Consider the following 55,436-nt stretch of genomic DNA (forward strand, 5'->3'; position numbering starts at 1 on the left):
AGTTCACCGCACCGGCCTGCGGGTGAAACGCCGCCACCTCTAACGCATCACCGAACTGGGCGGCCAAAAACTCCGCACCCGTCATGGTGGTGCCATCGGTCATGGCCAACACCACATCATCCCCACTGCCATCCAAGATGCGCAGGTAATCCGGCAGCGGCACCAACACCGTGGGACGCGGCGCTGCAGTAGCCACCTTGCCCTCGCCGAAGAAGATCCCAATCAAATTCTCGGCAATCTGGGGTGCAGCCGGACGCTCCTGATCAATCCCTAACCGCCCGGCATGCTCCATGTCGGAGATCTCACGCTCGTCATAGGTCAAATGCAGTGTGCGCTTGCCGTTTCGCGACGGCCCGAACTTCGCCGCATCCACCGCAGGTGTCTTATCCGCCGGCACCAACGAGCGTGCTGCAGCCTCAATCGCCCGATACCCACCTTCGACCTCAAGTAAGGCAAGGCGCAGCGCCCACCGCTGGGAGGCATCCTTGACCGGTGCGATACGACGCTCGATCAACACCAGCTCGTCGAGGGAGAAACCCCGCGCTAAAGAACTGGCTGTCTTTTGCTTGCGGGTGAACTTGGTGCGCCCGAAGTACACATCCCGCAGCCGCGCCCAGGCTCGCGCACGATCGGGTGCAAAGCCCGAGGCGAGTGCAACATCAAGGTCGAAGTCAGCCAGCGTCTCTAACGCTGCGGCCGACATCGCCTGCACTAACACCTCGAACGAATTCATGCCCAAGACGCTAGACCAAACCCGCAACCCACCTCTGCGAGCCTGTGAAATTTACAAAAACGCCCCTGTGGATAACCCCTAAGGCACCTGGTAGGCGAGGTCGCGTGCGTCGGTGACGAGCATCTTCCCCGGCGCGTGACAGATTGCCAGATCGGGCTTCGACGACATGACAATCGATTGCGGCGTGACCCCGCATGCCCAGAACACCGGCACGGTCCCTGCCGGGATGTCCACGGCGGAGCCGAAGTCGGGCGCAGCAAGGTCGTCGATACCGATCGCGGCCGGATCCCCCACGTGCACGGGCGCACCATGCACGGCTGGGTAGCGCGACGTGATCCGTACGGCGTCAGACACCTGCGACGCAGGAATCGGCCGCATGGAGACGACCATCTTGCCGGAAAACACCCCGGCAGGTTCGCAGTCGATGTTGGTCATATACATCGGCACGTTGCGCCCCTGCTCGATGTGCGCGACGGGAACCCCGTTGTCCAGCAGCGCCGCCTCGAAGGTGAATGAGCAGCCGATGAGAAACGCGACGGTGTTGTCGGTCCAGTATTCGGTGGCGTTGAGGGGTTCGTCGATAAGCGAGCCGTCCTTGAACACGCGGTAGGCGGGAATGTCGGTGCGAATATCGCCACCCGCGAATAGCGACGACGCCACCTGCCCCGGCTCCAACACCCCCAGGATCGGGCACGGCTTCGGGTTGCGCTGCGCGAACAGCAAGAAATCGAATGCGTACTTCTGATCCAGCGCGATCAGGTTGGCTTGGGCGTAACCAGCGGAAAAGCCCGCCGTCGTCGGCACCTCGGTGGTGCGGAACAACGCGCGGGCTTGCGCTGGGGTCATAGAGGCAGGCTGCATGCCCTTCAGACTACGCCCACAGTGTGGGCAAGGTGCTGATGGAGCTCCAACCCATCCAAGCGCAACCGACAAGCGTGATGGCGCCAAGGACCAGCATCCACATCGGCGGCTTGTAGCCACGCAGCAGGTCCTTGCGGAAGAAACCGACGTAGAGGACGACGGCGAAACCGATCGGCAGGATCAGGCCGTTGAAGGCGCCTGCGAAGATCAGCAGTTTCTGCGGGGCGGAACCGACGAACAGGAAGATAACGGTGGAGATGACGATGAAGCCGACGGTGAGCCAGCCGCGCTTCTTCGGGTCGAAGCCCTGCTTGGTCAAAAACGAGATCGAGGTAAACGATGCGCCGATGACCGAGGACAGGCCCGCGGCCCACAGGACGAGGCCGAACATGCGGCGTCCCATGTCGCCTGCGGCTTGGTAGAAGACGTCTGCCGCGGTGTTGTCTTTGGACAGAGCAACGCCCGTAGCGACGACACCCAGCACCGCGAGGAACAACAGCACGCGCATGATGCCGGTGACGATGATGCCGGTGACCGAGGAGCGGGAGATGTAGTCGAGGTTTTCGGGGCCGGTGTGGCCGGCGTCGATAAGCCTGTGCACGCCGGCGAACACGATGTAGCCGCCGACAGAGCCGCCGATGAGTGTGGTGATGACCTTGAAATCCACGGCGTCCGGGGCGACGGACTGGCGCATCGCCTCCGCTACTGGCGGGTTTGAGGAGATGGCGACGTAGAGCATGAGCAGGATCATCAGTGCGCCGAGGATGCCGACGAGGACGTCGAGGGCGGCACCCGCGCGCTTCCAGAGGAACACGCAGATGGCGATGATGGCGGAGATGGCGCCGCCGATCTTCGGGTCGACGGTGTCGCCGGTAAGCGCTTGGACGCCAAGGCCGGTGCCGGCGACGTTGCCGATGTTAAAGACGAGTCCGCCGATGGCCACGAGGATGGCCAGGAACCAGCCGAGGCCCGGCAGTACGGCGTTGGCAAGTTCGCTGGCGCGCAGGCCGGACACGCCGAGGATGCGCCAGACGTTCAATTGGATGACGATGTCCACGATGATGGACAGCAGGATGGCGAACGCGAACGCCGCGCCCATCTGGACCGTGAAGACGGAGGTTTGGGTGAGGAAGCCCGGCCCGATGGCAGAGGTGGCCATCAGGAAGATGGCGCCGACCATGGGGCCGATGCCTCGTGCCGCTGCTGGCGGCTTGGTGGGTACGTCGGCTGCGGTTGAGCCGCCGGTGTTGGGGTTTGGAGCGGTCACGGGGGCACTCCTTTCAATGACGGGAATGTGACGTGGGTGATATTAGGGCATAAAAGCGCCCTGGGTGACACCTCGTCACACATCGTCACACCCGGGTTACCCCTAGTCGACTTTGAATTCCGCCATCTTGTCCCATTCGGTTTTGCCTTCGATGAGGGTGTTGATGATGGTCGGGGTTTCCTTCAGGATCGTCGGGAAGAATTCCTGCGCGGTCTTGAAGTGGTCGGAGTTGACGTGGGCTTCGGCGGCGTCGTCGTGGAATGCTTCGATGAGCAGGTATTCGTCGGGGTTGTCTTCGTTGCGGTACCAGTCGAAGAAGATGTTGCCTTCTTCGGCGCGGGAGGCGTCGGTGAAGTCTTTGACCAGTTCGCGGAAGTTTTCTACGTGTTCGGGCAGGGGCTTGAATCGTACGTTGATCAAAATCATGCGCCCCACCCTAGCCTTCAAGCGTTTCGCCCAACTCGAGCCACTCCATCTCGAGTTCCTCGCGGGTGTCTTTCGCTGCGGTGAGCTCTTTGGTTTTGGTGGCGATGGCGTCGAATTCGCCGGCCTCGGATAGGGCGGTGATTTCGGCTTCGAGTGTGTCTGCGCGCTCGCTTTCCTTGGCGATTTTGCGTTCCAGCGCCTTCATTTGTTTGCGGATTTCGCGTTGTTCTTGCGAGCTCAAGCCTTCTTGCTTGTCGACGACGCCCTCGCCCCGGTCCCCCAAATCGAGCGGGCCCGTGTCTGTGGCTTCGGCGGCGCGGCGGTCCAGGTACTGCTGGATGCCGCCGGGCAGGTTGGTTAAGGTGCCGTCGCCGAACAGCGCGTAGGTGGTGTCTGCGATGCGTTCGATGAGGTAGCGGTCGTGGGAGATAACCACGAGCGTGCCGGGCCAGGAGTCGAGGAGGTTTTCTAGCTCTTGGAGGGTGTCGATGTCGAGGTCGTTGGTGGGCTCGTCGAGAAGCAAGATGTTCGGCTCGGCCATGAGTACGCGCGTGAGTTGGAGGCGACGGCGTTCGCCGCCGGAGAGGTCGCGCACGGGGGTGCGTTGGCGTTTCGGGGAGAAGCCGAGGCGTTCGGCGAGTTGGGAGGCGGACATTTCGCGTTTGCCGAATTGGATGTAGGTGGCGACGTCTTCGACGGCGTCGATGACGCGGCGCTCGGGGTCGAGGTCGTCGAGTTCTTGGCGCAGCCAGCCGATGCGTGCGGTTTGGCCTTCGATGCGTTTGCCGGCGGCGAGTGGGTATTCGCCGGCGAGGGTGCGCAGGAGGGTGGTTTTGCCGGAGCCGTTCACGCCGACAAGGCCGATGCGCTCTCCGGGTGCGAGGCGCCAGGTGAGGTGGTCGACGAGTGTGCGGCCGTCGGGGGCGTCGATGCGTGCGTCTTCGAGTTCGATGACGACACGGCCTTGGCGTTGCTTGGAAAACGCCATGAGTTCGACGGTGTCGCGCGGCGGTGGGACGTCTTTGATCAGGGCTTCTGCCGCTTCGATGCGGTAGCGCGGCTTCGATGTGCGTGCGGGTGCGCCGCGGCGTAGCCACGCGAGTTCCTTGCGGGCGAGGTTTTGGCGGCGCTGCTCGATGGCGTCGGCCTGGCGGGCACGTTCGGCGCGCGCGAAGGTCCAGTCGTTGTAGCCACCTTCGTAGACATCGACGGTGCCGTCGTGGACTTCCCAGGTCAGGGTGGCCACGGTGTCGAGGAACCAGCGATCGTGCGTGACGACGACCACCGCCACCTTGCGCGACAACAAATGGTCAGCGAGCCACTGCACGCCTTCGACGTCGAGGTGGTTGGTTGGCTCGTCGAGCACGACCAGGTCGAGGTCCTGCACGAGTGCCGCGGCGAGGTTCACGCGGCGACGCTCGCCACCAGAGAGGTTGCCTACCGGGGTGTCCAGGCCGAGCTCGGCCACACCGGTGCCTTGAAGAACTTCGCGCACCTTGGCGTTGGAGGCCCACTCGTAGGTCTGCAGCCCGAGTGGTTCGACGACAGCTTGGCCGACGGTGAGGGTTTCGTCGAGGTCGAAACGCTGGGTGACCACCGCCATACGCAGGTCTGAGTTGTGGGAGACACGGCCCGCGTCTGGCTTCTCGATGCCGGTGAGCACTTCAAGCAGGGTGGTTTTGCCGCCGCCGTTGACGCCGACGATGCCGATGCGGTCGTTGGTTTGCACGCCGAGGGAGACACCGTCGAGCAGGGTTTTCAGCCCCCACGTTTTGGAGACGTTTTCAAGGTTGATCAGGTTAGCCATATCGGGTGCATAGTCTACGCACCCTGCCTAATCGGCGGTCTCGAGCACCGCGCCGTGGTCGGGTCCTTCGGCGACGAAGATCTCGTAGCCCTCGAATCGCTCCGCCAAGTGTTCGGCGACCCATTGGGCGTGCTCGAGGCTTTCGCACAGCACCGCGACCGTGGGCCCGGAGCCGGACACGATGGCGCGCAGGCCTGCTTCGTTGGCAGCGTCGATAAGCCGCTTGAGTTGCGGGCGCATCGACAGCGCTGCCGCGTCGAGGTCGTTGTGCAGCGCCTCTGCCACCCGCGCCGCGTCGCCCGAGGTCAACGCCTGGGACAGGCCTGCGGTGTTGAGGTGTGGGACGAGGGCTGGGTTGCCGTGACGCAGGTCGTCGAGAAGCGAAAATGCTCCGCCGGTGGAAATACCCACCTTGGGGTTGACGAACACCCAGTTCAAGCGCCCGCGCGACAACATTTCGACGAGTTCATCTCCCCGGCCGGTGCCGAGTGCTGTGCCCCCCATGAGCGAAAACGGCACGTCAGCGCCGAGCGACGCTGCCAACTCGTGCAACGTCTCAGCCGTAAGCGGCTCGCCGTGATCAGCCACGAGCGCGTTCGCGGCGACCAGTGCAGCGGCAGCGTCGGCGGAACCGCCCGCCATCCCGCCAGCGACGAAGACGTGCTTGGCCACCTCGATGTGAACCTCCGGAAGGGCGATCCCGGCACGCTCAGCAACTGCGTTGACCGCGCGCCACGCCAGGTTGGTTGGCCCGTCGATGCTCTCTTCCGGCTCGTCGACGTAAAACGTGGTCTGCATGGAGCGCACGATGGGGCCCTCGGTGAGCGTGTCGGAGGCGATAATCGTGACCACTTCGCGGCGGTCCACGGCGTGGAAGACGCTGACCAGGTCGTGGTAGCCGTCGGCGCGGGCCTCCCCTACTCCGAGGTGGAGGTTGACCTTGCCTGGTGCGGAGGCGACGTACTTACGCATGGCCTAACTGTACAAAGTCGGCCACGGTAAGTTTTTCACCACGCAGGCCTGGGTCGATTCCCGCTGCGCGAAGGGCCGCTTCGGCGTTTGTGGGCGAGCCGTAGATGCCCGCAAGTGTGGAGCGAAGCGTCTTGCGGCGTTGCGCGAAGGCGGCGTCCACGATCGGGAAGACGCGCTCGCGAAGTTCGCGCGGGTTGTCGTCGTTGACGTCGATGCGCACAAGCCCCGATTCGATGTTCGGCGCGGGCCAGAAGACGTGCTTGCCAATAGTGCCGGCGCGCGAGACGTCCCCATAGAACGCGGCCTTCACACTCGGCACGCCGTAGATCTTGGAGCCGGGCACCGCGGCGAGGCGGTCGGCGACTTCCTTTTGCACCATGACCAGCACGCGCCTGATCGTGGGGAACTCCTCCAGCAGGTGCAACAGCACTGGCACGGAGACGTTGTACGGCAGGTTGGCCACCAGCGCGGTTGGTGCGACGTTGAGGTCTTCGCGGCGCACCTTCAACGCGTCGGTATTGATGACGGTGAGGCGCTCTGCGTACTCGGGCGCACGCGCCTTCACGGTTGCCGGCAGGCGGTCTGCCAGACGTGGGTCGATCTCAAGCGCGACGACCCGCGAGACCGTATCGACGAGCCCAAGCGTTAGCGACCCCAACCCCGGGCCAACCTCCACAACGACGTCGTCAGGCGAAAGCTCTGCGGCACCGACGATCATGCGCACGGTGTTCGGGTCGTGCAGAAAGTTCTGCCCCAGTTTCTTGGTAGGCGTGACGTCGAGTTCTGCCGCGAGTTCGCGGATCTCGGCCGGGCCGAGCAGCTGCGCGCCCGCCATTTAGCGCAGGCCCAGACGGGCGGTGCAGGCAGGCCACGCGCCCCAGCCCTGGGCGGCCTGGGTGCGCTCGGCGATGGCGATCTGCTGTTCGCGGGTGGCCAGGTCGGCGGTCGGCGCGAAGGCGGTGCCGCCGTAGGCTGCCCAGGTGCCTGGGTTGAACTGCAGGCCACCGTGGTAGCCGTTGCCGGTGTTGATGGACCAGTTGCCGCCGGATTCGCAGGCTGCGATCGCGTCCCAGACGGAACCGTTAGCCACGGCAGGGGCTGCCGCGCCGGTGTTGCCCGTCTGCTTGGTGCCACGCGCGATGACGGCGGGCTTGCCCTTCTTGGTTTCCTTCTCCTCGGCAACGCCTTCGGATTCGACAACACCGTTGACGGTCACGGTGCGGTGGATGATCTGCTTTTCGCCCTGCACGCCTTCTTCGCGGACTTCTTCGGTGCCTTCGTCGAGGGTGTCGTCGTCAATGTATTCGGCGGGTTCTTCCACCGCGACGGTCTCTGGGCGGTCGATGGTGTTGACGCGGTCGAGGACGATTTCCATGCCCGGCACGATCGCGTCGGCGAGCGCATGGTTCAAACGGTCGTCGCTATCGAAGGTGACGCCACGCGCCGACAGCAGGTCGCCGACGGTTTTGGCGGCGGCGGAGACGTAGGTGAGGTTGCCGCCGTCGCGAAGTGCCACGATCTTCGGGGTGGTCACGTCCACGTTGAGGCCTTCGGTGACCGTCTCGTCGCGGTCGATGTCCACGCCCGCGGCGGAGGTAACGCCGGCTTCCTCGAGCAGTTCGCCGACGGTACTGGCGGTCGAGGTGATCTGCTGGGCAACACCGTCGACGACAACGGCGACCGGCTTGGCGGTGCGCACGGTGACGGTATCGCCACGTGAGATCTTCTCCCCCGGCGCTGGGTAGACGAGGTCCTGCGGGTCAACGTCAACGCCCGCGGACTGCAGTACGCCTGCGACGTCGGCGGCGTAGGTGCGGACGTTGGTTTCCTCACCGTTGACATCCACGGTGATTTGCTTCTGGGAGGCCAGCGCGGTGCCCGCACCACCGACGAGCACGGCGCCGGCGACAGTGCCAACCGCGACGCGTTTTGCGGCGGAGTTCTTCGGGTTGATCCGCTTGATCTGACGAGACATGCGCGCTTCCTCCGAGGGGTTAACGTAAAGCAACTTCGGTAACAATACGGTAACGCCCGCCGGGACACAAGGACCGACGCGCACTAATGTTCCAGGTCACACCCCGTAGACGCGTGAAAACGTCTCACTGATATCACGTGCCACATCGGCCACATCCATGTTGCGGACTTCGGCCAACACCTTCGCGGTGTGGCCGATAAGCGATGGCTCGTTGCGCGCGCCGCGCAACGGCTCCGGCGTCATGTACGGCGCGTCGGTCTCCACCAACAACTGGCCGGCAGGCGCCAGGCGGGCGGCCTCGCGCAGTTCCTCGTTGCGCTTGAACGTGACGTTTCCCGCGAAGCTCAGTACGTAGCCACGCTCGATCGCCTCGCGTGCCACGTCCAGTGGCGAGGAGAAGCAGTGCAAGATGACGTGTTCGGGGCGTGGGGCGTCGTCGAGAATCCGCATGATCTCCGCATCACCCTCACGGTTGTGGATCATCAGCGCCTTGCCGGACTCGCAGGCCAGGTCGATGTGGAAGCGAAACGCCTCCTCCTGTACGTCCAGCGGTGCGGTGCGCTCCGCGTCGTGTTTGAGCCAGTACGTATCGATGCCGGTCTCCCCCACCGCGACGCAACGCGCGTCGGCGGCCATGGTCTGTAGGCGGGCACGCGCGTCGTCGTCAAGTTCATGCGCCCTGGTCGGATGGATCGCGCACGCGGCAAACACGCGCTCGTTGAGATGTGCGGCCTCAAGCGCAAGTTCCGCTTCGTCGAGGCCATCGCCGACGGTGCAGATGCGCTCGACCCCGGCGGCTACGGCACGCTGGACAAACGTGTCGATCTCTTCCGCGGTACGTGCGCCGCAGGACGCGAGGTGCGTGTGTGCATCGACGAGACCTGCGATCGGCTCGGCGGGCACGGGAGTGGGACGTGGCTTCTTTTTGCTCATACGATGCACCCTATGGCATTCAACGACATTGACTCAGCCACCCGCACCCAAATTGAGGCCGACCTGGCCGAGGCAGCCGGTCGTGGCATCAACGGTTCCCCGGCGGATATCGTCGCCTCGTTCGAGGAGGAACTTGCCGATTACCTGGCGCTTCCCCGCGATGTGCAGCGTGCGTTTCCTCGCGGCGAAACCGCCCGCATCTACGGCACCGCCCTCGGCGAGGCGCTCGTGCGGGAGGGCTTTTCGTGGCAATTGCTTATCGACGACTACGGGACCGATCTTGTCGTCGTCAAGAATCCCGGCGGCGCGGACGAGAAGTACACCGCCCCGCTCGTCGTTGTAGACCAGCGCTTTGAAGACGAAGAACCCGGCAAACTCACCGGGTTCCTCAACCAGTTTCTCTAGGCCTACTTCTGCACCGGCGCCCACTCCGGGCCGGTCTCGCCGAGTTCCGGATCGAGCTTGGCGATCAGCGGCTGCGGCTTAGCCAACTCGGTGCCCGGGGTGACCTCCACGCGCTGCCACACGGCCTGCTGCTGGGTGTAGTCACCGGTGATGGTCAGGTATGTCTGCCCCTTCTCTGGCAGGCCGGCGCCGACGAGGTTGAAGTCGGCGTCGTCGACAATCTCCTCGATGCGCGGCTCAGCAGCCCACACACCACTGCGACCGAGAGTCTCGTGGACCTTCTGGGCGGTGTGCGGCAGGAACGGGGTGAGCATGGCGTTGCAGTCCGACACCACCTGCAGCGCGGTCCACAGCACGGTGGCCAGACGCTCACGCTGGGACTCGTCCTTAGCCAGCTTCCACGGCTCCTGCTCGGCGATGTAGGCGTTCGCTTCACCAACGACGTGCATGATCTTGGTGATCGCGTTCTTGAACCGTGCCTCGCTCAGGTCCGCACCGGCGGTAGCAAAGGTTTCTTCCGCAAGGTTCAGGATGCGCTCGTCGGACGCCTCCAGCGGGCCCGGCGCGGGCACCTGGCCGAAGTTCTTGTGCGCCATGGACACGGTGCGGTTGACCAGGTTGCCCCAGCCGTTGGCCAGCTCGTTGTTCACGCGACGGACGAACTCGTCCCAGGTGAAGTCGGTGTCGTTGTTCTCCGGGCCTGCGACTGCGATGAAGTAGCGCAGCGGGTCCGGGCCGAACTCCTTGAGGAAGTCCTTGACGTAAATGACCACGCCCTTCGACGAGGAGAACTTCGAGCCCGACATGGTGAGGAACTCAGAAGAGACAACCTCGGTGGGCAGGTTGAGCTCGCCAAGACTGTGTACCTCGCCGCCCTTGGAGCCCTTGCCCGCGTAGCCAAGCAGCTCCGCCGGCCAGATCTGGGAGTGGAAGGTGATGTTGTCCTTGCCCATGAAGTAGTAGCCCTCGGTGGCTGGGTCCTGCCAGAAGTCCTTCCAGGCCTCCGGCTTGCCAATGTTGTGGGCCCACTCGATGGAGGCAGACAAGTAACCGACGACGGCGTCGAACCAGACGTAGAGCTTCTTCGACGGGTTGTCCTGCCAGCCCTCTACTGGGATCGGGATGCCCCAGTCGATGTCGCGGGTCATGGCGCGCGGACGCATGTCCTCGAGCAGGTTCAGGGAGAATTTCAGCACGTTCGGGCGCCAGTCCTCGCGGGTGGACAGCCACGCCTCGAGTGCGTCGTGGAGCGACGGCAGGTCGAGCATGTAGTGCTCAGTCTCGACGAACTCCGGGGTCTCGCCATTGATCTTGGATACCGGGTTGATCAGGTCTGCCGGGTCCAGCTGGTTGCCGCAGGTGTCGCATTGGTCACCGCGGGCATCGGTTGCGCCACAGATTGGGCAGGTGCCCTCGATGTAGCGGTCCGGCAGTGTGCGGCCCGTCGACGGGGAGATCGCCCCCTTGGTGGTTTCCTTCACCATGTAGCCGTTAGCGTCCAACCCGCGGAACAGTTCTTGGACCACCGCGTAGTGGTTGCGGGTGGTGGTGCGGGTAAACAGGTCGTAGGATAGGCCAAGGCCTGCGAGGTCTTCGACGATCTGCTTGTTGTAGCGGTCCGCTAATTCCTTGACGCTGACGCCTTCCTTATCCGCCTGGACCAACAGCGGGGTGCCGTGTTCGTCGGTGCCGGAGACCATAAGCACGTTCTTGCCGGACATTCGCTGGTAGCGGGCGAAGACATCGGACGGGACGCCGAAGCCGGCGACGTGTCCGATGTGGCGCGGGCCGTTTGCGTACGGCCAGGCCACACACACAAGAACGTTCTGGTTGGAATCAGCTGCAGTCATGGCTCCCAGCATAAGTTATGGCCCCGCCAAGCAAGGAAACTGCTCCGCGGGGCCAGCAACGAAGGTGCGAAACGCTACGCGTTAGTTCTTCGCGCGCGGCTTCAGCATCTTCTTCATTTGCTCGCGACGTGCGTCGAGTTGCGCTTGGTCGCGGTGCATGCGGCGCTCGATAGCCAGCTGGCGGGCGAAGCGCTCGTGTTCCTTCTTATCCAGGTAAATGGTGTCGTTGGACATGTCCTTCACAATCGCGAACATGAGCGCGATAAGGATGAACAGGAACGGTGTTGCGGCCACGATGGTGACGGACTGCAGAGAGTTCAGCGCGTCAGCACCACCGGAGATCAGCAGGGTCAGACCGACGAATGCGGTAGCCACGCCCCACATAGCGGCCAGCCACGGCTTGGCTTCGGTCTTGCCGGACTGGGTCATGGACGCCATCACGGTCGAGGCCGAGTCTGCGGAGGTAATAAAGAAGGTACCCAGCAGCAACAGGGCGAACACGCCGACAACGTAGCCGCCCGGCAGGGCGTGCAGCAGGTTGAACAGCTGTTCCTCGTTGGAGCCGCCGCCGACGATGGACTGGCCATCCTGCTCCATCTTGATGGCGGTGCCGCCGAAGATGGCGAACCATACGGTGGACAGGCCAGCCGGGACGAGCAGGACGCCGAGGCAGAACTCGCGCACGGTGCGGCCGCGGGAGATGCGAGCCAGGAACGTACCGACGAACGGCGACCAGGAGATCCACCACGCCCAGTAGAAGATGGTCCAGCCGGAGAGGAAGTCACCAGCCTGGCCGTCGGAGCTCTCTGCGGTGCGGGCTGCCATTTCGAAGAAGTTCTGCAGGTAGTTACCAAATGCGGTCGGCAGCATGTTCAGCTGCGCAACGGTCGGGCCGAAGACAAAGACGAAGATCGCCAGGATCGCGGCGATGACCATGTTGGCGTTAGACAGCCACTGGATGCCCTTGGACACGCCCGACATTGCGGACAGCAGGAACGCCAGGGTCAACACGGAGACAATACCGATAGTCAGCTTGGTGGATGGGTTGTCCACGAAGCCGGACGCCTCCAGGCCGGAGCTGATCTGCAGCGCGCCAAGGCCCAGGGAGCAGGCGGTGCCGAAGATGGTGGCGAACACAGCGAACGCATCAATGAGACGACCGAGCCAGCCGTCAGCACCCTTCTGTCCGATCAGCGGGATGAAAGCGCTCGACAGCAGCTGCTTGCGGCCAAGGCGGAACGTCGAATACGCAATGGCCAGGCCGAGAATGGCGTACACAGCCCACGGGTGCAGCGTCCAGTGGAACATGGTCTGTGCCATGGCAGCGCCTACTTCACGTTCGTTGTGGCCGGGTACGCCGTCGAGGTACATCGCCAGTGGTTCTGCGGCGCCGTAGAACATCAGGCCGATGCCCATGCCGGCGGCGAACATCATGGCGATCCATGACGTGGTCTTAAATTCTGGTCGCTCGTCTGCGGTGCCGAGGCGAATGGTGCCGAAGTTCGACGCCGCAATCACGATGACAAAAATGACAAAAATGGTGCCGCCGAGGACGAATGCCCAGCCCAGGTTGTCAATCACCCAGGTGAAGGCGGCATCGGCGAAGTTGGAAAAGCTGTCGGGGGCAGCCAGGCCCCAGCCGACAATTGCCGCGACAATAATGGCCAACGGAATGACAATGCCCCAGTTCACTGGGGCATCTTCTGCATCCGCGGCACGCTCCATGCGCTCTTCCGGGTCGACGTAGTCCGTCGCAACGCCGTCGCGGTCGGCGTCGAGCAGCGCAGCAAGTTCGCTGGCTGCAGAAGTTTCTTGGGGTGCGTATTGATCAGTGCTCTGCGTCTCCGCATCGGGATCGTGTGGATCCCTTTGTGAGTCTCGCTGAGACATACGGTTACTCCTTTGAAGTTTTCAGGTGTTTAAAAGTGCCCAAGCAGGCTAACGTAAATAACACCTTTGTGCTAACCGAGTTGTCGCGAGAACTTACTCAACCGCGCGCAGCGAGCGCAGCATCATACAGGTCCCCTACTTTCACGCCGTGCGCTTTGGCGACCTGTTTCGCAGCGTCCTTCATACGCTCGCCCTTTTCGACGAGCTCAAGCACCTTCCCCACCAAATCTTCCGCTTCCGGCTGCTTCGGCTCCCCGCCTTCGATCACAAGCGTGATCTCCCCGCGCACGCCGTCCGCGGCCCACTCGGCAAGTTCCGCTAGGGTGCCGCGCTTGACCTCTTCGTAGGTTTTGGTCAGCTCCCTGCACACCGCGGCGCGGCGTGTACCGCCGAGGACGTCGGCGGCGTCGTCAAGCAACTGCGCGATGCGGTGCGGGGATTCGAAACAGCAGACGGCGCGGCGCTCGTCGACAAGAGTTTCCAGCCAGGCCCGGCGCGCACCAGCTTTGCGGGGCACGAAGCCGTCGAAGATGAAGTGGCCGACGTTGAGCCCGGACAGCGCGAGTGCCGTGGTTACCGCAGACGGGCCCGGGATACAGGTCACGGGGATGCCGGCGTCGTGGGCGGCGGCGACGATCGAATGCCCTGGGTCGGAAACAATCGGCATGCCGGCATCCGTGACGACGAGGACGGTACCGGTGCGGGCGGCGTCGAGAAGCTCACGCGAACGCGCGTCCTCGTTGTGGTCGAAGTTGGACACCACACGCCCGGTGATCTCCACACCGAGTGCCGCAGCCAGCGCGCGGGTGCGACGCGTGTCCTCCGCAGCGACGATATCGGCCCGACCAAGGGCCTGCACGAGCCGTGGAGAGGCGTCCCCGATGTTGCCCAGCGGTGTGGCGGCGAGCACCACTCCGGTAGCTGGGAACTGGGTTTCACGATCATGCTCGGCGGACATAAGCCTGAAGCATACGCGTCAGGCGCTAGTATCTTCGTCCGTGACCACTATCGCGAGCACTTCCAACGCCACCCCGGCGTCAGACGAACCAGGCGCGGCGCGCAAAGTCCGCCCGAGCCGACCGGCCCCCACGGCACCCGTATCGGTGCCGTGGACACGCCGCGACACCATCGCCGCCAGCGTGATCGGTGTCCTCGCGCTGTTTACCAGGTTCCTGGGGCTGACCCAGCCGACCAGTTCCGGCACCCCGGTCTTCGACGAGAAGCACTACGTACCGCAGGGTTGGGACATGGTGCGCAGCTCCTTCAACCCGGTACTCGGCGGCATTGAGTCGAACCCGGGCTACGGCCTGGTCGTGCACCCGCCGCTGGGCAAACAATTGCTAGCGATGGGCGAAACCATCTTCGGCTACACGCCTTTGGGTTGGCGCATCATCACCGCACTGTTTGGCACCGCGGTGATCGTGTTCGTGTTCCTCATCGCGCGCCGCGTGAGCCAGTCCACCTCTATCGGTGTGGTCGCGGGCATCATCGCGCTTTTCGACGGCGTCCTGCTCGTCGCAGCCAAATTCGGCATGCTGGATATCTTCCAGGTCCTGTTTATCGTCATTGCCGCCTGGACGCTCGCCGGCGACATGCGCGAGGTGCACCACCGCTGGCACGATGCCTGGCTGGCCGGCAAGTTGGACGGCACCGGCCCGTTCGGCCCACGGATGGGCTTCCGCTGGTGGCGCTTCGCCACCGGTGTCGCCCTTGGTCTTGCGCTGTCGGTGAAGTGGTCAGGCCTGTACTACATCATGTTCTTCGGCCTGCTGTCGTCGTTCTGGGACCTCTACCTGCGCCGCCGCTACGGCGTGGAAAAGCCGGTCGCTGGCACCTTGCTTCGCGACGTCCCAGCCGCACTCGCCTCGATCGTGCTCATCCCGGCACTGCTCTACATCTGGTCCTGGCGCGCCTGGTTCGCCTCTGAAACCTCTGTGTACCGCCACTCGCTTGCAGACGGCACCATCGCCGGCTCCGACTGGCCCTGGCTGACAAACCTGCCCGATTCCGTCGCAGGTTGGCTGTACTACCACTTCTCTGTCCTGAACTTCCACGCATCCCTGACCTCCTCGAGTGGGCACTCTCACCCGTGGGATTCCAAGCCGTGGGCATGGCTCGTCTCTGCGCGCCCGATCCTCTACTACTCCGCCACTGACTTGGAGTGCAAGGTCGCCCCGGGCGATGGCACCTGCCGCGAGATGATTTACATGTTCGGCACCCCTGCCATCTGGTGGCTCACCGTGCCAGTCCTGCTCTGGGCGTGCTGGGTCTGGCTGACCCGCAAGGACTTCCGCGTCATCGTTCCGGTGATCGCCTTCGCCGCCGGTTTCCTCCCGTGGCTGGCTGCATTCGACCGCCAGATGTACTTCTTCTACGCCACTGCTCTCGTGCCGTTTACGGCGGTGCTGCTTGCACTGGCGGTGGGCAACCTTGCGAAGAAAGGCGGACCCGTGACGTGGAGTTGGGTCAACAAGGTCGCAGGCTTTGAGATGCGCTGGGGCCAACTCGCTGCCGTGGTCTACATCGCCTTGGTCGCGGCAAGCTTCTTCTACTGGTCACCGATTTTCTACGGCCTGCGCATCCCGGATTCCTACTACGAATCCCTCATGTGGCTGCCGAGCTGGAAATAACCAGCTGGAAATAACTACAACGGGTTGGCACCGAGAATGCGCCACGCTCGGCGCACTTCCCCGCCGCGATCCGCGAACCACGTCCACACCAGCGCGATCACGCTGACAAACGGGATGAATACCGCGGCAGGTTCAAACTCACCCGCGCCAAGGACCGCGTCGCGCACCGCGAAGCCGACCGTGAAGGTGAACATCGACCCCACGATCAGCAGCACGCCCGGGATCTGACGCGGCTTCCACGCCGTAAACGCCAGCGCGAGCGCCACACCAAGGCGTACAGACGCGCTAGACGCCACCACCGGTTCTTCCCCACCGGCAACGATGAGGCTGATGGCCCACAGCACCCACGCCACCGCCATGGCGAAAAGCAGAGTGCGCCCGATGGCAAGGCCGAAAGCGCGCCGTTGCGAGAGCTTGCGCCACTCGTCGTCCACGCTCGCCAGGATCACCTCTGACAGATCCTGCGGCGGGGCCATCGCGGGACGCTCCTGCGGCACGAACTCATGGGAGAGCACCAGGGCCTGGTCGAGGAAGGCCTGGCACTCATCACAGCTCGCCAGGTGTGCGTCGACGACGGCGTCGTCGAGACCGGCCGGTTCGCCGTCGATACGCGCAGACAGCGCTGCCTGAACTTCCTCGTGGCTAAGCACGCGTTAACACCCCATCCAAACTCGCACGACCGGTGCCGAACACGATGATGATAAACAACGCCGCAGCTAGCACCAGCGGGTACTCGATCCCAGCGTTTTCCACGAAGAACCCGTTATCCAGGTGCACGAAATACCCCGCAGCAAGCACGAGCAGCGCCAGCACCGACGCGACGATTGTGGTGAGCAGCCCCACTGCCAAAAACGCCCCACCGATAAGTTCAGCGGTACCAGTCAGGTATGCGGACAGTTGTGGCTGCGGCACCCCGAGTGCCGCGAAATCGCGCCCGGTTTGCGCCATGCCGGTGTCAAACCAGTGTTGAAACCCGCGGGCGACAAATACGGTGCCGAGGACAAGACGCAAAAGGAGCAGCGCAAAGTCACGTACGGCAGGCCTATTCATGCCAACGAGCGTACCCGTGGAACCGAACGGGGTAGAAACGAGTCCAATAGTTATGAGTGAAAACAAGATGAACGAAACTGACCAACTTCCAGACACCGCAGGATGGCCCGTCGTCGGCGAAGACGGCCGTGCCCGCCCGCCGTGGGCCGCAACCGATCCCCTACTGCGCGAGTACTACGACTCCGAATGGGGCGACCCCGTACGCGACGAGCGGGGCATGTTTGAACGCGTCTGCCTCGAGGGCTTCCAGGTGGGCTTGTCGTGGCGGTTGATCCTGCAAAAGCGCGATGCGTTCCGCGACGCCTTCGCAAACTTCGACCCGGAGGTGGTCGCGGGCATGAGCATTGAGCATTTGCTTGACGACGACACCTTGATCCGCAACCGCCGCAAACTCCAAGCCGCCGTGACCAACGCCAAGGCAACACTTGCCCTGCGCGAGGAGGGCACGCACCTGGGCGAGTTCATCTGGTCCTACAAGCCGGAAACAACCCCTGCCCCGCGCACGATGGCGGAAGTCCCGACACAATCCGACGAGTCTGCACAGTTAGCCAAGGATTTGAAGAAGCGGGGGTTCACCTTCGTCGGGCCGGTGACCATGTACGCACTGATGGAATCCACCGGCATCATCGACACCAACCTGGTGGGCACGTGGCGCCGCGGCGCATCCGGGGTGTGGGTCTAAGCGGCGTCTAGGCGGCGTTTAGGCGGCGTTTAATCGTCGTCCATGTCCGCGAAGGCGTCCTCGACGGAGTCGTGCTCCTCGCGGGAGGCCTCCCAAACTTCCTTGGCAGCCGAGAGGTTGATGGCGGCGATGATCGCGCCGACAACGATGTCGAACCAGGCGGTCTCCCACACGAACGTGAGCAGGCCGGCGGCGATTGAAGCGTCCTGGGTTTAGTTCCTACCTCTGCTAAGGAAGGATTGGCACTATGTCCAGAAAGTATTCCGCCGAATTCAAGGAGAAGGCGATCCATCAAGTCCTAGAGATGGTCCGTCTGGAGTCCTGCTCACGGCAACGCGCGTACGAGGAAGTCGGAGAGCTCCTTGGCGTGTCCCACCACACGTTACGCGCCTGGTACCGTGACAGCGTCGCCCATGAGCAGACGGCACCAACAGGTGGCGAAACCATGGAAGAAGAGCTCAAACGGCTACGCCGGGAAAACCGCGAGCTGAAACGAGCCAACGGAATCCTCAAGACTGCCTCGGCTTTTTTCGCGGCGGAACTCGACCGACCCACGACCAGATGATCTCCTACATCGACGAGTACAAGGAGCAATTTGGGGTCGAGGCCATCTGCCGTGTTCTGAAACAAGCAGACCGTGGATTCATCACCTCCCGCGGCTACCGTAAAGCCACCACCCGCGCCCCGAGTGCGAGGGCCTTAAGCGATAGCCTGCTTATCCCAGAGATTCAGCGCGTCCATGCGGAAAACTTCTCGGTCTACGGCATCCGCAAGATGTGGCACGCCATGAACCGTGAGGGCTTTCATATCGGCCGCGACAAGACCGCACGCCTGATGAAACTTGCAGGTGTGTCTGGTCGACGACGTGGACGCACCCCGGTGACCACGATCAGCCCTAAGGTGCCGGATCATCGTCCGGATCTTGTGCAGCGAAACTTCCGGGCCACAGCACCTGGGCGACTTTGGGTCGCCGACATTACCTATGTTCGCACCCTGTCAGGATTCGCCTACACCGCGTTTGTCATTGACGTCTACAGCCGCAAAATAGTCGGTGTTGCCACCCGATCTACGATGCGCACTGATGCGCTGCCGATGGAGGCACTGGAACATGCGTTAACGACTGCAGGGCGAATCCACGGCGACCAGCTGATACACCACAGTGACCGGGGAAGTCAGTACGTGTCACTGAAATACTCCACCGCACTGGCCGAAGCCGAGATCCGGCCGAGTGTCGGCACAGTCGGAGATTCCTATGACAACGCGCCGGCCGAGACAGTTAACGGTCGCTACAAGGCTGAACCTATCCATCCTCAAGGCCCGTGGACATCAGTAGGAGAAGTCGAGCTAGCCACCCTGCGGTGGGTGCACTGGTGGAACACCAAACGTCTTCACGAGGCGTTGGACTACGCCACCCCACAAGAAGTAGAAACCGAGTACTATCTCACCGAGCCCATCAACACAGGGCCGTAAAAGAAGCGGAACCAAACCCAGGACGTTTCAAAAGCACACATTTTGTCGCTTAACCCTACATAAGGCAGACTGCTCTGTATGGAACTGCTGTTGACCTACCTTGCTGTCGTGTTTGGCTGCGGGCTGATCGCATGGGCTGTCCGCCTCCCACCACTTATCGGGTTTCTGGCGGCCGGGTTCATCCTCAACGCCAGCGGCGTCGCGCACGTCGAGGCTCTCGATCTCTTCGCCGACATCGGCGTCACCCTCATGCTCTTCGCCATTGGCCTGCGCCTGGATTTGCGCGCATTGACGGATAAGGCCGTGTGGCTCACCGCCGGAGCCCACGCCTTGGTCATGACGATTGTTGGCGCGGGATTCATCACCGCACTCGGCGCGCTCGGCGCTTTCGGTCCCGCGTCCTTCTCGATTGCCGTCAACGTCGCCCTGGTCTTGAGCTTTTCTAGCACCATCGTCGTGATCAAAATCTTGCAGGACCGCGGCGATGAGCAGGCGCTCTACGGCAATATCTGCGTGGGCGTGCTGATTATGCAGGACATTCTCGCCGTCGCCTTCATGAGCATCCTGCGCGGCGAACCACCGCGCTTGGCGGCCCTGGGGCTCGTCGTTATCGTGCCGCTGCTCGCTTTGATCACGCGTCGCTGGTACAAGCTTGGCCACGGCGAATTGGGGGCGCTTTTCGGGATCGTCATGGCTCTGCTGCCCGGCTACGCCCTTTTTGAGTGGGTCGGTCTTTCCGGCAGCCTCGGCGCCCTCATCATGGGCGTCGTGCTCTCCCGTTCTTCGGGGGCTGAGCAACTCAGCCACTCACTGTTCACACTGAAAGAGCTGCTGCTTGTCGGATTCTTCGTCAACATTGGCTTCCTCGGGCTGCCGAACTGGCAAAACATGCTCGACGCTGGATTACTTCTCCTACTCCTGCCCTTGCAAGCCGTCGCCTACTGGGCAATCCTCTGGGGCCTGGGCCTACGCAACCGCACCTCGGTGCTTGCGGCGCTCTTGCTTTCCAATTACTCAGAGTTTGCCCTGATCATCGCCGCACTTGGTGTCAAAGATGGCTGGTTGAATCAACGGTGGATGCTTTCCCTGGTGCTTGCCGTCTCGCTCAGCTTCGTCATCTCGGCAATTCTTAACCCACAGAGCGTTTCGCGCACCACCCGCTTGGCCAAGCGTTTACCCACACGCCCGCCGCACAAAATCCATCCGGGGGATCGCCCCATCGAGCTTGGCGACGCCCACGCACTCGTCCTGGGCGTTGGCCGCCTCGGCATCGCCTGCTACACCGAGCTAACTGAGGTCTACGGTGTGCGGGTCCTTGGCGTGGAGCACGACACAGCTCGCGTCCGCCACCTGCAGGAACGTGGCTACAACGTGGTAGAAGGAGACGCTACGGACGTCGACTTCTGGGAACGCGTCAAAGACAGCCACCAGATCGACATGATCATGCTCGCCATGCCGGCCCAACACGCCAACCTGGAATCAGTAAAGCAAATTTACGCTTCCCGCATCAACGCTGATGAGTGCACGATCAGTACTGTCGCCATGTACCGCGAGGACGTCGAAGAACTCGAAGAGCTCGGTCTCGACGTCGTCGTCCACCTGCAAGGGGGCGCCGGTGAGTCACTTGCTGAGCGGACCTTCACCGCAAATGAGCAGCGCCGCCTGCGCGTCGCAGGAGGTGCTGCGGAATAGGGCGCACATCACCGCACATACCTCTGGACTTTGCCGACCGAGACAGTTTCTGCACCCAAAGGCATGGGCTGTCGAGACTTCCATGCCCCTCGTCGGTCTCGACGTCAGCTGCCAGGGTCAGCGTCTCGTACCAAGGCTAAACCTGCGCGGGGGCCTTACCTGGCGACACGGAATGCGGCGCAGCCGTCGATATCACAGCCGCGGATAGCCACGTGCGCGCACGCAGCATACGCAAGCGGCAAAAAGACTGTGCCAAATGTCCGCGCGTCGCGGTAAGCTGGTGAGCAGACAACCCCACCTCACGCGCGGGCCACAGCGCTCTGACCCGTAATCATCTCGGCCAATGCGCCCGTACAGCGTCGAACGAGACTTCATACCACGGCATGTGGCAACAAAGGAATAGTGCACCTACCAGGGCAGATACAGCAAAACCCCTGGCCAATCACGACCAGGGGTTTTATCGAATTGTGGAGCTAAGGGGAATCGAACCCCTGACCTTCGCATTGCGAACGCGACGCTCTACCAACTGAGCTATAGCCCCTCAAGGGCGCCTCTTGAAGGCGATTGCCACGTTACTCCTGCAACCCGATGTGGTTAAATCGCCTGGTTATAAGCACTAGCTGGCGCGTGCAGCGAAGCGGTCGCGGATATCGCGGTAGTCGGCCCGGTCGTGGTCGTCTTCTGGCGGAGTGAAGCGAGAAACGGGCAGTGCGTCGAAGTCGGGGCTGTCGTCGTCAAGATCCAGGATCACCGAGCCCGAGTAGCGACGAGCAACGCGCTCGCGCGAGTTGGCCTCATCACCCAGAGCGACACCCAGGCGCGCGCGACGCAACTGACGCAGGCGACGCTGGTGCAGTGCGCGCTCCTGCAGCACGGTGTGGCGCAGTGCGATCATGTACCACGCGGTCAGGCCAAGCGCGACGATGTTGAGCGCCCACACCCAGCCACCGGCGACGAACGCGGCCACAAACGTGATCACACACGCTGTAAGCAGACCGAGCAGCGTGCGCTGGCGGCGCTGTTGGCGCGTGGCCTTGGCTGCCTGCTCGCGCTGTGGGTCGTAGCCACCGCGGCCACGACGCGACGCCGCAAATGCGATGTCTGCCTCGTCGACGACATCGTTTTCGGCCGCGTCTTCAGCGTCTGTGTCTGCGTCCACAGCATCCTCAGGGCCCTCCGCGTCGACGGCCTCGACAGCGTCCGGGTTGTCCTCTGCGTCCTCCGCACCATCAGCCTCAGCGACCTCAGCCTCAGCGCCTGTGTCCGTGTCTGCGTCTGTGACGGTGTCTGCGGTGGCGTAGCCCAGGTCCGCCGGCGAGGTGTACGTCTCGTCGAACTCGTAGCGATCTTCCTCGACAGCTTCTTCAGCGGTGTCTTCAGCGCCCTCTTCGTTCTGGACGAGCACGGAGATTGCGGTCGAGCCGCCAGCCTCTGCGGCGACAACACTGGCGGTCTCAGCAGATTCAGCGGTCTCGGCAGATTCCTCAGACTCGGCGGGTGCAGCCTCGTCCTGGGATTCAGCGTCAGCCTCGTCGGCGACGTGCTCGATAACTTCGCCATCGACGGTGTTGTCGTCCTGGGCAGCGTCTTCGGCCTGTGCGGATTTGAAGAGGCGCAGGTTCGGGGCGTCGTCGATAAGCACCTGCTCCTCCTCGGCGACAGCCTCGACAACCTCGTAATCGTCATCTGCGTCGTCGTGGCGGTGGATGTCAGCCTGGGTCAGCTTCGGGCGACGGCGGGTTGCCATGGGGGCGTCGCCACCTTTGTGCAGCACGCGCGTCTCTTCGTAGCCCTCACCGGAGCGGCGAATCGGCTTGTTATTCCCCACCGCCAACGGCGCGAGCACGATCACCCACACGATGAGGATCAAAACGATCAATAAGCTCGAGCTGCCCATCACAGACCTTTCCGCAACTACATGCACCCAATAGACACTTCACGCCACGGTATCGGCACAACCGACACTCGGCGGGTTGGCGCGCCGTGGTCGCGGAAAGGAATTCAAAAACCAGACAACCTAGACAAGCCGACCCGCGCGGCGGAGCCGTTGCACCGCGGTCGTGGGATAGTCGTCGATATTGATGGCGACGAAGTGATGGTCACGCCACTGCCCGTCGATGTGCAGGTTGCGTCGCAAATAGCCTTCCTCCACAAAGCCGTTGGTGCGCAGCACCTTGCCAGAGGCAGGATTGCCCGGCAGATACGTCGCCGTCACACGGTGCAGGCCCACGCGCCCAAAGGCGTGATCCACGCCGAGTGCACACGCCGCCGACGCAACCCCGCGCCCCATATATGGCGAATGCACCCAGTAGCCGATCCAGCATTCGGAGACGATCCCGTGCTGGATGTTGCCCAACGTCACTTGGCCGGCAAACGCGCCGTCGACCTCGATGACCATCGGCACCACCGTGCCCTGCTGCGCCATGCGTTTGAGGTTGAGCCACGAGTTGCGCCACGCTGCATGCGAGTGGGCGTCCTCCCAGGTGCCGTCCACTGTGGGCTCGACAGGCGCGAGCCATTGCCTATCGACGACGCGCGTCTCACACCAATCCGCCCCATCACTACCGCGCAGCGGACGCAACTGCACACGCGCACCGTCCGGCAGCCCGACGGCAGGGGTCAGTTCTGGCCAGCCCGGTGTGGGCGGGCGAAACATGGCAAACACGCTAGCTGCGCTGCCGGATGAACTCGACGTCCACCTCGTCGCCCGGGCGCACGTGGGTGGCACCCTCTGGCAAGTGGATCATGGCGTTGGCCTCCGCAAACCCAGCCAGCAAGTGGGTCGGGCCGGCGTCGAGCACGCTCAGCGGCTCCACGAGGTACTCGCCGGTCTCGCTGTCTCGCATGAGGCGGGCGCGAATGTAGCCCCGACGACCGTCGATGGACTCCATCGGACGCAACGAACGCGCACGCACCGTCTGACGCGTGATCGTCGGCGCCCCGAGGGTACGGCGGATGAGTGGCCGGACGATGGTCTCCGTAATCACCAGAGCGCTCACCGGGTTCGACGGCAAGAGGAACACTGGGATCCTTTCCTCCCCCAGCACGCCGAAGCCCTGTACGGAACCAGGGTGCATGGCAACGCGGGTGGTGTCGATCTGCCCCATCTCGCGCAGGATCTCCTGGATCGCCGCAGCACCGGAGCCACCGACGGCGCCGGTGATGATGATGCACTCGCTCTTATCCACGTAACCGGCGATGGTCTCGCGCATGCGGCGCGGCTCCGCGTTGATGATGCCCGCGCGTTGCACCTCAGCGCCAGCCTCTTCAGCAGCGGCAGCCACAGCGTAGGAAGCGATGTCGAAGACTTGACCCAAACCAGGATCGCGCTCCAAATCGACGAGTTCCAGACCGTAGCTCATCACCGTCACTCGCGGGCGCGGGTAAACGAGCACCTTGTCGCGACCGGCCGCAGCAGCCAGCCCCACCTGCGCGGGACCGAAGATGGTGCCCTGGCGCACAGCAACGTCGCCGGGCTGGATATCGTCGCCGGCCTTGCGCACAAAGTCACCGGTGCGCACGGGGCGCAGCGGAGTCACGCGCTTGCGGCCGCGGTCGGTCCACTCCAGCGGCAACACAGCATCAGCCAGGGTGGGCAGTGGTGCGCCCGTGGCCACACGCACCGCCTGGCGCGGTTGGAGGCGCAGCGGCTTCTGAGATCCGGCGGGCACCTCACCGACGACCGGCAGCGCACGATCGGGCGCCGGGCGCGGGGCCTTCTGCTCTTCGGCGTCCGCTTCGGACTCATCCTCGGCGCCAGCTGCTGGTCGCCTGCGCAGACCTGCGGTACCGCCGACGTCGACGGCGCGAACCGCAAACCCGTCGATGGCAGCCTGTGCAAAACCGGGAACCTGGCGGGTGGCGGCGATTTCCTCCGCGCACCGCAGCCCGAGGGCATCAGTGAGTGCGACGCGGATGGGCTCCGGCGCAACGGCAGCATCAATCACCGCTGCAAGCTGCTCCTCAACGCTGCGCATGGATGTACCCGCCTTACTTTCGCCTTAGTTTGTCAGTTCGGGGTGTTCTGCTTCGTATTCGGTGATGATCTTCTTCAACGCCGTGTACAACGCCGGCCCGTACTTTTCGTCGTGCAGACCAAAGTCCACATTCGCCGGAATATAACCACCCGGGTTGCCCAGGTCATGGCGCTTGCCCTCATGAACCACCACATGCACCGGGTGGCCTTCAGAGATCATCAACTCAATGGCATCAGTTAACTGCAGCTCGCCGCCCTTACCCGGGGTAATACGACGCAGCGCATCAAAAATGCCACGATCCAACAAATACCGGCCAGTAGCCACAAGCGTCGACGGCGCATCCTCCACGGCAGGCTTTTCCACCATGCCACGCACCTTCAACACCTCGATGCCATCAAAGGACTCCCCCGCATCCTCAACATCAAACACGCCGTAGTTAAACACCTCTTCACGCGAGACGTTAAACGCGCACAGCACAGACCCACCGAGGCGATTGCGCACTTCGACCATCTTGTCCATCACCCCCATCGGCAGCACAAGATCATCCGGCAACATGACGGCCACGGCATCTTCGTCGTCGTCAAGCGCCTGCTCCGCACACCCCACAGCATGACCCAGGCCGAGGGGCTGATCCTGCTCAACCGCAACAGCCTGAATCAGCTCGCCAGCACGAGCAACCTTTTCAGCCTGCTCTTCCTTGCCGCGCGCGACCATGAGATCCTGCAACTCGGCAAAGTCACCGAAGTGGCGCATGATCTCTTCCTTATTCGGCGCCACCACCACCGCCAAACGCTGCGCACCACAGGCCGCAGCCTCCTGGGCGATCAACTCAATGCCCGGAGTGTCCACCACCGGCAGCAACTCCTTCGGCACAGTCTTCGTCGCCGGCAAAAAACGCGTCCCCATACCAGCAGCAGGAACAACAACCGTCTTCAGCGAAAACGCGTTGCCGTCCGTGGCAGCCGGGGCCGCAGCAGTGTGGTCAGTAGAATTCCGCATAAGTCATGAGCTTAACCTGACGCCCCTGTAAACCCGGTGAGCGACCCAAGGAGTTCCGTGTCCCAATCCACACCAGCCGTCAATGCAAAAGATGCTTTACGACGAGCCCACCTCTCCACCCGGCGCGAATTAGCCGCAGACACTGCACGTAAGCAGTCACTTGACGACGCGATTGTGTCGCACACACTGGCGTGTTTGCGTGAGACGAATGCGGTGGGGACCAACATCGCGGCCTACAACCCGTTGGCTACTGAGCCGGGCCCAGCCGATTTCGCGACACGTCTTACCGGGCCCGCCCGCACGGTGTTCTTGCCAATCTCGCTCAGCAGCGGCGAGCTGGCGTGGTCCCCAGCCGCAGCCGACGACGCCGGTGCAACCGGTGCACTCGGAGTCGTCGAGCCCACCGGCGCGAGATTCACCTCCCGGGTGCTGCGCTCGTGCGGGTTGATCGTCGCGCCGGCACTCGCGGTGGACCGAGGCGGGATGCGCCTGGGTAAAGGCAAAGGCTATTACGACCGTGCGCTTGCAGGACTCGACGTACCGGTGGCGGCGGTGGTCTACGACGAGGACATCGTGGACGCCGTGCCTTGCGACGACCACGACCAACCCGTGGACTACATCATCACCCCAAGCGGATTATTTAGGGTCTGAGGGAACCGGGGTAGTGCAGGGTCCGTCAGATACCTATGGACCTTCACGCACAGTTCGCACAGTTGCGCACGCCCGGATACCGCCGGTCTGTCATCATTCGCCGCATCGTTGCGGTGGTTCTTGTCATCGCCGCGGCGTTGCACGTCATCGTCGGTGTGTCACGCGATGATCCAGCGGTGGTTGTCTTTGCCCGTGAGGTTGCGCCCGGCACGACCCTCACCGGCGAGGACGTAGCCCTGCGGCGACTTCCAGCTGACGCAGTACCGCAGGGGGCACTGTCTGATCTCGCGCTGGCGGAGGGCCAGCTTCTTGCCGCGGCGGCATCAGCTGGTGAGGTGGTGACCTCCACACGCCTTGTCGGACCGGATCTCACCGCAACCTTGGTTGCGGAGGAACCACCCGGCGAAGAGTTCTCTCTGGTGCCAGTTCCGGTCGCGGAATCAGACATCATTCCGCTGCTGCATCACGGTGCACGGGTGGACGTGATCGCACAAGGGCCGCGCACTGTCGCAACTGGCGGGCGCGTGGTCACATCAGGTGAGAAAGGTACAGTTCTTGTGCTATTTCGGCAGTCTCAAGCAGAAGCCGTTGCTGCAGCCTCGCTGGATGGCCCATTGACCTTACTTTTGAGTCGTCATATACAACCGCCTAGTATTCCCTAACATGCTTCAAGGTTTTAAAGATTTCATCATGCGCGGCAACGTCATTGACCTTGCCGTTGGCGTTGTGATTGGTGCAGCTTTCACCGCTGTCGTCACCGCATTTTCCGATTCCATCATCAACCCGTTCCTCGCAGCCCTCGGCGGCGTGGACTACTCCGGCCTCGGCTTCTTCGTCCGTGAGGGCAACGAGGCTACCTTCGTTGACTTCGGTGCACTGATCACCGCAATCATCAACTTCCTGCTCATCGCTGCAGTGATCTACTTCCTGCTGGTCATGCCGATGAACAAGCTCGACGAGGCACAGAAGCGTCACAAGGGCGTCGACCCAGAGGAGCCGGCTCCGACCGAGACCGAGCTGCTCGCGGAAATCCGCGACCTGCTGTCCAACCAGAACCCGAACTCCACCCAGAAGCCGCTGAACTAATCCCCGTGATGCGGCGGCCGCTGCTCTTCGTAGAAGGCGCGGCCAGTCAAGCCCGGCTCTTCGTCATCGAGTAGCACTTCGCGCTCGCCGTCGAACGCCGGGCTTTTGCGTTGTTGCGACGGCGCCTTATCCGCCGTGCGGTCGTAATCCACATCCGCACGACGCACGACTCTTCTTCTCTTGCGTTCCATCTGCACTGTCACCGCGCGCTATCTACACCGAGTACTGGTTGAGTTCGCCGATGAGGTGGGTGACCAGCGGGGCAATCGTCGATACGCCATCGCGAATCGCCTGACGGCTCGACGCCAAGTTCACCACCACCGTAGAGCCGGATACACCGCAAATGCCGCGGGAGGTGCACGCATCAACCGCGCCACACGCCTGCCCCGACGCCCGAATCGCCTGGCTCACCCCCGGCACCACCTTATCGATGATGCCGCGCGTCGCCTCCGGCGTCTTATCGCGCGGACCAACACCCGTACCACCGAGCGTGAGCACCAAGTCCACACCACCGACGACACCGGTCTCAATCGCCTTGCGGATATCGGACTTCTTCGACTTCACCCGCACCACACCGTCAACCCGGTAATTGAACTCGCTAAGGAGCTCCACCACCATCTTGTCGGTGTTATCGCCGGGGGCGTCGTATCGACGATCCCCCACCAACACAACAATGGCACGCGGCGATTCCGGCGCAGCCTGCTCCAGCTCAGAGGCACGAAGGGTTGCATCGTCCGGCTCATTCATGTCCAGATCAGCAAGATCAACCGAGTCATACAGTTCAGTCATCGTAAAACGGGCTCCCGTCCGTCAGCGCGGTGAGAAAATATTGCAAGTCTCTAAAGAACTTACCCTGTGCTGAGGGTCACCTCTACCGGAATCGGCTCACCTTCTCCTTGACGCTCCACTTGCAGCGTCACTGTCTGGCCAAAGTCCTGTGAACGGGTAGCGGCAATCAACGCGTCGGCTGAATCTATAAGTCGGTCATTCAACCGCGTGATCACATCTCCCCGTTTCAGGCCCGCCTGCTCCGCGGGGCTGCCCGGCTCCACCGCAGCAACCACAGCGCCGCCAGTGATGGCCTGGGCGATGCTGACCTGCACACCCAGCATCGGTTGCGCCGCCTCACCATTACGGATCAGCTGGTCCGCCACTCGCTTGGCAAAGTTCGACGGAATGGAGAACCCAAGACCGATCGAACCGCCGGAGCTCTCTCCGCCAAAGCTGCTCTGGGACAGCGACGCAATCGCCGAGTTCATACCGATCAGGTTGCCGTTCATATCCACCAACGGGCCGCCCGAGTTACCGGGGTTGATCGCCGCATCCGTCTGGATGCCGTCCATCAGCGAGCTCTCGCCGCCACCCTGGCTCGCGCGCACCGGTCGGTTGAGCGCAGAGACGATACCTGAGGTTACCGTCGCAGACAGACCCAACGGCGAGCCGACCGCCACGACCTGCTGGCCCACACGCAGGTCATTAGAATTGCCGAACTGCACCACCGGCAAGTTGTCTACGCCCTCGATCTTGAGCACGCCAATGTCGGTGTTCACATCGGAGGCAACATACTGCGCGCGGTGGCGAGAACCATCGTTGAGTGTGACTTGAATTTCGGTCCCCGGCTGCGCACCTGCGGCAATCACATGGTGGTTGGTCAGCACATACCCATCAGAGGAAATGATGGAGCCGGATCCCTCCGCCCCACCAGAGCGCGTGGCCACCTCAATGGACACCACCGACGGCAGCACCTGCGCCGCCACCTTCTCTACCGATCCATCTGGTGCCTCCGCGGCATTCGACACAGAGGGATTCTCCAGGGCGTTTTCTTGCGCCTGCTCTCCACTCGGAGCATCTGCGCTTTGCGACGATCCCGCCGACCCCGCAACGTAACCCGCACCACCACCGGCTGCAAGGGCTGTCACCAACGCAACCGCAAAGGCGGTTCCTACGCCTGCGCGACGCTTTGGAGCCTGGGATTGCGGCGGAACCGTGTACACGCCACCGCTTGGCACATACGGTGCCTGGTCGTAGTTTTCAGTTGTCTGGTGCGGAAAGCTCGAGGTTTCATCGTTGGGTTGCTCTCCGAAATCGCGCGTATTGCTCATGGATTGCGAGTATGCCCTACCGCGCTGTGGCGGCGCTTGCGACCTCACCAAACGAAACGTAGTGTTTTCTGTACATTTTCTGTACGGGTTTAGCTGTAGCTTTTCTTCGGGATGACGCGGGTCTCGTTCTCGTCTTCGACTATAAGATCCTCAGCCGTCTCGTCCTCCGGAGGACGTCCCGGGAACACCACCCGGAAACGGGCGCCACCGTCGTCCGACTCCTCCGCCACGATTGTCGCACCGTGGCGGTCCATTACCTGCTTCACAATCGCCAACCCCAGGCCAGAACCCGGCATAGCGCGCGACTCCGGGGAACGGTAGAACCGTTCAAAGACTTTCTCGCGCTCCTCGGGTGGGATGCCGGGGCCCGAGTCGTCGACAATAAGCACCGCGTTGCGCTTCGCCGCCTTAAGCGACACACGCACTGCACCACCCTCCGGCGACCACTTCGCAGCATTATCGATCAAGTTGATCGGCGCACGTCCCATGGCAAAACGATCACCACGAATGACCCACGGGTCGGCGTGGAACAAGAACGTCACATCGGGGCGACGACGACGCACACGGTCCAGCGCCTCTTCGAGCACCTCGTCGAGGCGGAAATCCTCCGGCTCGGTCTCATGCGACTCGTCGCGGGAAAGGTCGACCAGGTCGCCGATCAGGATCGACATCTCCTCCATTTGGGCAAGCACATCACGTTCCAAATCGGCCCGGTCCTCAGCCGAAATCTGGTCCTGACGGCCGGAGTTATGCAACATCATCAACAACTCAATGTTGGTGCGCATCGATGTCAACGGCGTCTTGAGCTCATGGCCCGCATCCGCCACCAATTGCGCCTGACGCTTCTTGGACTCCTCCAACGACCTCACCAAGGCGTTGATCGAAGAGGTCACCTCCGCAAATTCGTCGTCGCCCTCCACCGGAAGTTCACGCGGCCCACTCGACTCGTTAGCGTTGTCCAACTCACGGTGCAGCCTGCGCACCGGAGTCAAGCCCACCGCCGAAATGAACGCACCAGAAATCCACGCCACCAGGCTGCCGACACCGATAACCACCAGCGCTGCCGCCGCCCGGCTTCCAGAGATGCGACCGTACGGATCCTCTGTCCGAGATGCGGCAACGACCATCCCATCCGGTGTTTGGCGCACAACAACACGCTTACCGTTGACTGAGCGCACGGATACCGCATCGCCGCTCTCCGTACGCAAATACGGCCCTGAAATGGATACCGGATCCCCCAAGAACAGGTTCGAGTCTGCCCCTGAAACCGCAATGCTTGTCAACGGGTTTGATCGCCGAAACGCCGCAATTTCAGAGCGGATCTGATCTTCCGAGGCCCCGTCGAGCTGGCGAGCCATCCCCAACGTCTTGCTCCGCAGCTCAGTATCCAACACGCCTTCGTGGGTTTTGGTAGACAGCCACATGCCAAGCATCGTCGTTAACCCAACTGCGGCAGCGACAATGAAGCCCGACAGCACCGCCAATTTCAGGCGCAAGGAATGACCTGCCCCGAGGCGGGTCTCATAGGCATCGCCAGACGCGACGCGCAACATCACGGAGCAGTCTCCCGAAGCACGTAACCCACACCACGCACAGTATGGATAAGGCGAGATTCACCGCCAGCCTCAGTCTTACGACGCAAGTAACCGATGTAAACCTCCAGGGCGTTGCCCGAGGTTGGGAAGTCGTAGCCCCACACTTCCTCAAGAATGGTCTGACGGGCCAATACGTGGCGCGGGTTCTGCATCAGCAGGTGCAGCAACGCAAACTCCGTACGAGTCAGCGAGATCGGTCGGCCATCGCGGAACACGTCACGCGTCGAGGTGTCCATGGTCAGGTCCTCGAACTTCAGCGTGGTCGAATCCTTCTGCTCACTATGGCGCGACTCCGCACGGGAGCGACGCAGCAGCGAACCGACACGGGCCAGCAGCTCCTCAAGCGCGAACGGCTTGGGCAGGTAGTCGTCCGCACCAGCGTCGAGGCCAGCCACACGGTCCGCGACACCATCGCGCGCCGTCAGCATAAGAATCGGGCCATCGTAGCCCGAAGAACGCAGCGTACGGCAGACACCGAGGCCGTCAAGCTTTGGCATCATAAGGTCCAAAATGGTCAGATCCGGCTGTTCTAACCGGATCTGGTCGAGCGCATCCTCACCATCTACGGCGAGGACTACGTCGTATCCGTTGAAACGAAGCGACCTACGCAGTGACTCGCGCACAGCCTGTTCGTCATCGGCAACGAGAATTTTCATGCGGATATTATGACTTATTTTCCTCTAAGAGTGAAAACGGCATCAAAAAACCGGGCCCCACCTGTGGGAACCCGGTATTTTTGCGCGAGTTTTACCTTGCGGAAGCTTAGAACTGCTCGACGTCGATCAGGCCAGCCTGAGCCGCCTTAACGAGACGACGCGGGATCTGCACCTCGCGGCCGTCGATCTTGACGTTGACCAAGTCAGGGTTGTTGGCCTTCCACTGGGAACGGCGCATGCGCGTGTTAGCGCGGGACATCTTGAACTTAGGGGTTGCCATGATTGTGCTCCTTTACGCCCTTTAGTTAGCGGACTTCTTCTTGCGGCGTGCCATGCCACCGAAACGCTGGTTGAACTTCTCAACACGGCCAGCGGTGTCCATGAGACGCTGAGCGCCAGTCCAGAACGGGTGAGACTCTGCGGTCACGTCAACCACGATGAGCGGGTACTCGTTGCCGTCCTCCCACTGCTCGGTGCGTGCGGAAGTCAGGGTGGAGCGCGTCAGGAACTTGTGGCCCGTGTTCGCGTCCTGGAAAATCACCGGGTGGTAATCCGGGTGAATGTCTTTCCTCATTAGTATTCGTCTCCCTCAGGATTGAACTACGGGTCGGTTCCTTACATTAAGGATCGTGCCCGAGTTGGGTGCGAAATGGTCTTTTCATCCGACGGTTGCCGGACAACTCGAAATAGCATACAGCTCACTTACGCTGCGACCTAATCATTGCAACTCGCCTATCGACGACCTCCGCCCTGCTCATCCACCGCTTACCCTCAACTCCGCCATGAAGCTTTCCTCGTTTTCTTTGCCGCTGGCCGCAATCGCCAGTCTCGCTGTGCTCGCCGCGGTGTCCCTGAACGACGCCGGTGAAGTTACCCTTCGGCTTGTTCCAGTACTGGGTTTCGCGGCCGGCATGTCTGTCGTCGTCAATCTCGCTGCTCGTGTGCACACCTTCGAGTGGCTGGTTGGCGCGTTGCAGCGCACGACGTCGCGCAGAGAGATCGTTCTGGCGGGGTTTCTCGCACTGTGTGTCGCCGCAACGGCGTTCCTCTCGCTCGACACCACTGCGATCATGCTGACCCCGCTGGCGGTGCAACTCGCCTCCCGCTTCCGACTTCCGGTGCCGGCGGTGGCGCTTTCCGTGGTGTGGATTGCCAACTTTGCCTCCATGCCTTTGCCGGTTTCCAACTTGACGAATTTGCTGGCGGTGGGAGGCGACGCGTTTTCCACCACCGGTGAATACGTGAAACTCGCCGCCGCCCCTGCAGCCGTGGCAGTGGCAGTGGCAGTGGCAGCGTCCTACGCGGCTCGGGCGATATACCGCAGCGCAGCCGGCGAGCCTATGCCCGAAGCGTCATCGATCCTCCCCCGCCCAACGGACGCCCTTGCGGTGCTGGGCGTCACCGTCCTCGCACTCCTCAGCCCGATCCCCTACTGGCTGACGAGCACCGTCGCCGCCATCGCAATGTGGTGTGCGGCGGGCCCGACCGGACGGCGCGGCGGCATTGCTCCACTCATCCCGTGGTCGGCGCTCAGCCTTGCCACTGCCTTCTCCGCGGTGGCGACACTGGCCCTGCAGATCAGCGATATTTCGTCCGCCATGCAGCAACTCGCCGGCACACACCCCTTTGCAATTGCAGCTGCTGGCGCGATCACAGCGAACGCAATCAACAACATCCCTGCGTTTTTAATGCTCGAGCCCGCAGTCAGCGATCCAGCCAGCGCGCTAGCGCTCCTGATCGGCGTCAATATCGGCCCGGTGATCACCCCATGGGCATCGCTCGCCACACTGCTGTGGGCAGATCAACTCCGCCGCGCAAAGGCCCCAGTACCGTGGCGTGGGTTCATCCTGTGGGGCCTACTCCTGGCACCAGTTACCGTCATTGCCGCTACCGCTGCACTGCTTGTCGTTGCTTAGCCGCAACCATGTCGACAGCCCGGTGCATGACAATTTCAAACGGTCCACGCTGGAAGCGCTTCAGCCACAACATGCTGAAGGCAACAAGCAGCGCACACAACGCGAGATAAACCCCACACACGAGCAAGGTGCCGGCAGGCCCCTCTACGTACCGGGCTAGACCAAACCCGAAGTCGTAGAACACCACAGAGGCGAGCACATTCTGCAGGATGTAGCACGTCAGCGCGGTGCGACCGACTGCAGCCAAACCGGTTCCCACCACACCAAGCGTGTTGTCGCGGCGGATGTAGAAGGCCGCGATGAGCGCGAGGACACCGAACGCCACTACCGTCGAGGTGACGTAGCGAGTCAACGAAGCAGATGCGCCGGTGGCAAACAAGCGCAGCCCCCAGTCCAGCGGGATACCAACACCAAGGCCGACGAGCATTACTTTGCGACGCAACCCCGCTCCGGCGGGTTGGAACAATCCAGCGCGGTACAACCTGGCCGCGAGGAGAAACACACCGATGCCCATCACGAACATGATTGGGATTTCGAACCTGCCGCCGAAGAAGTCGTCGATACGCGCCTGCACCATCGCCGGATAGCTGTCGGTTGCGGTGTAGAGCGCAAACGACTGGTCAAACGTGGGGATATCCTCGCCACCCTCGATCTCGTCGAGCGGGATGCTGTTGAGCAGATAGGTGCCCACGGAGAACAGCAACATGACAAGGACATGTGCGCTCAGCGCGAGCCACATCCACACCTTTTGCACACGCTCGCTGCGCACAATGATTGGCGCGACCGCAAGCGCGGTTAGGCCGTAGCCCATCAACACATCGAACTCGAAGATGAAGATGTAGTTCAGCAGGCCCTCGATCACAAGGAGGATGGCGCGCCAGTAGTACAGCCCGGGCCAGCGCTGGTTTCGTTTCGCTGCAGATTGGCGCTGGATCTCCATGCCGATGCCGAACATGATGGTGAGCAGTCCCAGGAACTTGCCGTCCGTGACCAACGCGCTTGCGGCATTGAACAGCGCGTCGGCGGCCTCTGCTGCAGTTCCATTCGTGGAAGCGGCGCGAACCTCATCCCAGAGCGTGAAGTTCGGATCGAAATACTGCTCCATGACGCTGTCCATCTGGTGCCAGGTGGCAAAGATCCAGATATTCGTTGCCAAGGTGCCCAGAATTGCGATACCTCGAGCGACGTCGAGAGCGACGATTCTCCGATAGGTGGGTTCATTCACGGGTGTCATACTACGCAAAACGCGATTATGAGAAATGGCGCAAAGACGGTAGGGTTGTCTCTCGCTGTTGTCGAAGTACACATATACGCCTACGTCAACCGATTGCATTTGCGCCGGTAGCGGACCCTCACACCGCTTCTCACCTGGCGCTTTCCTCACATCGTGATCGAGTCGTGGGCGGTAAGAAGAGTAAGGAAGAAACCCATGTCGGCACATTGCCAGGTCACGGGACGTCAGCCGTCGTTCGGCAAGACCGTCTCGCACTCGCACCGCCGCCACTCGCGCCGTTGGAACCCCAACGTGCAGAAGCGGAAGTTTTACCTGCCCTCCGAGGGCCGTACCATCACCCTGAACGTTTCCACGAAGGGTCTGAAGATCATTGACCGCGACGGCATCGAGTCCGTCGTCGCCCAGATCCGTGCACGAGGTGAGAAGATCTAATGGCACGTAACGATATCCGCCCGATCATCAAGCTGAAGTCCACCGCGGGCACCGGCTTCACCTACGTCACCCGCAAGAACAAGCGCAACAACCCGGACCGCATCACGCTGAAGAAGTACGATCCGGTAGTTCGCAAGCACGTCGAATTCCGCGAGGAGCGATAATCCATGGCGAAGAAGTCTAAGATCGCTAAGAACGAGCAGCGTAAAGAGATCGTCGCCCGCTACGCGGAGCGTCGTAACGAGCTCAAGGCAATCATCAAGAACCCGGAGACCTCTGACGAGGATCGTCTGGACGCTCAGTTTGAGCTCAACCGTCAGCCGCGCGACGCCTCCCCGGTGCGCGTGCGCAACCGTGACTCGCGTGACGGCCGCCCCCGCGGCTACCTCCGCAAGTTCGGTGTTTCCCGTGTCCGTATGCGCGAGATGGCTCACCGCGGTGAGCTGCCTGGCGTCCGTAAGTCTTCGTGGTAAGGAGGACTCAAATTATGAAGCGCAACAATTCGCGTAAGCCGCGCATTGAGCAGTCCCGTCGCCCGAAGAAGAACCCGCTGAAGGCAAAGGGCATCGAGACCGTCGACTACAAGGATATTGAGACCCTGCGTCTGTTTATCTCCGACCGTCACAAGATTCGTTCCCGCCGCGTCACGGGCCTGACCCCGCAGCAGCAGCGCCAGGTCGCTACCGCTGTGAAGAACGCGCGCGAGATGGCTCTTCTGCCGTTCACCACCCGCTAATTAGCCGGTTGACGATGACAGCGTAAGAGTCTTCGGCTCTAAGCACCCGCACTCCCCTCCCCGCGAGGGTTGAGAGCGGGTGTTTTTCTTCTAAAGTAGTGGAGTATCCCAGAAAGGTAGGCAGGGTATGGCGAAGTCGGTCGGACGACCACGCAAGCAAAGCCCACGGCGCAAAGGCGCAACGGCCCGCGACGAAATCCTCGACGCCGCATCCGAGCTTTTCACACGCAAAGGCTTCGCAACTACCTCCACTCACGACATTGCTGACGCCGTAGGCATCCGTCAGGCGTCGCTGTACTACCACTTCCCCTCCAAGCGCGACATCTTCCTCACGCTGCTCATGGGGACGCTGCAGCCCTCGCTGGATCTCGCATCAGACTTGGCCAAGACCGACGAAACTGCAGCCGTGAAGCTCTGGGCGCTCGTCGCCGCCGAGACCCGTATCTTGTTGTCCTCGAATTGGAACGTGGGCCGGCTCTACCAGTTGCCTGTGCTGGAGTCGGAGGAGTTTGACGAGTACCACGAGGCACGCCAACGCCTGGAGGGTATCTTCCGCGATTTGGCAGCGCAGATCGTTGGCGACGACGACCCCCGCATCGACCTACCGTTCCACATGACGCTCGCCGCCATCGAGATGCGCGACAACACCGGCGTGGCGCCATACCCGCTTGTCGACGACGCCCTGCCCGCCCCCTCCGTCACCATCGCCGATGCCGTTTTGGACGTGCTCCATACGGACCTTCCGGATCGCCGCGCCGAGCGCATGCTCAGCCTCGTCGCGCAGGTATCGCGCGACGAGGACGCTTAGTTTAGAACTTGTCTAAATCCTCGACCGCGACGCGGGCCTCGAACCAATCCCCGTCGTCTCGCTTCACGCCCCAAATCCGGGCCCCTGACGGTGAATCAATCGGGAACACATCCGCATCAGCGGTGATAAGTTCCTTAGTCTTCACATCGCTTTGAGCAACGCGCGGGGAAGCTCGATTGCCGTCGTAGGTAAAGATCGACTCCCCGTCCGAAATCGCGTCGACGAAGTCCAACTTCTTGAGTTCATCCTTACCCAATTCGAGCAGGACTTCTCCAGACTCGGGCTTCAGAACGAGAAGTTTTACTATGCCCTCGGCTCGCGAGGTGAAGATGGCCGTAATGACGTCACCGCTGCGCCGCACCACAGGTACAGAACTGTAGGTTCTGGTTTCCATGCTCATTGCCTCGTCTGCCTTGCCACCGCTGACATAAAGGAATTTCGCTTCACAAGGCTTCGTTGGCTCATCGGTACAGCGCTCCTGTTCCGCAGTATCCTTGCCGTACACAAGGGCATCGTCGCCGATACGCCACACGGCTTCGGGTGCGAAACCTTTACGTATCTCAACGTCCTCGCCCGACTCTAGGTTTCGGCGCCTCAAATCCCCATCGTTGCTTGCGTAATACAGCACGGGCTCCCCGCTCTGTGCAATCACGCCGAAGAAATCATTGGTCTCGATGTGCTCATGCCTTGTTTCTTGGCCAGAGGCGATATCCACCGCAACGACATCGATTTGTTTCTTCGAGCCGGCCTCCGGAATGTTCGCGAGATAGATCTTCTCCGCACTCGCTGCGATGATTTGGGCGGATTTCGCATCGAGGTTCTTCGAATCCACTTCCGCGAGGGTTGGCTCGTCGAAGGATGCAAAATCGTCGAGGAACGTCGAAAGGCTTACCTTCTCCGTTTGTAGGCCCTGCGTACTCTCCACAGTCTTCACAAAGCTGGCGCCTTTGGTCTTCCCGTCGTCGGCAACCAGCATCATCGTCGTGGTCATACGTTTGTCCTCAGAGCCATCGAACTTCTTCGGGGAGACGTCGTACAACGCTCCCGTGTCCAGATCGAGCGCACGGGTTTCTTTGTCCCAGGATGTGACAGCGAGTTTTGCAGGGACCGCCTGATTGAATGTCGGATTGAACACGTCGAGGTTGTCGATCCCAAGTGACCTTGTTTCTGGCAAGTCACGTGCTGCTTCAGGCGCCGCCTCTAACGGATCGACGGCCATGCGTGCGTTGTTGTTCCACTGTGGCTTAAGGGATTCCGCAGCCGTAGTTGCGTGCTTAGTTGGGTCAAGCACTTCCGTTTCGGTTTCATCCGCGCCGCCACAGGCACTCAGCGAAACTGTCAACAGCCCTGCTCCAAGAAGTGCGATTGCTTTCGTCTTATTCATGTTCAATCTCCTCGTTCTCTCGCCGTGTTAGTCAAAGATGTCGTAGAGCTTCCAGTCGCCGCCATCTCGAGCGAACAGAAACAGTTGGGTATTGACCGATGTCGCATGGACGTCCTTGTTTTTCACCTCCGTGTTGATCCCAACGAGTCGCGCCTCCTTGATCCCACTCAACCCGTAAAGACGGTCGAGGTAGTCGGTATTCTCCGACGCATCGTCACCTTGTTTCTTTGCGACGAGCTCCTTCAGGTCGTAGCTCTCCCCCACAACGTACTCGGCATCGTCGGATGATCCGATGCTCGTGTTCTCAAGCTTGTTTTCAAGCAACGCTGCACGGCCAGCAGCGGCATGCTGATTCATCCAGTCGGCCCTATCGTCCTCATCAAGCTGGGCGATTTCGTTGGCGAGCTTCTCAGGTCCGCTCGAGCCCAGCCCAGCGCCAACAAGCTGAGGAACTACCAGCGCAATGACGAGCACACCCGCAACAACAGCAGCAATAGGCCACCAACGCTTCACATCGAACGACTTCTCCGGTGTGTTGTCCCCTTCGCCAGAGCCGGGAACAACGGCTGGTTCGGAAACTTCGGGGGCTTCTGGTGCTTCGGGTGCGGTCGGTGCAGCCGTTGCAGCCGGTGACGCCATGGCGGCCAGCGACCGAAGGCTTTGCACGTTCATGGGCATGCCACTGTCGGCCTTCAAGCGAGAGTCGTACATCTGGCGCTTAGTCGGATCTCCCAGAATCTCCCGAGCCAGACGCAATTCCTCCTCGCCACCAGGGTTGGAAGTGAGACCGCTGTCGAGGCGTTGCGTGAGCTCGTCGACAAGCAGCTCGCTCGAAGCCGACGGATCAAGTTCGAGCGTCTTGTACAGGTTGTAATGCTGCATCCCGGTTTCCTTCTACTGCTCGCTGATGAAGACGGAGGCGTTGTTGCCGCCGGTGCAGCGGAAACCGCCCTGCGCTGGCGAGCAGGACATCATGTAGTACTGGCCGGTCTTCGGGCTCAGGCTACGCAGCGAAGTCGGCGTCTTTCCGTGCTCCGCGTAGTACGCGCGGAAATCATCACCAACGGCACGCGCGAAGCCCTCAGTTGTGACGGACGTTTCCGGCACGCCAACCCCGAAGGTACGGTTCTTCCGGTCAGTGTCTGGCTTCGCCGACGACGGTGCCGCCGATGGCTTTGCGCCGTCAGTCGCGACCCCACCTGGAGCACGCGTCGACGTTTCCACAACAGTGGAGGTCACCGGCTCTGTGGAACCGCTGGACGATCCGCCAAAGCTCCACGCGGCGAACGCGCCAAGGACCGCCAGGAGGGCAACGGCGAGCACGCCAATGATAATGTAGAGCACCCGGTTCGATGACTTCGGCTCTTGTGGGCCGGGCGCCGGCGCGTACGCAGGTTGGCTCCACTGCTGCTGTTCCCAACTTTGCGCCGGGAACTGCTGGGTGGGCATATGCTGCTGTGGTTGTCCCCACTCGTCGTATTCGGATGGTTTCGGGGTGTATGCCGCCCACTCATCGTTGGGGTTGGCATTTGGGTTCGACATCGTGGAATCTCCAAGCTACGGGGGTGTTTGTCCCCGCAGTCTATCGTCCAGCCTCCGAACAGTCAGGATTTGGCGAGCCCAATTGCAGCTCGAGCACAGCGTTTGTGAGATCAGTTGCCATCAATTGGGCCGTCGCATAGGTGCCGTCGGCGGGCGAAACTGTCAGCGCGATGCCGTAGCCGTTGTACAGGCCGAGCTGGCGCACGGTGTACTTCCCGTCGTCCCCCGGACCCCAGCCACCTTTGAAGGCAACATCCGGCAAAACCCCCAGACCGTAGCGCTGCTCCGGCACTACCTTGCGCATCATGTCGAGTACCTCGTCGGCCCCCGCCACACAGCGCAGGTTGGAGGCGAACACTGCCTGCTCACGAGTGCCCCATCGCGTTTGACCGAAAGCCGTGAATCCAGGCCTGAGCACAACGGTGTTCATCGGGAGATCTACTCCTGCTTCACGCAGCACTGCTTCTACCTCCGCAGGCTCAACCGTCGCCCACAGTGTTTCTGCTGCGAAGTTGTCTGAGGCGGTAATCGCAGACTCCGCAACCGGAAGTAGCGAAGGGTCTTTGCGAAGCGCAGCGACCGCGATCGGAACCTTCGAAGTTGACCACGCTACCTGCGGATCTTGTTCCGGCGATCCTACTGCGTCCCGGCCGTCAGACACCGCGAGCTCTGCCGTTCCCCCGTATTGAGCAACCACGGCATCGACTGCTGCTTGGAGCTGCGGTTGCAACTGCTCCAGAACAGGCGCGGGGACGGGCGAGGGTGCGAGTGAACTCGGCGTAATTACGTGGGTTGCCGTCACAGTTTCCGTCGCTGGTTCTGAGGCCCGCTCCCCTGCCCCGCACGCGCTGAGCGCAAGCCCAGCGGCGACCAGCGCTGCAGCAAACCTCAGTCGCGGCGTCATGTTTAGCAGCGGGCCGTCGGCAGATCGCCGCGCATTGCTGCGATGCCGTCCGCCAGCTCGTTGAGCATGGCGAAACTACCCTCGTGCCCCTTCGGGCTGTGCACGGTGATCGCCACTGCGATATCCCCGTTCGGCCCAGGGATGAGGCCAAACTGGCGGGCGAGGTGCCCGTTCTCGTAGTAGTTCCAGCCGCCCTTGAAGCGTGCACCAGGGATGCGCCCTACACCCCAGCGCTGATAATCGACGACGCGCCCCATCATGTCCAGCACCGGCTCATGCCCCTTCACGCAGCGCAGGCCCGATGCAAACGCCGCCTGGTCGCTGGTGGTCCACAGCGTGCCCATCTGGTATCCCGCGGAGTTGGTGGTCCGCGATCCTGCCTCGGCGATGATGCCGTCGAGTTCCGCGCCCGATACCTGGCCAAACATACGGTGCGCGGCAGGGTTATCGGAGCGGGTCACGGCGACCTCAGCATCCGGGTAGGCTGCCGGGCTCTTGCGCAGCGCACCAATAGCCACCGGGACCTTCATAGTGGAAAATGCCGGCTCCGGGCGGTTATCCCCTGCGGTAATACCACCGACAGATGCTGTCGCGCGGCCACCATGTCGCGCAACAACGTCGCGCACAAGCTGGTCAAGCTGCGCTTGGACCTCCGCGGCACTCTTGCCTGTCGGCGGTGTCTTCGCGGCAGCCGGTGCCGTCAGCGGCAACGGCAGATGGATGGCTCGCTGCACTTGCGGCGGCAGTTGCTTATAGGTCTGCACGATGGCCGGGCCTACAACCGGGATCTGATCAATCGCGGAGTAGGTGGGAATGGCCGGCAGGCCCGGAAGCGAAATACCTGCGGTGAGCGCAAGCGCGGCGAGCTTGGAGGACACGGAGGTACTCTCCTTCAGAGGGTTAGTGGGCGAAGTGGCGGGTTCCGGTGAGATACATGGTCACGCCGGCTTCCTTGGCTGCAGCGATGACTTCCTCGTCACGGATGGATCCGCCGGGCTGGACAACGGCCTTCACACCGGCGTCTGCAAGCAACTGGAATCCGTCGGCAAACGGGAAGAACGCGTCGGAGGCTGCCACGGCACCGTTGGTGCGGTTGCGGCCCTCGTCCAGTGTGTTCGCGCGGTCAACGGCCAGCTTGGCCGAATCGACGCGGTTGACCTGGCCCATGCCGATGCCCACCGATGCGCCGTCGTTGGCAATCAGGATGGCGTTGGACTTCACGCAACGCACCGAGCGCCACGCGAACTCAAGATCGGCGAGGGTCTGCTCGTCGGCAGCGTCGCCGGCAACCAGCTTCCAGTTGGCGGCTGCGTCGCCGTCGGCCTGGAACTGGTCGCGCTCCTGGACCAGCCAACCACCGGTGATCTGCTTGCGTTCCTCGGTGAGTTGCTCCGGGGTGACCTCCAGCAGGCGCAGGTTCTCCTTCGTGCGCAGCAGCTCGAGTGCTTCCGGCGCGAAAGACGGGGCGATGACCACCTCGGTGAAGATCGGGTGGATCTGCTCTGCAAGCTCAAGGGTGACCTCGCGGTTCGCGGCGATCACGCCGCCGTAAGCAGAGACAGGGTCGCAGGCGTGCGCCTTCTTGTGTGCATCCGCGATGGACTCGTCGGATACTGCGAGACCACACGGATTGGCGTGCTTGATAATCGCGACGCACGGACGGTTGTGATCCCAAGCCGCACGCCATGCGGCGTCAGCGTCCTGGTAGTTGTTGTAGCTCATTGCCTTGCCGCCGTGCTGCTTCGCAGCGGCAATGCCCCAGCCGTCGCTTTCCAGGCGGGCTGCCTGGTGCGGGTTCTCGCCGTAGCGCAGTTCCGTGGTCTGCGCACCAGACTCGGTCTGGCTCTCGAGCTGGGAGGCGAGCCAGGAGGACACGGCGGCGTCGTAACGCGCAGTGTGCGTGAACGCCTCGAGGGCGAGCTCGCGGCGCTCGTCGAGCGTAAAGCCACCGTTCTTCACGGCCTCCACAACGTCGGCGTAGCGCTTCGGGGAGGTCACAACCGCGACAGACGGGTGGTTCTTGGCTGCCGCGCGCACCATCGACGGACCACCGATATCGATCTGCTCGACGCACTCGTCAAAGTTGGCACCTGAGGCGACGGTTTCCTCGAACGGGTACAGGTTGACCACGACGAGCGAGAACGGCTCGATGCCCAGCTCCTCAAGCTGCGCCTTGTGGTCGTCCTTACGCAGGTCTGCCAGGATGCCCGAGTGCACGCGCGGGTGCAGCGTCTTCACACGGCCGTCGAGCACCTCCGGGAAACCGGTGACCTCTGCGACCTCGGTCACCGGCACGCCTGCGTCTGCAATGCGCTTCGCGGTGGAACCGGTGGAGACGATTTCTATGCCGGCTTCGCCCAACGCGCGAGCCAGATCCTCCAGCCCCGTCTTGTCGTAGACGCTGATTAGCGCGCGCTTGATTTCCCGCTTCGCGGCATTCGTCATGAGAAAAGGACCTTTCCGTTTACTACTTGAGCGTTATGGAGCAGTTCCACGATCTGCTCGCGCTCGACCTTCTTGATGCGCTCGTGCAGCGTGGAGGTGGTGTCGTCCGGCAGCACCTCAACGGCACGCTGGGCGATGATCTCGCCGCTATCCAGTCCGGAATCGACGTAGTGGACGGTGCAGCCGGTGACCTTCACACCGTATTCCAGAGCATCCCGGACAGCGTGTGCGCCCGGGAATGATGGCAGCAACGACGGGTGCGCGTTGATGGTTCGACCTTCATACTTCTCAAGGAAGGGCTTGCCCAGGATGCGCATGAAGCCCGCCGAAACGACAAGGTCTGGCTTCACGGACGCAAGCGTGGCGGCAAGTTTTTCGTTCCACGCGTTGCGGTTGGTTTCCATTGGCACCACTGCGGTGCGGATACCCGCGTTCTTCGCACGTTGGATCGCTGGGCAAATTTGATCCGCCACCACAATGTCGATGCGGTAGCGACCTTGCGCATTGTCGATCATGGACCGCAGCAACGTACCCGTTCCAGAGACGAGCACAGCAATTGATTTCACTGAATCACTCACGCGAAGCAGTCTAGCTGTCAGTGTTCGCAGGTGTGCGTTGCCTTAGCGCAGCTACCCCCAACACGGTTGCACCGGTGACGGCAACCCATACAAATAGCAGTAGCGCCAGCACCCAAGGGTCCACGCCGATGACCCCATAAGCGCCTGCTTGCCCTGAGGAGAAGACGCCTGCGGCCGCGCCGAATAGGGCGCACCACGTGGCAGTTGCTGCAATAGCAATCAGAGACACTTGCTTTGCGACGAAATACTGCACCAGCACCGCCGCCGGCACCACCAACAGCACCGGCGCCCACGCGGGCACCTCCGCCGGGATCGCACCAAACAGGGGCAGGGGTGGGTACGGGATCTGGACTGCGTCGAAGAGGTTTATCGAACCGGCACCGTAGGTAAAGGACCCGCCGAGCATGACCGACAGCGCCCCGATGGCTGCATTTGGCAGGTACGCCACACAGAGCACGAACAGGCCGATACCGCCGCCCCACCCGAGGGATGGGTACTGGCCGAGCAGTTCGCGAACCTCACCAAAACCTGCAACGAGGAACGCAAGGTAGATCACTGCGGCTGCGCTCAGCAGGCGTACAACGATCTTGCCTGCAGCCTCACCTGCATCAACGGTTTCCGCGGGAACCCCCGCACGCTTCGCGAGCGCATGCCACACCACGTTGCGGATTCCGATGCAGTAACCAATGAGGTGCAAGATGACCGGGCAAAGCAGCGCGGCCACGGGGTGTGGTGCGGCCACCGGATAGACGGCCGACGCGTCAGCGACCATGAACAACGCGATGCCGCTGAACACCAGCGCAAAGCCGATGACAAGACCAAGCAGCACGAGGAGGTCCAGGATGCTTACTCGTCCCGCCGTAGCCGCACGGATACGGCGCGCCACGAGTGCGACAACACCGATGGCTGGCAAAAGGGGTACGGCGGCGAGCTCGATGTCGTCGATACGCACTGGCACTCCGTGGAAGACGAACCAGCTCTCCCCCACCGCGGCAGGCAAGTAGGTCAGGCGCCAACCTGCGATGAGGATGACGGCAAAGCACACCACAAGCAGCCCGAGCCCGACGACAGCATTCGGCACAGCGACATACGGCAGGTAGTGCTTGATCCGCTCTTCGGTCGTCTCCGGGACCTTTGCGGGGGCAGACCGCTTCTTAATACCGGTGATCTTGCGCTTGGACATGCTGGCGTTGCGCGCACGGCGCCCGCTTGTCGACGACGCCGGGCGTGGTTTCGGTGTGGTGCTCATCCCCGCCAACTCTGCCACTCCTCACCCCCACTTCTGGGGAAGGACACCCGATCTTCCAATTTGCCCCACCCGTCCGGAGAGTCACACCATTCACATACGACTACACATGACGTGGATGCAACCGGGATGTAACACTGCGAAGACAGCGAACGATTAAGACAATTTTCAGATTCATCTTGCCCCGATGAAACCAATTCGTTACAGTAACCACTCGTAGATAACAGGAAGGTTACGATTCCCCTGCCGGAAACAGCACTAGCAGGGGGAATTCGGGCCAACGGGAAATCTCAAAGAGGGCACATGTTCATTTCGAAGAAGCAGGGCGGCAAGCACCGTAAGCAGACGCCGAACACGGGTCGCGCAGCTGTCGTCGCCGCCGCCACTGGCGCGGTTTCCACCGCCGGCTTCTCCGGCCTCGCCGCAGGCGCTCTCACCTCGGACAAGAGCCAGGACGCGGATTACTCCATCCAGCTCGCAGCCGATACCGACGAAATTGCCGGCACCCCAGACAGCGACGCCGCAACCCCGCAGATCCTGGCGATCGCGGAGTACAAGCCGGTTGAGAACCTTACCGACCAGCTCAACAAGGCAGTCCAGCACTCCGACGAGGTCGCTCGCCAAGACGAAGCAGCACGTGCCCCGCTGGTCGTCCGCCCGGCCGACGGCGCTTACACCTCCGGCTTCGGCATGCGCTGGGGTTCGATGCACTCCGGCATCGATATCGCCAACGTGGAAGGCACCCCGATCCGCGCAGTTGCCGATGGCACTGTGATCGACTCCGGCCCGGCCCAGGGCTACGGCCAGTGGATCCGCATCCGCCACGAGGACGGCTCCATTTCCGTCTACGGCCACATGCAGTCTCTGTACGTAGGCGTCGGCGAGCAGGTCCATGCCGGCCAGGACATCGCCGGCATGGGTTCGCTGGGCTTCTCCACCGGCTCGCACCTGCACTTTGAAATCTGGCCGGACGGCGCAACCGCTGTCGACCCGGAGCCTTGGTTGGCCGCACGCGGCATCCAGCTCTAGGCCACACACAGACTTCTGCCCCGCTTCGGCGGGGCTTTTTCATTGTTGGGTGTCCAACTTTTCGGAGCATGCGGGGGTACACTATCCACCCCCACAGGCAATTAACATCCGTAACAAATTTCACTTCAGTAACATCGCGCCTGCCTGCAGCGATACCACCTAGCTACGCCCAATTAGAACAAACGTGCAGGTCACGCCATTGCTTCGCGGGTGGACACACGTTAAATTGACCTGCTGTGCGCGTAGCCAAAGCTGCGCCGAACCAGACCTGCGTAGAGAAGGTAAAACTGTGAAAACCAGTCGTATGTTCCCCGGTGCCTCCGTGGCAGCCGCTGCAGCATTGGCGCTGACGCTTGTAGCGTCGCCAGCGCACGCACTGACCCTCACTGTCGGTGGCGCACCTATCGGCAACCAGGGCGACGCCTTGGGCGCCCTTGCAAAGGCTGCAGACGCCATCCTGGACAACGGTGCAACCGTGACCGCCGGCGGCTACAAGATCGTGTACGACCCGCGCGCCCTCGATGCGCCGCTGTCGGCCGCGTTCGCTCCTGCCGATGGCACGGACTGGGTCGCACCGCAGCGCGGCCGCACCGCAGATGGCCGCACCGTGGTCATGCCGGCGTCTGGCCGCTACACCTCCGGTTACGGTCCACGCTGGGGCACGTTCCACCGTGGCATCGACATTGCCAACACGGAAGGCACCCCGATCTACGCGGCAATGGACGGCACCGTCACCGCAGCAGGTCCGGCGCAGGGCTTTGGCAACTGGGTCGTGATCAAGCACGACGGTGGCGAAGAGACCGTCTACGGCCACATGCGTTACTACGACGTGCAGGTCGGCCAGCGCGTCAAGGCGGGCCAGAAGATCGCCTCCATCGGCAACGAGGGCTACTCCACGGGCCCGCACCTCCACTTCGAGGTCAAGCCGGACGGTGTGAACCACGCCGACCCCGAGGTCTGGCTGGCCCAGCAGGGTATCCGGATCTAAAGCTTTTCCATCGGCACCCCGCCGATGGTCATCAGCCTGACGGTGCCAGACGACCCGAAATCGATTGTCACCGTCTCCCTCACGCCGGAACCTTCCACGGTGAGGACCGTGCCCAACCCGTACTTCGCGTGGTTGACGCGGTCTCCGGCCACTAAGTTCAAATTCTTGTGCACCGTCTGTTTCGGTGCACGGCGCGCAGAGCGCATCTGCGTGTGTGGACGCGAGGGCGAGCCCCACGCATCCGCGTTGAAGGAGCGCTCCGGTTCCAACCTGCGCCAGTCGATGAGGTCCTCCGGGACCTCTGCGAGGAAGCGACTGGCCGGGTTGGTTACCGGAGAGCCCCACGATGAGCGCAGCATCGCACGCGTCAGATATAGCCGCTCGCGGGCGCGCGTAATCCCCACATACGCCAGGCGACGTTCCTCGGCGAGCTCCGCTGGATCCCCCAACGCACGCAGGTGTGGGAACTGTCCGTCCTCCCAGCCGGTAACAAACACCACCGGGAACTCCAGGCCCTTTGCAGTGTGCAACGTCATCAACGTGACCACGCCCTGCTCGTTGTCCGGCAACTGATCCGCATCAGCGACGAGCGAAACCTTTTCCAAAAACGCCTGCAGTGATCCCGGCGCGGGTTCGCCTTCCTGCATAACCTCGTCGATTTCTTCATCGGTCATGTACGCCATCTGGTTCGCAGCGTCCGAGGAGAACTCACGGGCGACAGAGACCAACTCGTTGAGGTTGTCCAGGCGCGCCCCGTCCTGCGGGTCGTTGGAGGCTTCAAGCTCTGCCTTGTAGCCGGTGGCATCAAGCACCTGGGCGACCAGTTGCCCGAGGTCTGGCATGCCGGTGACCTCATTGACCATGTTCGGCATGTCCTGGCGGAGCCCCCTCATCATGTCCACGAAGCGGGTAATGGAGTTCGTGGCGGCCTTGGCCAGCATGTCCACGTTGCCCTCAGTGGCGTCGATAAGCGAACGCCCAAAGCTTTGATTGTTTTGCTCCGAGTGCAGCGCCACCATGGCTTGCGCCTTGTCGCCAATGCCGCGTTTTGGCACGTTGACAATGCGCCGCATGCTCACCGTGTCGTCCGGGTTTTCTAGCACCTTCAGGTAAGCAACGATGTCGCGGATCTCGCGGCGCTCGTAGAAGCGGGTCCCGCCGACTACCTTGTACGGAATACCCGAGCGGATGAAAATGTCTTCCAACGCGCGCGAGGCGTTGTTGGTGCGATACATCACTGCGATATCCGAGTACGGCACGCCGCGATCCGACAGGGCATCGATTTCCGTGGCGATGAAGCGGGCCTCGTCGTGCTCGTTGTCCGCGACATAGCCGACGATCTTCTCCCCCGTGCCGTGGTCAGTCCACAGCTTCTTCGGGCGGCGGCCCTCGTTCTGCGCGATGACAGCGTTCGCGGCACTCAAGATGTTCTGCGTGGAGCGGTAGTTCTGCTCCAGCATGATCGTCTCCGCATCGGGGTAGTCGCGCTCGAACTCCTCGATGTTGCGGATCGTCGCGCCACGGAAGGCGTAAATGGACTGGTCAGAATCGCCCACCACCGCCAGCTCGGGCGCGTCGGGGCCGTCGCCCACCAGGGTGTGGATGAGTTCGTATTGAGCGTGGTTGGTGTCCTGGTATTCGTCGACAAGCACATGCCTGAAGCGACGCCGGTAGTACTCCGTGACCTGCGGATGCGTCTTGAAGATGCGGACTACCTCGCCGATCAGATCGTCGAAATCGAGCGCGTTGGATTGACGCAGGCGGCGCTGATATTCCGCGAACACGTTCGCCACCGTGGTCTCGAACGGGTTGTGGGTGCGTTGCGCCTGTGCTTGCGCCTGGTCCGGATCCACCAACTCGTTTTTCAGATTCGAAATCGCGTTGGCCAGCACGCGCGGCGAGAACTTCTTCAGATCCAAGTTCATGTCTTTGCCGATCATGCCGAGCAGTCGACGTGAATCGTCCGAATCATAAATAGTGAAGTTGGTATTCAACCCCGGCACCAACTGCGCCTGCTGGCGCAAAATACGCACGCACACCGAGTGGAACGTGGCCACCCACATGCGTTCCGCCTCAGGTCCGACGAGTTGGCCGACGCGCTCCTTCATCTCCGCTGCGGCCTTATTAGTAAAGGTGATGGCAAGGATCTGCCACGGCGCCACCCCACGGTTTTGCAGCAAATAGGCAATACGGCGGGTCAGCACCGCAGTTTTGCCGGAACCAGCGCCGGCGACGATAAGCAGCGGGCTACCTTCGTGCACGACGGCCGCCTGTTGCTGCGGGTTCAGGCCAAGGGTCACATCAGTCATGGCAGTCACTGTACTAACGCCGCCGACACGACCCTGACCGTGTGTTCGAACTGGCATAATCTACTGCCATGAGTGAGCTTGAAATCCGCATGCCATCCGGCACCGACGATCCCCTTTCGGACGCGGAGATCCAGGAATACCGCAAGGAAATCGACCGACTTGACCGCGTCATCCTCGACGCAGTGAAGCGCCGCAGCCAGATTTCCGCCGCGATTGGTAAGACACGCATGGGCTCGGGCGGCACGCGCCTTGTCCACACTCGCGAGGTGGCCATCATTAACCAGTTCCGCGACGAGTTGGGCGAGGAAGGCCCCGGCCTGGCACAGATCCTGCTGCGGCTCGGCCGGGGCAAGTTGGGTTAACGCACTTGGGGCTAGCGCTCCGGACGGCTAGTCCTGCTCGGTGGAATCGAGCACGACCTCAAATTCCAGCAGTTCAGCAGACTGTGACACCGGCTTGCGCGGGCCCTCACCGTTATCGCCGCCCTTGTCGCTTTCAGCGTGCCCGGCGCGGCCTGCGCCTTCCCACCAGGCGTTGTAGGACTCCTCGTCGGCCCAGCGGGTGACCACGAAGTAGCGCTCCTCCCCCTTGACCGGGCGCAGAAGCTGGAAGCCTTCGAAGCCGGGCTGGGAGTCGATGGCGTGCTTGCGGGCAGCGAAGCGGCGCTCGAGTTCCTCGCCGGCGCCTTCGGGGACAGTAATCGCGTTGATCTTGACGATGCTCATGGGCGCCATTATCCAGATTTGCCGGGTGGTGGGGTGTTACCCGGAAGGTACGGCAGGTTTTGACTACCGTAGTTTGCATTGAACGCTGGAGATGATCACCGCCGCCTGGGAGGCTGCAATGCACGACATTACGTCCGCACCGAGCTGGAAAAAGCTCGAAAAACTCCATGCTGAAACGTCTCGCACGACGCTGCGTGATCTGTTTCGGGCCGACGCGCAGCGCGCCGAGCGCTTCACTTTCGACGCCGCCGGTTTGCACGTGGATCTGTCGAAGAACCTGTTCAACGGGCGTGTCATGGAGGCGCTGATTGCACTTGCCGACGACGCCGACCTGACCGAACGCATCACTGCAATGTTTTCGGGCGAGCACCTCAACACCACCGAGGACCGGGCTGTGCTGCACACCGCGCTGCGCGCCCCGGCGGATCGGGCGCTGATCGTCGACGGCCAGGATGTCACCGCTGACGTGCACGATGTGCTGGAGCGCATGAGTGCGTTTGCGGAGTCGGTGCGCTCTGGCGATTGGCTCGGCCACACGGGCAAGCCGATTACCAAGGTGGTCAACATCGGCATCGGCGGCTCCGACCTGGGGCCAGCCATGGCTGCTCAGGCGTTGCGTACCTACGCGGATGCTGGGGTGAGCGCGGAGTTCGTCTCCAATGTGGATCCGGCCGATATGACCCGGGTGCTCGCTGACGCTGACCCGGAGCAGACGCTGTTTATCGTCGCCTCCAAAACGTTTACTACGCAGGAAACACTGTCTAACGCGCATGCGGCGAAGCGCTGGCTGCTCGAGGCTTTCGATGGCGACGACACCGCGGTTGCGAAGCACTTCGTAGCCGTCTCTACCAATGTGGAGAAGGTCTCCGAGTTCGGTATTAATACGAACAACATGTTCGGCTTCTGGGACTGGGTTGGCGGCCGCTACTCGGTGGATTCCGCGATCGGCCTGTCGCTGATGGTGGTCATTGGCCCGGAGCGATTCCGCGAGTTCCTCGCCGGGTTCCACGCGATGGATGAGCACTTCCGCACCACAGATTTCGAGCGCAACGTGCCTGTACTCATGGGGCTGCTCAACGTGTGGTACCGCAACTTCTACCAGGCCCAGACCCATGCGGTGTTGCCGTACGCGCAAGACCTCGCCCGCTTCCCTGCATACCTGCAGCAGTTGACCATGGAGTCCAACGGCAAGCGCACGCGTATCGACGGCACCCCGGTCACCTATGACACCGGCGAAATCTTCTTCGGCGAGCCCGGCACCAACGGCCAACACGCCTTTTTCCAATTGATCCACCAGGGCACCACACTGATTCCGGCGGACTTCATCGGCTTTGCCAAACCACGCGCTGATCTGCCCACCGCCACCGGCGAAGGCTCCATGCACGACCTGCTCATGGGTAATTTCTTCGCGCAGACGAAGGTGCTGGCGTTTGGCAAAACCCAGCAGGAAATCGAAGCAGAAGGTGTCCCGCATGCACTTGCGCCGCACAAGGTTATGCCTGGCAACCGCCCCACCACCACGATCCTGGCGGAGGAACTCTCCCCGCACTCCCTCGGCGCGTTGATTGCGTTGTACGAGCACATCGTGTTCGTGGAGGCCGCCATCTGGGGCATCAACGCCTTCGACCAGTGGGGCGTGGAGTTGGGCAAGGCTCAGGCCAATGACCTCGCCGCTGCCGTTGCGGGCGAGGAAGAGCCCGCCTCCGGCGACCAATCCACCGACAACCTCATCACCTGGTTTAGGGAGCACCGCTAATGGGCGACGCCATCTCATCCGAGTCCTACACGCCACGCCAGCGCACCACGTACCGCCGTCGGCTCGAGGATGAGCTGGAGCGCTTCGACCGGCACCTCCAGGGCGCCGAGTTCGTCGATCACGGCACGATCGGGCTGGAGTTGGAGCTCAATCTTGTCGACGACACCATGCTCCCCCACCCCAACAACCAAGCCGTGCTCGCGCTGCTTGATAGCGAGTACCAGGCCGAAATCGGCGCTTACAACGTGGAGATGAACCACCCACCCTTGGATATTCAAGGCCAGGGGCTAGCGGAGTTGGCTGGTGGCGTCGAGAAGCGACTTGCCCGCGTGCGCGAGGCAGCAAAGCGGGCCGGGTCGCACCTGGCAATGATCGGCACCCTGCCCACGATGACCTCGCAGTTTCTCGATAGCGACGAGTGGATGACGCCAGAGAATCGCTACGCCGGACTGAACAACTCGATCCTGGAATCGCGCGGTGAACTGGTCAAAATCGACCTGCGGGGCGAGGAGAAATACACCCACTACTTTGAGACCATCGCCCCCGAATCCACCTGCACATCCATGCAGCTACACCTCCAGGTGGCACCAGACCGGTTCGCGGAAGCGTGGAACGCTTCCCAAGCCATCGCGGGTGTGCAGGTCGCGCTCTCAGCAAACTCACCGCTGTTCCTCGGCCACAAGGTGTGGCACGAGTCGCGCATCCCGGTGTTCAAACAGTCCATCGATACACGCACCAAAGAACTGATCAACCAAGGCGTGCGCCCGCGTGTGTGGTTCGGCGAACGCTGGATCACCAGCGTCTTCGACCTGTTTGAAGAAAACGTGCGCTACTTCTCCCCGCTGCTGCCCGAAGGCCGCGCCGACGCAGGCACCCCGTTCATGAACGGCGACAACCCTGGCCTGCACTACCTCAACCTGCACAACGGCACGATCTGGCGCTGGAACCGGCCCATCTACGATCCGGCGGGCGAACTCAGCCACATCCGCGTGGAAAACCGCCTGCTTCCCGCTGGCCCGACCGTCAAGGACATCGTTGCCGACGCTGCGCTCTACTACGGCCTGGTCAAAGCCCTAAGCAACCAGACCCGACCTGTGTGGTCGCGCCTCACCTTCGACGCCGCAAACCGTAACTTCCTCGCCGGCGCCAAGCACGGCATCAACGCCGAGATGGAATGGCCGACGTTGGGTTCGGTTCCGGTACGTGAGCTCGTCGAGAAGCATCTGCTCGACCTCGCCTACGAGGGGCTGCGAGCCCTTGACGTGGACCAATCCTGCGCAGACGAAAACCTCGGCATCATCGAGGGCCGCGTGCGCACCGGCCAAAACGGGGCAACCTGGCAACTCGACGCCCTGAGCCGCGCCGCCGCCGGATCCAAACCCGCCACCAGCGAACGCGCCGAAGGCCTCGCACGGGTTTTGCGGCAGTACATCAAAAACTCCCAGGCAGACGCGCCGGTGCACACTTGGAACCTTGAGGTCGAATAAGGCAAGATAGGCCCAATGCAGAGCATCATCGACTGGATCGTCGGCCTAATGGAAACCCTTGGCGCCCCCGGTGTCGGCATTGCGATCCTCTTGGAGAACCTCTTCCCACCCATTCCGTCCGAGGTCGTACTGCCGCTGGCAGGCTTCACCGTCGCGCAGGGATCCCTGAACATGGTCAGCGTGTTCATCTGGTCCGTGCTTGGCTCCGTCATCGGCGCATACATCCTCTACGGCGTCGGCGCCTGGCTCGGCCTGGAGCGCCTGCGCAAGATCGCCGATTGGATGTGGCTCGTGCGCGCCTCCGACGTGGACGCATCGATGGATTTCTTCAACAAATACGGCAAGCCCAGCGTGTTCATCGGTCGCCTCATCCCGGGTGTGCGGTCGCTGATCTCCATCCCGGCGGGCCTGGGCAACATGAACCTTCTCACCTTCGGCCTGTGGACCACGCTTGGCTCCGGCATCTGGAACGCCATCCTGATCTACCTGGGCTACATCCTCGGCGACAACTGGGAAAAGGCCACCGAGTACGCGGACACCTACTCCAACGTCATCTACGTCGTGCTCATCCTGATCATCCTCGGATTCCTGGTGTTCTTCATCCGCCGCGCGCTCAGCGACTGGGAGGCGAAAAAGGCTGACACTGCGGACACCACCAAATAACCCGCTCGAGGGCGACCGATCACGAAAGTGACGGTCGCCCTCTCCCCTTTAAGAAACCTTCTCGCCTTGCGCCCAATACGAAGCAACATCGGGAAGTTCATCGACCGCGAAGTATCGGGAGTGCGTAACCTTCAAGTCTTCTAAGGACGGCGCCCCGATCACAACAATCTCGACATCTGGATTGTCGTTGGCCTGTTCTTCCTCAAGCCGCTGCAGGATCGCATCACGTACATCCGCATACTCTTTCATCCGAAGCGCGCCGGTCTTGCGGTTGAACACCATAAGGAAGTGCTTCATCGTCTCCCCCTCACTCTTCTACCTCGTACGAACTGAGACGTTGCGATAGGGCTCGCAAAGATTCAATGAGGCTCAGAATACTCGAGGCATGCTGACTCGTAGCAGTCTCCGAGTACGACAATGCTCGAAAAGCTTCCGCCCGCAATTCATGCAGCCTCGAGTTCAATGGCAGACCCATCGGGATATTCGCTAACTGCTTCATCGAGTTCGAACTACTCCGACGCGTCGCTGCTCGTTGCCGTTCCATATGGTGAATATCACGCGCAATCGCAACTAGCGCATCAAAAACCCTGGCTAGCTCTTTATTCCCTGGCCGCGCATCGCTTTCGTATCGGATCTTTCGCCCAGTTTTGTCCGCTAACTTTTCAAAGGTGTTCGCCCACTCCGACTGGAGCAAGGTTCGCATTTGGAGTTCGACATTACCCGCAGCCGACTGAACCACCAGATGAATAGCCCGGTAACCCCCGGGCTGCGCACGGGCGATATAGTCACGCTCAATCACACGATGCCCCTCTGCCCGCAGCACCTGCTGCAGCTCCCATGAGAGATGGCGCAAATCGTCGTGCAACACGTTGGCCGTAATTCGAGCCCCGGCGAAATCCCACATCCGGCCGAGTTGAACCTTCTTCGTTTTGTCCTCATTCGACCGTCTGATTTTGTCACCAATAGTCGCCTGCGATTTCACTCGATAAGCACTGACAATGTCCGGACTTTGGTTTTCCTGGCCAAAAAGTTCCTGCGCAAAACCTGCACAGGCAGCAGCAGTCCGTCGAGCTAACTCGTCGTGCCAGATAATCATCTCCGCGGCTTCCGCAGGAACACTGGCACTACCAGCGAAATATTCTCCGAGCCGGTCGATTTCTCGCTTCTCCCACGGACGTTTTTCTCTCAAAAATTCAAAGTCCATATCTCGCCCCCCCTTTTCCAGAAATGGAATATATCAGGGCTCCGGCTGACACCGCGGACACCACCAAATAACCCGCTCGAGGTCGCCGTCGCCGCCGAGAAATCCCTTCTCAATGAGCGTGCCGCAGCGCCTACACGGCTTGTTGTTGCGGCCGAACACGTAACTTGTCTCCCCCGCCCGCTTGATCCCAGTGGTCACGCGGACGGGGGCGTCTTTATTCGCCCACATCAGCCGTCGCGCAAGACGCACATGCTTTTCGACGTCCACCTCCCCCACCCGTTCCCTCGGGTGGGTACCCGCGAGGAAGTTGATCTCCGCGCGGTACTCGTTCCCAATGCCGG

59 protein-coding genes, 1 tRNA gene and 1 pseudogene (1 of these 61 only partly in view) are annotated in these 55,436 nt (G+C 62.1%); 20 read left to right on the forward strand and 41 right to left on the reverse strand.

Features of this window, described 5'->3' with window-relative positions; translation table 11 throughout:
• The 9 genes and pseudogenes from HMPREF2734_RS10650 to HMPREF2734_RS10690 form a co-directional block, all read right to left on the reverse strand.
• Nucleotides 1-733 (reverse strand): annotated as a pseudogene (locus HMPREF2734_RS10650) (HNH endonuclease); the annotation flags it as partial.
• 78 nt (nt 734-811) lie between these two features.
• On the reverse strand, nt 812-1,594 hold the full coding sequence (locus tag HMPREF2734_RS10655) for a putative hydro-lyase (RefSeq protein WP_070570915.1): 783 nt from the start codon (nt 1,592-1,594) through the stop codon (nt 812-814).
• A gap of 10 nt (nt 1,595-1,604) precedes the next feature.
• Nucleotides 1,605-2,774, reverse strand: coding sequence for an NRAMP family divalent metal transporter (locus HMPREF2734_RS10660; RefSeq protein ID WP_083308171.1), 1,170 nt, complete (start codon nt 2,772-2,774; stop codon nt 1,605-1,607).
• A gap of 189 nt (nt 2,775-2,963) precedes the next feature.
• The gene (locus HMPREF2734_RS10665; protein ID WP_070570981.1) at nt 2,964-3,287 is read right to left on the reverse strand and encodes a putative quinol monooxygenase; all 324 of its coding nucleotides are present in this window, start codon (nt 3,285-3,287) and stop codon (nt 2,964-2,966) included.
• A 10-nt stretch (nt 3,288-3,297) separates the two neighbouring features.
• Nucleotides 3,298-5,094, reverse strand: a complete 1,797-nt coding sequence (locus HMPREF2734_RS10670) for an ABC-F family ATP-binding cassette domain-containing protein (RefSeq protein WP_070570918.1) — start codon at nt 5,092-5,094, stop codon at nt 3,298-3,300.
• Nucleotides 5,095-5,121: 27 nt separating this feature from the next.
• Nucleotides 5,122-6,066 carry a 4-(cytidine 5'-diphospho)-2-C-methyl-D-erythritol kinase gene (locus HMPREF2734_RS10675; protein ID WP_070570920.1) on the reverse strand — a complete coding sequence of 315 codons (945 nt, stop codon included), beginning with the start codon at nt 6,064-6,066 and terminating at the stop codon, nt 5,122-5,124.
• Entirely contained in the window at nt 6,059-6,901 is an 843-nt protein-coding gene (gene rsmA, locus HMPREF2734_RS10680; RefSeq protein ID WP_070570922.1) for a 16S rRNA (adenine(1518)-N(6)/adenine(1519)-N(6))-dimethyltransferase RsmA, read from the reverse strand. The genes HMPREF2734_RS10675 and rsmA overlap by 8 nt, the downstream gene beginning before the upstream one ends.
• The gene (locus HMPREF2734_RS10685; protein ID WP_070421408.1) at nt 6,902-8,041 is read right to left on the reverse strand and encodes a resuscitation-promoting factor; all 1,140 of its coding nucleotides are present in this window, start codon (nt 8,039-8,041) and stop codon (nt 6,902-6,904) included. It abuts the gene before it with no gap.
• Nucleotides 8,042-8,137: 96 nt separating this feature from the next.
• A complete protein-coding gene (locus tag HMPREF2734_RS10690) occupies nt 8,138-8,974 on the reverse strand; it encodes a TatD family hydrolase (protein WP_070570924.1) in 837 nt (278 codons plus the stop codon).
• 12 nt (nt 8,975-8,986) lie between these two features.
• Here HMPREF2734_RS10690 and HMPREF2734_RS10695 point away from each other — a divergent pair, with 12 nt between their 5' ends.
• A complete protein-coding gene (locus HMPREF2734_RS10695; RefSeq protein WP_070483662.1) occupies nt 8,987-9,379 on the forward strand; it encodes a DUF3806 domain-containing protein in 393 nt (130 codons plus the stop codon).
• Between the two features lie 2 nt (nt 9,380-9,381).
• On the opposite strand, the gene metG is transcribed toward HMPREF2734_RS10695, so the two are convergent.
• The 3 genes from metG to rsmI form a co-directional block, all read right to left on the reverse strand.
• Entirely contained in the window at nt 9,382-11,229 is a 1,848-nt protein-coding gene (gene metG, locus HMPREF2734_RS10700; RefSeq protein ID WP_371440440.1) for a methionine--tRNA ligase, read from the reverse strand.
• An 81-nt stretch (nt 11,230-11,310) separates the two neighbouring features.
• Nucleotides 11,311-13,119 (reverse strand): BCCT family transporter, encoded by a 1,809-nt coding sequence (locus HMPREF2734_RS10705; RefSeq protein ID WP_083279308.1) that lies wholly within the window; start codon nt 13,117-13,119, stop codon nt 11,311-11,313.
• A 97-nt stretch (nt 13,120-13,216) separates the two neighbouring features.
• Entirely contained in the window at nt 13,217-14,077 is an 861-nt protein-coding gene (gene rsmI / locus HMPREF2734_RS10710) for a 16S rRNA (cytidine(1402)-2'-O)-methyltransferase (RefSeq protein ID WP_070570927.1), read from the reverse strand.
• A 40-nt stretch (nt 14,078-14,117) separates the two neighbouring features.
• Between rsmI and HMPREF2734_RS10715 the strand changes: the two genes are divergently transcribed.
• Nucleotides 14,118-15,749, forward strand: a complete 1,632-nt coding sequence (locus HMPREF2734_RS10715) for a dolichyl-phosphate-mannose--protein mannosyltransferase (protein WP_371326165.1) — start codon at nt 14,118-14,120, stop codon at nt 15,747-15,749.
• Nucleotides 15,750-15,763: 14 nt separating this feature from the next.
• Here the strand turns inward: HMPREF2734_RS10715 and HMPREF2734_RS10720 are convergent, their stop codons facing one another.
• Together HMPREF2734_RS10720 and HMPREF2734_RS10725 are read right to left on the reverse strand one after the other, a co-directional pair.
• Nucleotides 15,764-16,399 (reverse strand): zf-HC2 domain-containing protein, encoded by a 636-nt coding sequence (locus tag HMPREF2734_RS10720; RefSeq protein WP_070483668.1) that lies wholly within the window; start codon nt 16,397-16,399, stop codon nt 15,764-15,766.
• Entirely contained in the window at nt 16,392-16,799 is a 408-nt protein-coding gene (locus HMPREF2734_RS10725; RefSeq protein WP_070483670.1) for a DoxX family protein, read from the reverse strand. Before HMPREF2734_RS10725 ends, HMPREF2734_RS10720 begins: the two co-directional genes overlap by 8 nt.
• Before the next feature lie 52 nt (nt 16,800-16,851).
• Between HMPREF2734_RS10725 and HMPREF2734_RS10730 the strand changes: the two genes are divergently transcribed.
• Nucleotides 16,852-17,481: a DNA-3-methyladenine glycosylase I gene (locus tag HMPREF2734_RS10730; RefSeq protein ID WP_246816827.1), complete on the forward strand. Its 630-nt coding sequence runs from the start codon at nt 16,852-16,854 to the stop codon at nt 17,479-17,481.
• A gap of 29 nt (nt 17,482-17,510) precedes the next feature.
• On the opposite strand, the gene HMPREF2734_RS11655 is transcribed toward HMPREF2734_RS10730, so the two are convergent.
• Nucleotides 17,511-17,654 carry a hypothetical protein gene (locus HMPREF2734_RS11655; protein WP_210384760.1) on the reverse strand — a complete coding sequence of 48 codons (144 nt, stop codon included), beginning with the start codon at nt 17,652-17,654 and terminating at the stop codon, nt 17,511-17,513.
• Between the two features lie 74 nt (nt 17,655-17,728).
• Here HMPREF2734_RS11655 and HMPREF2734_RS10740 point away from each other — a divergent pair.
• Together HMPREF2734_RS10740 and HMPREF2734_RS10745 are read left to right on the forward strand one after the other, a co-directional pair.
• A protein-coding gene (locus HMPREF2734_RS10740) for an IS3 family transposase (protein WP_141750483.1) occupies nt 17,729-18,951 on the forward strand; the annotation gives its coding sequence in 2 pieces (ribosomal slippage) (nt 17,729-18,005 and nt 18,005-18,951; 1,224 coding nt in all).
• 78 nt (nt 18,952-19,029) lie between these two features.
• Complete coding sequence (locus HMPREF2734_RS10745; protein ID WP_042407927.1) at nt 19,030-20,643, forward strand: cation:proton antiporter family protein; 1,614 nt, start codon at nt 19,030-19,032, stop codon at nt 20,641-20,643.
• Nucleotides 20,644-21,111: 468 nt separating this feature from the next.
• Here the strand turns inward: HMPREF2734_RS10745 and HMPREF2734_RS10750 are convergent.
• From HMPREF2734_RS10750 to HMPREF2734_RS10770, 5 genes are all read right to left on the reverse strand, one after another.
• Nucleotides 21,112-21,184: transfer RNA gene (locus HMPREF2734_RS10750), tRNA-Ala, on the reverse strand.
• Nucleotides 21,185-21,259: 75 nt separating this feature from the next.
• On the reverse strand, nt 21,260-22,522 hold the full coding sequence (gene glpR / locus HMPREF2734_RS10755; protein ID WP_141750484.1) for a divisome protein SepX/GlpR: 1,263 nt from the start codon (nt 22,520-22,522) through the stop codon (nt 21,260-21,262).
• A 138-nt stretch (nt 22,523-22,660) separates the two neighbouring features.
• The gene (locus tag HMPREF2734_RS10760) at nt 22,661-23,299 is read right to left on the reverse strand and encodes a GNAT family N-acetyltransferase (RefSeq protein ID WP_070421481.1); all 639 of its coding nucleotides are present in this window, start codon (nt 23,297-23,299) and stop codon (nt 22,661-22,663) included.
• A 10-nt stretch (nt 23,300-23,309) separates the two neighbouring features.
• Nucleotides 23,310-24,620, reverse strand: a complete 1,311-nt coding sequence (gene glp / locus HMPREF2734_RS10765; RefSeq protein WP_070570934.1) for a molybdotransferase-like divisome protein Glp — start codon at nt 24,618-24,620, stop codon at nt 23,310-23,312.
• Between the two features lie 24 nt (nt 24,621-24,644).
• Nucleotides 24,645-25,619, reverse strand: a complete 975-nt coding sequence (locus HMPREF2734_RS10770; protein ID WP_070421418.1) for a UTP--glucose-1-phosphate uridylyltransferase — start codon at nt 25,617-25,619, stop codon at nt 24,645-24,647.
• 57 nt (nt 25,620-25,676) lie between these two features.
• Here HMPREF2734_RS10770 and HMPREF2734_RS10775 point away from each other — a divergent pair, with 57 nt between their 5' ends.
• Genes HMPREF2734_RS10775 through mscL form a run of 3 tightly spaced genes read left to right on the forward strand, consistent with a single transcriptional unit; the run spans nt 25,677 to nt 27,356 of the window.
• Complete coding sequence (locus HMPREF2734_RS10775) at nt 25,677-26,270, forward strand: 5-formyltetrahydrofolate cyclo-ligase (protein WP_070570936.1); 594 nt, start codon at nt 25,677-25,679, stop codon at nt 26,268-26,270.
• A gap of 35 nt (nt 26,271-26,305) precedes the next feature.
• The gene (locus tag HMPREF2734_RS10780; protein WP_070570938.1) at nt 26,306-26,932 is read left to right on the forward strand and encodes an SAF domain-containing protein; all 627 of its coding nucleotides are present in this window, start codon (nt 26,306-26,308) and stop codon (nt 26,930-26,932) included.
• A 1-nt stretch (nt 26,933) separates the two neighbouring features.
• The gene (gene mscL / locus HMPREF2734_RS10785) at nt 26,934-27,356 is read left to right on the forward strand and encodes a large conductance mechanosensitive channel protein MscL (protein WP_070421421.1); all 423 of its coding nucleotides are present in this window, start codon (nt 26,934-26,936) and stop codon (nt 27,354-27,356) included.
• On the opposite strand, the gene HMPREF2734_RS10790 is transcribed toward mscL, so the two are convergent.
• The 7 genes from HMPREF2734_RS10790 to HMPREF2734_RS10820 form a co-directional block, all read right to left on the reverse strand.
• The gene (locus HMPREF2734_RS10790; RefSeq protein WP_224212929.1) at nt 27,353-27,559 is read right to left on the reverse strand and encodes a hypothetical protein; all 207 of its coding nucleotides are present in this window, start codon (nt 27,557-27,559) and stop codon (nt 27,353-27,355) included. The genes mscL and HMPREF2734_RS10790 overlap by 4 nt on opposite strands.
• 10 nt (nt 27,560-27,569) lie before the next feature.
• The gene (locus HMPREF2734_RS10795) at nt 27,570-28,145 is read right to left on the reverse strand and encodes a MogA/MoaB family molybdenum cofactor biosynthesis protein (protein WP_070421423.1); all 576 of its coding nucleotides are present in this window, start codon (nt 28,143-28,145) and stop codon (nt 27,570-27,572) included.
• Between the two features lie 59 nt (nt 28,146-28,204).
• Complete coding sequence (locus tag HMPREF2734_RS10800; RefSeq protein ID WP_083284829.1) at nt 28,205-29,458, reverse strand: S1C family serine protease; 1,254 nt, start codon at nt 29,456-29,458, stop codon at nt 28,205-28,207.
• An 89-nt stretch (nt 29,459-29,547) separates the two neighbouring features.
• The gene (locus tag HMPREF2734_RS10805) at nt 29,548-31,011 is read right to left on the reverse strand and encodes a sensor histidine kinase (RefSeq protein ID WP_070570940.1); all 1,464 of its coding nucleotides are present in this window, start codon (nt 31,009-31,011) and stop codon (nt 29,548-29,550) included.
• Nucleotides 31,011-31,709 carry a response regulator transcription factor gene (locus tag HMPREF2734_RS10810; protein WP_070421425.1) on the reverse strand — a complete coding sequence of 233 codons (699 nt, stop codon included), beginning with the start codon at nt 31,707-31,709 and terminating at the stop codon, nt 31,011-31,013. The genes HMPREF2734_RS10805 and HMPREF2734_RS10810 overlap by 1 nt, the downstream gene beginning before the upstream one ends.
• Nucleotides 31,710-31,815: 106 nt before the next feature.
• Entirely contained in the window at nt 31,816-31,989 is a 174-nt protein-coding gene (rpmF, locus tag HMPREF2734_RS10815; RefSeq protein WP_070421426.1) for a 50S ribosomal protein L32, read from the reverse strand.
• 21 nt (nt 31,990-32,010) lie between these two features.
• Nucleotides 32,011-32,283 (reverse strand): type B 50S ribosomal protein L31, encoded by a 273-nt coding sequence (locus HMPREF2734_RS10820; RefSeq protein ID WP_070421427.1) that lies wholly within the window; start codon nt 32,281-32,283, stop codon nt 32,011-32,013.
• Between the two features lie 208 nt (nt 32,284-32,491).
• Here HMPREF2734_RS10820 and HMPREF2734_RS10825 point away from each other — a divergent pair, with 208 nt between their 5' ends.
• Nucleotides 32,492-33,625, forward strand: a complete 1,134-nt coding sequence (locus HMPREF2734_RS10825; protein WP_070570942.1) for an SLC13 family permease — start codon at nt 32,492-32,494, stop codon at nt 33,623-33,625.
• Here the strand turns inward: HMPREF2734_RS10825 and HMPREF2734_RS10830 are convergent.
• The gene (locus tag HMPREF2734_RS10830) at nt 33,597-34,850 is read right to left on the reverse strand and encodes a DUF418 domain-containing protein (RefSeq protein WP_168163620.1); all 1,254 of its coding nucleotides are present in this window, start codon (nt 34,848-34,850) and stop codon (nt 33,597-33,599) included. The genes HMPREF2734_RS10825 and HMPREF2734_RS10830 overlap by 29 nt on opposite strands.
• Nucleotides 34,851-35,054: 204 nt before the next feature.
• Here HMPREF2734_RS10830 and rpmB point away from each other — a divergent pair, with 204 nt between their 5' ends.
• The 5 genes from rpmB (at nt 35,055) to HMPREF2734_RS10855 (ending at nt 36,835) form a co-directional block, all read left to right on the forward strand.
• A complete protein-coding gene (gene rpmB, locus HMPREF2734_RS10835) occupies nt 35,055-35,291 on the forward strand; it encodes a 50S ribosomal protein L28 (protein ID WP_042409504.1) in 237 nt (78 codons plus the stop codon).
• Complete coding sequence (gene rpmG, locus HMPREF2734_RS10840) at nt 35,291-35,455, forward strand: 50S ribosomal protein L33 (protein ID WP_006841072.1); 165 nt, start codon at nt 35,291-35,293, stop codon at nt 35,453-35,455. The genes rpmB and rpmG overlap by 1 nt, the downstream gene beginning before the upstream one ends.
• Before the next feature lie 3 nt (nt 35,456-35,458).
• Nucleotides 35,459-35,764 (forward strand): 30S ribosomal protein S14, encoded by a 306-nt coding sequence (rpsN, locus tag HMPREF2734_RS10845; protein WP_034999472.1) that lies wholly within the window; start codon nt 35,459-35,461, stop codon nt 35,762-35,764.
• Nucleotides 35,765-35,775: 11 nt separating this feature from the next.
• Nucleotides 35,776-36,027, forward strand: coding sequence for a 30S ribosomal protein S18 (gene rpsR / locus HMPREF2734_RS10850; protein ID WP_180950003.1), 252 nt, complete (start codon nt 35,776-35,778; stop codon nt 36,025-36,027).
• A 127-nt stretch (nt 36,028-36,154) separates the two neighbouring features.
• The gene (locus HMPREF2734_RS10855; RefSeq protein ID WP_070570946.1) at nt 36,155-36,835 is read left to right on the forward strand and encodes a TetR/AcrR family transcriptional regulator; all 681 of its coding nucleotides are present in this window, start codon (nt 36,155-36,157) and stop codon (nt 36,833-36,835) included.
• A gap of 1 nt (nt 36,836) precedes the next feature.
• On the opposite strand, the gene HMPREF2734_RS10860 is transcribed toward HMPREF2734_RS10855, so the two are convergent.
• Genes HMPREF2734_RS10860 through HMPREF2734_RS10895 form a run of 8 tightly spaced genes read right to left on the reverse strand, consistent with a single transcriptional unit; the run spans nt 36,837 to nt 44,937 of the window.
• A complete protein-coding gene (locus HMPREF2734_RS10860) occupies nt 36,837-38,219 on the reverse strand; it encodes a hypothetical protein (protein WP_070570948.1) in 1,383 nt (460 codons plus the stop codon).
• A gap of 27 nt (nt 38,220-38,246) precedes the next feature.
• On the reverse strand, nt 38,247-39,101 hold the full coding sequence (locus HMPREF2734_RS10865) for a J domain-containing protein (RefSeq protein WP_070570949.1): 855 nt from the start codon (nt 39,099-39,101) through the stop codon (nt 38,247-38,249).
• Nucleotides 39,102-39,113: 12 nt separating this feature from the next.
• Complete coding sequence (locus HMPREF2734_RS10870) at nt 39,114-39,761, reverse strand: hypothetical protein (protein WP_070570950.1); 648 nt, start codon at nt 39,759-39,761, stop codon at nt 39,114-39,116.
• Between the two features lie 40 nt (nt 39,762-39,801).
• On the reverse strand, nt 39,802-40,665 hold the full coding sequence (locus HMPREF2734_RS10875) for a serine hydrolase (protein WP_210384761.1): 864 nt from the start codon (nt 40,663-40,665) through the stop codon (nt 39,802-39,804).
• Between the two features lie 2 nt (nt 40,666-40,667).
• Entirely contained in the window at nt 40,668-41,543 is an 876-nt protein-coding gene (locus tag HMPREF2734_RS10880) for a serine hydrolase (RefSeq protein WP_083308167.1), read from the reverse strand.
• A 22-nt stretch (nt 41,544-41,565) separates the two neighbouring features.
• On the reverse strand, nt 41,566-43,110 hold the full coding sequence (gene purH, locus HMPREF2734_RS10885; protein ID WP_070421434.1) for a bifunctional phosphoribosylaminoimidazolecarboxamide formyltransferase/IMP cyclohydrolase: 1,545 nt from the start codon (nt 43,108-43,110) through the stop codon (nt 41,566-41,568).
• On the reverse strand, nt 43,107-43,688 hold the full coding sequence (purN, locus tag HMPREF2734_RS10890; RefSeq protein WP_371325687.1) for a phosphoribosylglycinamide formyltransferase: 582 nt from the start codon (nt 43,686-43,688) through the stop codon (nt 43,107-43,109). The genes purH and purN overlap by 4 nt, the downstream gene beginning before the upstream one ends.
• A 10-nt stretch (nt 43,689-43,698) precedes the next feature.
• Entirely contained in the window at nt 43,699-44,937 is a 1,239-nt protein-coding gene (locus tag HMPREF2734_RS10895) for a cell division protein PerM (protein WP_141750485.1), read from the reverse strand.
• A 300-nt stretch (nt 44,938-45,237) separates the two neighbouring features.
• On the opposite strand from HMPREF2734_RS10895, the gene HMPREF2734_RS10900 reads away from it, so the two are divergent.
• On the forward strand, nt 45,238-45,963 hold the full coding sequence (locus HMPREF2734_RS10900; protein ID WP_070421437.1) for a M23 family metallopeptidase: 726 nt from the start codon (nt 45,238-45,240) through the stop codon (nt 45,961-45,963).
• 289 nt (nt 45,964-46,252) lie between these two features.
• Complete coding sequence (locus HMPREF2734_RS10905; RefSeq protein WP_224212937.1) at nt 46,253-46,951, forward strand: M23 family metallopeptidase; 699 nt, start codon at nt 46,253-46,255, stop codon at nt 46,949-46,951.
• Here the strand turns inward: HMPREF2734_RS10905 and pcrA are convergent.
• A complete protein-coding gene (gene pcrA, locus HMPREF2734_RS10910; protein ID WP_070570952.1) occupies nt 46,948-49,260 on the reverse strand; it encodes a DNA helicase PcrA in 2,313 nt (770 codons plus the stop codon). The two genes, HMPREF2734_RS10905 and pcrA, sit on opposite strands and share 4 nt — an antisense overlap.
• Before the next feature lie 68 nt (nt 49,261-49,328).
• On the opposite strand from pcrA, the gene HMPREF2734_RS10915 reads away from it, so the two are divergent.
• The gene (locus HMPREF2734_RS10915) at nt 49,329-49,622 is read left to right on the forward strand and encodes a chorismate mutase (RefSeq protein ID WP_070421440.1); all 294 of its coding nucleotides are present in this window, start codon (nt 49,329-49,331) and stop codon (nt 49,620-49,622) included.
• Between the two features lie 27 nt (nt 49,623-49,649).
• Here the strand turns inward: HMPREF2734_RS10915 and HMPREF2734_RS10920 are convergent, their stop codons facing one another.
• Nucleotides 49,650-49,985, reverse strand: coding sequence for an antibiotic biosynthesis monooxygenase family protein (locus HMPREF2734_RS10920; protein ID WP_070421441.1), 336 nt, complete (start codon nt 49,983-49,985; stop codon nt 49,650-49,652).
• A 118-nt stretch (nt 49,986-50,103) separates the two neighbouring features.
• On the opposite strand from HMPREF2734_RS10920, the gene pgi reads away from it, so the two are divergent.
• Genes pgi through HMPREF2734_RS10935 form a run of 3 tightly spaced genes read left to right on the forward strand, consistent with a single transcriptional unit; the run spans nt 50,104 to nt 53,891 of the window.
• Nucleotides 50,104-51,741: a glucose-6-phosphate isomerase gene (pgi, locus tag HMPREF2734_RS10925; protein WP_070421486.1), complete on the forward strand. Its 1,638-nt coding sequence runs from the start codon at nt 50,104-50,106 to the stop codon at nt 51,739-51,741.
• Nucleotides 51,741-53,228 (forward strand): glutamate-cysteine ligase family protein, encoded by a 1,488-nt coding sequence (locus HMPREF2734_RS10930; protein WP_070570953.1) that lies wholly within the window; start codon nt 51,741-51,743, stop codon nt 53,226-53,228. Before pgi ends, HMPREF2734_RS10930 begins: the two co-directional genes overlap by 1 nt.
• Before the next feature lie 15 nt (nt 53,229-53,243).
• Entirely contained in the window at nt 53,244-53,891 is a 648-nt protein-coding gene (locus HMPREF2734_RS10935) for a DedA family protein (RefSeq protein WP_070570954.1), read from the forward strand.
• 48 nt (nt 53,892-53,939) lie between these two features.
• Here the strand turns inward: HMPREF2734_RS10935 and HMPREF2734_RS10940 are convergent, their stop codons facing one another.
• The 3 genes in view from HMPREF2734_RS10940 to HMPREF2734_RS10950 are tightly spaced (at most 33 nt apart) and all read right to left on the reverse strand, a layout consistent with a single transcriptional unit that may run on beyond the window.
• Nucleotides 53,940-54,188: a hypothetical protein gene (locus HMPREF2734_RS10940; protein WP_070421444.1), complete on the reverse strand. Its 249-nt coding sequence runs from the start codon at nt 54,186-54,188 to the stop codon at nt 53,940-53,942.
• A gap of 10 nt (nt 54,189-54,198) precedes the next feature.
• Nucleotides 54,199-55,095 carry a RelA/SpoT domain-containing protein gene (locus HMPREF2734_RS10945; RefSeq protein ID WP_070570955.1) on the reverse strand — a complete coding sequence of 299 codons (897 nt, stop codon included), beginning with the start codon at nt 55,093-55,095 and terminating at the stop codon, nt 54,199-54,201.
• A gap of 33 nt (nt 55,096-55,128) precedes the next feature.
• On the reverse strand, nt 55,129-55,436 hold the 3' end of the coding sequence (locus tag HMPREF2734_RS10950; protein WP_070570956.1) for a DNA-formamidopyrimidine glycosylase family protein. It continues 502 nt past the right edge of the window; the window shows 308 of its 810 coding nt (coding positions 503-810); its start codon lies off the right edge, out of view; the stop codon is at nt 55,129-55,131.

The sequence above is a fragment of the Corynebacterium sp. HMSC055D05 genome (assembly GCF_001810365.1).
Classification (GTDB): Bacteria; Actinomycetota; Actinomycetes; order Mycobacteriales; family Mycobacteriaceae; genus Corynebacterium; species Corynebacterium coyleae.

Coding starts and splice junctions, on each gene's coding strand:
- HMPREF2734_RS10660 (WP_083308171.1), bottom strand. CDS start 2,774: ATGGTCGGCGCCATCTTCCTGATGGCCACCTCTGCCATCGGGCCGGGC.
- HMPREF2734_RS10945 (WP_070570955.1), bottom strand. CDS start 55,095: ATGGACTTTGAATTTTTGAGAGAAAAACGTCCGTGGGAGAAGCGAGAA.
- rpmG (WP_006841072.1), top strand. CDS start 35,291: ATGGCACGTAACGATATCCGCCCGATCATCAAGCTGAAGTCCACCGCG.
- HMPREF2734_RS10670 (WP_070570918.1), bottom strand. CDS start 5,094: ATGGCTAACCTGATCAACCTTGAAAACGTCTCCAAAACGTGGGGGCTG.
- HMPREF2734_RS10870 (WP_070570950.1), bottom strand. CDS start 39,761: ATGTCGAACCCAAATGCCAACCCCAACGATGAGTGGGCGGCATACACC.
- HMPREF2734_RS10940 (WP_070421444.1), bottom strand. CDS start 54,188: ATGAAGCACTTCCTTATGGTGTTCAACCGCAAGACCGGCGCGCTTCGG.
- rsmA (WP_070570922.1), bottom strand. CDS start 6,901: ATGGCGGGCGCGCAGCTGCTCGGCCCGGCCGAGATCCGCGAACTCGCG.
- HMPREF2734_RS10805 (WP_070570940.1), bottom strand. CDS start 31,011: ATGTTGCGCGTCGCGTCTGGCGATGCCTATGAGACCCGCCTCGGGGCA.
- pcrA (WP_070570952.1), bottom strand. CDS start 49,260: ATGACTGATGTGACCCTTGGCCTGAACCCGCAGCAACAGGCGGCCGTC.
- HMPREF2734_RS10760 (WP_070421481.1), bottom strand. CDS start 23,299: ATGTTTCGCCCGCCCACACCGGGCTGGCCAGAACTGACCCCTGCCGTC.
- metG (WP_371440440.1), bottom strand. CDS start 11,229: ATGACTGCAGCTGATTCCAACCAGAACGTTCTTGTGTGTGTGGCCTGG.
- HMPREF2734_RS10855 (WP_070570946.1), top strand. CDS start 36,155: ATGGCGAAGTCGGTCGGACGACCACGCAAGCAAAGCCCACGGCGCAAA.
- HMPREF2734_RS10935 (WP_070570954.1), top strand. CDS start 53,244: ATGCAGAGCATCATCGACTGGATCGTCGGCCTAATGGAAACCCTTGGC.
- HMPREF2734_RS10860 (WP_070570948.1), bottom strand. CDS start 38,219: ATGAATAAGACGAAAGCAATCGCACTTCTTGGAGCAGGGCTGTTGACA.
- rpsN (WP_034999472.1), top strand. CDS start 35,459: ATGGCGAAGAAGTCTAAGATCGCTAAGAACGAGCAGCGTAAAGAGATC.
- HMPREF2734_RS10685 (WP_070421408.1), bottom strand. CDS start 8,041: ATGTCTCGTCAGATCAAGCGGATCAACCCGAAGAACTCCGCCGCAAAA.
- HMPREF2734_RS10865 (WP_070570949.1), bottom strand. CDS start 39,101: ATGCAGCATTACAACCTGTACAAGACGCTCGAACTTGATCCGTCGGCT.
- HMPREF2734_RS10825 (WP_070570942.1), top strand. CDS start 32,492: ATGAAGCTTTCCTCGTTTTCTTTGCCGCTGGCCGCAATCGCCAGTCTC.
- mscL (WP_070421421.1), top strand. CDS start 26,934: ATGCTTCAAGGTTTTAAAGATTTCATCATGCGCGGCAACGTCATTGAC.
- glp (WP_070570934.1), bottom strand. CDS start 24,620: ATGCGCAGCGTTGAGGAGCAGCTTGCAGCGGTGATTGATGCTGCCGTT.
- HMPREF2734_RS10770 (WP_070421418.1), bottom strand. CDS start 25,619: ATGCGGAATTCTACTGACCACACTGCTGCGGCCCCGGCTGCCACGGAC.
- rpmB (WP_042409504.1), top strand. CDS start 35,055: ATGTCGGCACATTGCCAGGTCACGGGACGTCAGCCGTCGTTCGGCAAG.
- HMPREF2734_RS10745 (WP_042407927.1), top strand. CDS start 19,030: ATGGAACTGCTGTTGACCTACCTTGCTGTCGTGTTTGGCTGCGGGCTG.
- rsmI (WP_070570927.1), bottom strand. CDS start 14,077: ATGTCCGCCGAGCATGATCGTGAAACCCAGTTCCCAGCTACCGGAGTG.
- HMPREF2734_RS10695 (WP_070483662.1), top strand. CDS start 8,987: ATGGCATTCAACGACATTGACTCAGCCACCCGCACCCAAATTGAGGCC.
- pgi (WP_070421486.1), top strand. CDS start 50,104: ATGCACGACATTACGTCCGCACCGAGCTGGAAAAAGCTCGAAAAACTC.
- HMPREF2734_RS10810 (WP_070421425.1), bottom strand. CDS start 31,709: ATGAAAATTCTCGTTGCCGATGACGAACAGGCTGTGCGCGAGTCACTG.
- purH (WP_070421434.1), bottom strand. CDS start 43,110: ATGACGAATGCCGCGAAGCGGGAAATCAAGCGCGCGCTAATCAGCGTC.
- HMPREF2734_RS10900 (WP_070421437.1), top strand. CDS start 45,238: ATGTTCATTTCGAAGAAGCAGGGCGGCAAGCACCGTAAGCAGACGCCG.
- HMPREF2734_RS10920 (WP_070421441.1), bottom strand. CDS start 49,985: ATGAGCATCGTCAAGATCAACGCGATTACTGTCCCCGAAGGCGCCGGC.
- HMPREF2734_RS10930 (WP_070570953.1), top strand. CDS start 51,741: ATGGGCGACGCCATCTCATCCGAGTCCTACACGCCACGCCAGCGCACC.
- HMPREF2734_RS10795 (WP_070421423.1), bottom strand. CDS start 28,145: ATGACTGAACTGTATGACTCGGTTGATCTTGCTGATCTGGACATGAAT.
- HMPREF2734_RS10875 (WP_210384761.1), bottom strand. CDS start 40,665: ATGACGCCGCGACTGAGGTTTGCTGCAGCGCTGGTCGCCGCTGGGCTT.
- HMPREF2734_RS10705 (WP_083279308.1), bottom strand. CDS start 13,119: ATGTCTCAGCGAGACTCACAAAGGGATCCACACGATCCCGATGCGGAG.
- HMPREF2734_RS10725 (WP_070483670.1), bottom strand. CDS start 16,799: ATGAATAGGCCTGCCGTACGTGACTTTGCGCTGCTCCTTTTGCGTCTT.
- HMPREF2734_RS10780 (WP_070570938.1), top strand. CDS start 26,306: ATGGACCTTCACGCACAGTTCGCACAGTTGCGCACGCCCGGATACCGC.
- HMPREF2734_RS10730 (WP_246816827.1), top strand. CDS start 16,852: ATGAGTGAAAACAAGATGAACGAAACTGACCAACTTCCAGACACCGCA.
- HMPREF2734_RS10655 (WP_070570915.1), bottom strand. CDS start 1,594: ATGCAGCCTGCCTCTATGACCCCAGCGCAAGCCCGCGCGTTGTTCCGC.
- HMPREF2734_RS10915 (WP_070421440.1), top strand. CDS start 49,329: ATGAGTGAGCTTGAAATCCGCATGCCATCCGGCACCGACGATCCCCTT.
- HMPREF2734_RS10820 (WP_070421427.1), bottom strand. CDS start 32,283: ATGAGGAAAGACATTCACCCGGATTACCACCCGGTGATTTTCCAGGAC.
- HMPREF2734_RS10665 (WP_070570981.1), bottom strand. CDS start 3,287: ATGATTTTGATCAACGTACGATTCAAGCCCCTGCCCGAACACGTAGAA.
- HMPREF2734_RS10675 (WP_070570920.1), bottom strand. CDS start 6,066: ATGCGTAAGTACGTCGCCTCCGCACCAGGCAAGGTCAACCTCCACCTC.
- HMPREF2734_RS10800 (WP_083284829.1), bottom strand. CDS start 29,458: ATGAGCAATACGCGCGATTTCGGAGAGCAACCCAACGATGAAACCTCG.
- rpmF (WP_070421426.1), bottom strand. CDS start 31,989: ATGGCAACCCCTAAGTTCAAGATGTCCCGCGCTAACACGCGCATGCGC.
- HMPREF2734_RS10895 (WP_141750485.1), bottom strand. CDS start 44,937: ATGAGCACCACACCGAAACCACGCCCGGCGTCGTCGACAAGCGGGCGC.
- HMPREF2734_RS10690 (WP_070570924.1), bottom strand. CDS start 8,974: ATGAGCAAAAAGAAGCCACGTCCCACTCCCGTGCCCGCCGAGCCGATC.